This is a genomic window from Lysobacter sp. HA35 (assembly GCF_054061195.1).
The window spans coordinates 57,756-112,629 of record NZ_JBSSDY010000001.1; the positions used below are offsets into that span (position 1 = coordinate 57,756).

Below are 54,874 nucleotides of genomic sequence, written 5' to 3' on the forward strand. Positions count from 1 at the left end.
TCGCCGGCGATCGCATCACCCGCATCGAGTTCGGCTTCCGCCAGTACCACCCAGGCGATCGCATCGTGCGGCGCACGATCGACCTGCAGGCGTGCGAGCTGGCGTTCGTCCATCGACACGTCAGGCGTTGATCGTGAGATCGAGCGCGTACCACTGCGTCGATTCTTCCTGCCAGCCGGCTGCCCGATACAGCGCACGCGCGGCATCGTTGTCCTGCGCCGTTTCGAGCACGATGCGCGCCGCGCCGGCGTCGCGAGCGGCCTGCGCCGCGGCGTCGAGCAATGCACGCGCGACACCGAGACGTCGCGCACTCGCATCGACATAGAGATCGTTGAGCACGCGCACCGGCTTCATTCGAACCGACGAAAACAACGGATAGATCTGCACGAAGCCGACCGCGTCGCTGCCGCGCCAAGCGAGAAGTACGGTCGACTCGCTGCGCGACATGCGTTCGGACAGAAATGCGCGTGCGGCCGCAACGTCGCCCGTCTGCCCGTAGAACCGGCGATACGCATCGAACAGCGCGGCCGCGGCGTCGAGATCGTCGGAAGTGGCGGTGCAGATGCGGGCGTCCATGGCGATGCGTCGAAGTGGCGTCGTCCGATTGTCGCCGCTCGCACCGCGGCGCGACACCCCGTCAGCCCGACGAGGTCAGGCGCGCGAGTTCGTCGGCCTGGTGTTCCTGCTGCAGGCGGTCGAGCAGGGGATCGAGCGCGCCTTCGACGACGTTCGGCAGGTCGTACAGCGTCAGCCCTTCGACGCGGTGGTCGGTGATGCGGCCCTGCGGAAAGCTGTACGTGCGAATGCGTTGGCTGCGATCGCCGCTGCCGACCTGCAACTTGCGCGTCTCCGCCTGCGCCGCCGCGGCCTTCGCGATCTGCGCGTCGGACAGCATCGCGCGCAGGCGCTTCATCGCCTTGTCGCGGTTCGCGTGCTGGCTGCGCTCGGTCTGGCTTTCGACCACGATGCCGCTCGGCAGGTGCGTGATACGGATCGCCGAGTCGGTCTTGTTGACGTGCTGGCCGCCGGCGCCGGATGAACGATACGTATCGACTCGCAGATCGGCGGGCGAAATCTCGATCGGCGCTTCCTCGGCTTCGACCGGAATGATCGCCACCGTCGCCGCCGAGGTGTGGATGCGGCCCTGCGATTCGGTTGCCGGAACGCGCTGCACGCGATGCGTGCCCGACTCGAACTTCAGCCGCGAATACGCACCCGCGCCTTCGACCCGCGCGATGACTTCCTTGAAGCCGCCGTGCTCGCCGGGGCTCGCCGATTCGACTTCGATGCGCCAGCCCTGGCGTTCGGCGTAGCGCGAATACATGCGGAACAGGTCGCCGGCGAAGATCGCCGCCTCGTCGCCGCCGGTGCCGGCGCGCACTTCGAGATAGAGATCGCCTTCGTCGCGCGGATCCTTGGGGATCAGGTGCGCGAGCAGCTCGGCTTCGAGCTGTTCGAGACGCTGCGTCGCCGCGTCGATCTCCTCGTCCGCGAGTTCGCGCATCTCCGGGTCGTCGCGCATCGCCTGCGCGGCCGCGAGGTCGGCACGTGCGCGTTGTTCCTCTGCCAATGCGTTCGCAACGGGTTCGAGCTGCGAGAACTCGCGCGACAGGCGACGGAACTGCGCGGCGTCGTTGATGACTGCAGGATCGGCGAGCAGGCGCTCGAGCTCCTCGCGACGTTCGGCGAGGGCTTCGAGCTTGCGACGCAGGGAAGGATTCATGGCGTGACCGGGCGACGGGGCAGGGCGGTCGCGGCGCGACCGTGCGACGAGAGCGCCGCGTCGCTAACGCTCCGCGTCGTTGCCCGGTGCATTCGGGAACAGGCGTTCGACCGCGCGTGCGAGGTCGGCATCGCCCTGGGTCGCCGCATCGCGCACGGCCACTGTCGGCGCGTGCAGCAGGCGGTTGGTCAGCGTGTGCGCGAGGAATTCCAGCGCGTCCTCGGGCGGCATGCCGGACGCGAGTTGCTGCTTCGCCTTGGCCAGCACGTCCGCGCGTGCGTTTTCGCCATGCGAGCGGATGCGCTTGACCGGTTCGCTGCGCGCGCCGGCTTCGAGCTTGTCGCGAAAACGCGCGACTTGCAGTTCGACGATCGCTTCGGCTTCGTCGGCCGCTTCGCGACGGCTGCGACGGTTGTCCTCGATCGCGCGTTCGAGATCGTCGACGCTGTACAGGAATACATCCGACAAGAGCGCCACATCCGCGGCTACGTCGCGCGGCACCGCGAGGTCGAGCAGCAGCATCGGGCGACGACGTCGTGCGCCGAGCGCTGCTTCCACCTGCACCGCGCGAAGGATCGGTTCGCGGCTGGCGGTCGCGCTGATCACGACGTCGGCTTCGGCGAGATGCTTGTCGAGGTCGTCGAGCGGAAGCGCATAACCGCCATGACGCTGCGCGAGATCCTGCGCATGCGCGAGCGTGCGATTCGCGACGAGCAGTCGCTTCGTGCGCGCCTGCACGAGATGTCGCGCAGCGAGTTCAATGGTTTCACCCGCGCCGATCAGCAGCACGGTCGACGTATCGAGCGGCGCGAACGATTCCTGCGCCAACTTCACTGCGGTGGATGCGACGGACACCGGGTTCGCGCCGATGCGCGTGTCGGTGCGCGCGCGCTTGGCAGTGCTGAAGGCGTGCTGGAACAGGCGGTCGAGCCGCGTGCCCAGCGTGCCGGCGGCGCGCGCCGTCGCCCAGGCGTCCTTCACCTGGCCGAGGATCTGCGGCTCGCCGAGCACCAGCGAATCCAGGCCCGTCGCGACGCGGAACAGGTGGCGCACCGCATCGGCATCGCGATGTCGATACAGATACGTGAAAAGATCGGGGCCGACGGATGAGCGCGTGGCCAGCCACTGCGCGAGCGCATCGCCATCGTCATCCGATTCGACGTAGAGCTCGGTGCGGTTGCAGGTCGACAGCAGCGCGGCTTCGCTGACCTGCGGCATCGCGCGCAGCTCGTCGAGCGCACCGTTCAGCGCATCGCCGGCAAACGCCACCCGTTCGCGCACGTCGACGGGCGCGGTGGCGTGATTGAGGCCGATGACGTGGAAACCCATTCGTTACAGGGGCGTGCGCTAAGCTGCGACGGCAGGCCCGGCATTCTACCGGTGCGGGTGCTGCAACCTTCGAGACCAGTATCCCGGGTGCGCATGCCTCTCGTTTTGCGTTCGATCAAACGGTTCAGCCTGGCACTCGCGATCGCTGTCGCGCTGCCGGCCTCGGCCGCACCCGCCGCCAAGCCGGCGACGCCCGGCGACTTCCCGCTGCAGCCGCTGCTGTCCGGCGAATTCGCCCTGCAGGCCGGCAAGCTGGATGACGCGGCCGCGGGCTACCTCGCCGCCGCCCGCGCCGCGCGCGACGTCGCCCTGGCCGAGCGCGCGACCGGCATCGCACTGGTCGCCAAGAACGATCGCCGCGCGGCCGAAGCGCTCAAGCTCTGGCGCGAATTGCTCGGCCCCAAGGCCGACGACACCGCCGACGTTCGCGTCGCCCAGGCCACGCTGGCGCTGCACCGCGGCGACGATACCGCCGCGACGCGCGAACTCACCGCCCTGTTCGCGCGCCCCGAAGACGGCTGGCGCCTCGCCATCGGCACGCTGGCCGGCGGCGCGACCACGCCCAAGCAGGCCGCCGGCATCGTCACCCGCCTGCTCGACGCCAACGCCGTCCCGACCACGCTCCAGGCGTGGCTCGCGCTCGGCGGCCTCGCCCAGCGCCTGCAGCAGCCCGCGCTGGCCGACCGCATCGTCAATGAAGTGATCACGCGCTTCCCGCGCGATCCGCGCGTCACGCTGCTCAAGGCCAGCCAGCTGCGCGAGAGCGGCAAGAACGCCGAGGCGAAGGCGACCATCGATTCGCTGCGTGCCGCGACCGAAACCGATGCCGACCTGCGCCTGCTCGTCGCCCGCGAATACGACGCGCTCGGCGAGCCCGTCGCCGCCGCGGACACGCTGGCTACCGGCCCGCAGGACGACCAGACCTACCAGCTGCGTGCGTCGCTGTATGCGCGAGTCGACGATCGCGCACGCCTGCAGCAGCTCTACGACGAACTTTCACGCAATGCGCAGCGCCCCGAGCCCGATCGCCGCCTACTGCTTGGGCAGATCGCCGAATACCTCAAACACTACGACGCTGCGCTGCAGTGGTACGGCTCCGTGCCGGGCGGCCCGCAGCGCTGGACGGCGCGCCTGCGCAGGGCGAACGTGCTGCACGAACTCGGCCGCGGCAAGCAGGCCATCGATGCGCTGCACGACCTGCAGCAGGACGCGTCGGCGGAAGACGACGTACGCCGCGCCGCGTACACGCTCGAAGCCGGCCTCTGGCAGAAGGACAAGGACGACGCGCGCGAGATGGACGCGTATGCGCGCGGCCTCGCCGCATTCCCGGACGACCCGGACCTGCTGTATTCGCGTGCGCTGACCTGGGAGCGTCGCGACGACATCCCGCGCGCCGAGGCCGACCTGCGCCGCATCCTCGTCGGCCAGCCGGACAACGTCGCTACGTTGAACGCGCTGGGTTACACGTTGGCCGATCGCACGACGCGTTATCGCGAGGCACTGGAGCTGATCAATCGTGCGCGTGCCGCCGAACCGAACAACGCCGCCATCGTCGACAGTTACGGCTGGGTGCTTTACCGCCTCGGCAAGCCGGCCGACGCGCTGGTCGAACTGCAGCGCGCCTACACGATGCAGAAGGACGCCGAGATCGCCGCGCACGTCGGCGAAGTGCTGTGGGTGCTCGACCGCAAGGACGAAGCGCGCCGCTATTTCGAGGATTCGCGCCGCATCGACCCGGAAAACCGTTCGCTCGCCCGCGCGCTGCAGAAGACCGGCGCGACGTTGCCGCCTGCGCCTGCCGGGAGCAGCAGCAAGAGTGATGCGTCGAGTGCTGCAGGCGATGCCGCGTCGCCAGCTGCCACTCCGAAGCCGCCGATGGTCAAGAATTCGGGCGGCAAGGGCGGCCTCGCATGAGTGGGTTCGGTCGAGCCGCGCGCGAATCGATCCGTACGCGACTGTCGTCCCCGCAGCGCTGGCTTACGGGCCTTGTCGCGCTGACGCTGCTGGCGGGCTGCGCCACGTCGCAGGTCACGCCGACGCCGGTCGCCTCCGATGCGGCCACCGGGCGCCTCGAGCAGTGCGAACACGAACTCGCCACGCAGACACGCTGGGGCCTCGCGGGCCGCATCGCTATCTCCAACGCCCGCGACGCCGGCAGCGGCCGAATCGAATGGCGACAGGATGGCCAGCGCTTCGACATCGAACTGACCGCACCGATCACGCACCAGGGCTGGCGCCTGCACGGCGAACCGGGTCGCGCGACGCTCGACGGCCTGCCCGGCGGCCCGCGCGAAGGCAGCGACGCCGAAAGCCTGCTGCGCGAAGCCACCGGCTGGAGCATCCCGGTGCGTTCGTTGCCTGCCTGGGTCCGCGGAATGCGTGCCGATCCGGGTAGCGCCGTTGTCCAGTTCGGCGCGGACGGCCGCCTCGCGCACCTTGCCGAATCCGGCTGGACCATCGACTACACCTGGCCCGCGGACGCCGCCGCCGCGCGACCGAGCCGCATCGAGGCCCGCCGCGATGACGCGCGCGTCCGCCTCGTCATCGATCGCTGGACGGACGGCACCGACGCGCCATGACGGCGTGGACCGCCTGGCCGGCGCCGGCCAAGCTCAACCTGTTCCTGCACATCACCGGCCGCCGCGACGACGGTTACCACCGGCTGCAGACTGTCTTCCGGCTGCTGGATTGGGGCGACACGATCCGGCTGCGGCTGCGTGACGACGGGCGAATCGAGCGGGTAGGCGAGGGTCCCGATGGGGTCGATTCGCAGGATGATCTGGCGGTTCGTGCCGCTATCGCGCTGCAACGCGCGGCAAACGTCGCCCAAGGTGCCGACATCGAACTCCAAAAGCAGATCCCAACGGGTGGCGGCTTCGGTGGAGGATCCTCGGACGCTGCGACCGTACTCGTCGCGCTCAACCGGCTGTGGCGCGTTGACTGGCCGCTGGAAAAGCTCGCAGAACTTGGTTTGTCGCTCGGCGCCGACGTCCCGGTTTTCGTCCTCGGCCGCAACGCCTGGGCCGAGGGTGTCGGTGAAGTCCTGACTCCAATGGACCTCCGCCCGGCCTGGTACATCGTGGCCGAGCCCGGTGTGCATTGCCCCACCGCCTCACTTTTCGCATCTCCCGATTTGACGCGCGATTCACCGCCCTTGAAAATGGCGGACTTCGTTGCGGGGGGAGACCCCCGGGAGTGGCCGGTTCGGGAATGCCTTCGAACCCGTCCTGCGCGCGCGTGAACCGGTGGTCGACACCGTGCTCGCGACGCTGTCGCAGGTGGGCAGGGCGCGACTGACCGGCTCGGGCAGCGGGTGCTTCGTCGAATTCGCCACGCGCGAATCGGCCGAAGCCGCGCTCCGTCGGCTGCCGCCGACCCTCCGATGCCGGCTCGTCGCCGGCGCCGGCGTGTCGCCGCTGCATCGGGCACTCGAAAGGTTCCAGGCGCCGTAACACGCGTCGTCATCGCGTTCGACAACGACAGGGGCGTCGCCAAGTGGTTAAGGCACCAGGTTTTGATCCTGGCACGCGAAGGTTCGAATCCTTCCGCCCCTGCCATTAGCGATGGATATGGATGCGAATGACGGCGCGACACGCGCTTCGTCCGCACCTGTGCGTCAGACCGAACACCGACCTCCTTTCCGATTGCCGGCCGCCATGCACAAAGATCGCAATCTCCTCGTCTTCAGCGGCAACGCCAATCGCCCGCTCGCCGAAGCCGTGTGCAAGGAACTCGGCGTGCGGCCCGGCAAGGCGCTGGTCGGCACGTTCTCCGACGGCGAGGTGCAGGTCGAGATCGAAGAGAACGTGCGTCGCCAGGAAGTGTTTGTCATCCAGCCGACGAACGCGCCGACGGCCGAGAATTTCATGGAGCTGCTGGTGCTGATCGACGCGCTCAAGCGTGCGTCGGTCATGAACATCACCGCGGTCGTGCCGTACTTCGGTTACGCGCGACAGGATCGCCGCCCGCGCAGTTCGCGCGTGCCGATCACGGCGAAAGTTGCCGCGAAGATGTTCAGCGCGGTCGGTACCGATCGCGTGCTCACGGTCGACCTGCATGCCGACCAGATCCAGGGCTTTTTCGACATTCCGGTCGACAACGTCTATGCGTCGCCGCTGCTGCTCGCCGACATCTGGCGCGCGCACGGCACGGACAACATGGTCGTGGTGTCGCCCGACGTCGGTGGCGTGGTGCGTGCACGTGCGATCGCCAAGCGCCTCGATGACGCGGAACTCGCGATCATCGACAAGCGCCGCCCGAAAGCGAACGTCGCGACGGTGATGAACATCATCGGTGATGTCGCCGGCAAGACCTGCGTGCTCGTCGACGACATCGTCGACACCGCAGGCACGCTGTGCGCCGCCGCCGGTGCGTTGAAGGAGCGTGGCGCGTTGAAGGTCGTCGCCTACTGCACGCATCCCGTGCTGTCGGGCGCGGCGATCAGCAACGTCAGCAATTCGCAGCTCGACGAGCTCGTCGTCACCGACACGATCATGCTCACCGACGCCGCGCGCGCCTGCAGCAAGATCCGCCAGCTCAGCGTCGCCGAGCTGCTCGCCGAAACGATCCGGCGCGTGGCGTTCGGCGAATCGGTGAGCTCGTTGTACGTCGACTGATTTTCGCGGCCGCAAGGCCGCAACCGGCTCACCTGGTCGCGGGTGAGTCACTCCAATCGCCGCGAGGCGATTTCATCGCTAGAAAGTGAGTAATCGAAATGTCCGAACACACCATCAAGGCCACGGGCCGCAACGACGCGGGGAAGGGTGCGAGCCGCCGCCTGCGCCGTTCCGCGAGCATCCCGGCCATCGTCTACGGCGGCACGTCCGCGCCGAAGCAGGTCCAGCTCGATCACGAGAAGATCTGGCTTGCCAGCCAGAACGAGTGGTTCTACTCGTCGATCCTGTCGCTCGACATCGAAGGCAGCGTCGAGAGCGTCGTGCTGCGTGACATGCAGCGCCATCCGTACAAGCAGCAGATCGTCCACCTCGACTTCCAGCGCGTCGACGCCAACCAGACGCTGCGCGTCTCGGTGCCGCTGCACTTCCTCAACCAGGAAAAGTCGCCGGCCGGCAAGTCGACCGAAGTGGTCGTTACGCACGAGCTCAACGAAGTGGCCGTCAGCTGCCTGCCGAAGGATCTGCCGGAGTTCATCGAGGTCGATCTTTCCGACCTCAAGCAGGGCGACATCGTCCACCTGTCCGACATCAAGCTTCCGAACGGCGTCGAGCTGCCGGAGCTGAAGCTGGGCAAGGAACACGACGTCGCCGTCGTCATCGCCAAGGCGGCGCGTACGTCGGAAGAAGACGAGACGCCGGCTGCGGAAGGCGACAAGAAGTAATCGCGTGATGCGGACGGGCCGGCCTTCGTGGTCGGCCCGTTCGTATTTGCGGATCTCGCGATGCCGGGCCTGAAACTCATCGTCGGACTGGGGAATCCCGGTAACGAGCACGCGCGCCAGCGGCATAACGCCGGGTTCTGGTTCGCGGACGAACTCGCACGCAGGTACGGCGCGCAGTTCCGCATCGAACCCAAGCTGTTCGGCGAAGCCTGCAAGCTCGATATCGGCGGCAATTCCGTGTGGCTGCTTAAGCCCGCGACCTTCATGAACCTCTCGGGCAAGTCGGTCACCGCCGCGCTGCGGTTCTTCAAGATCGAGCCGGAAGAAGCACTGCTCGCGCACGACGAACTGGACCTCGCGCCCGGTATCGCACGCCTGAAGTTCGATGGCGGCCATGGCGGCCAGAACGGCCTGCGCGACACGATCCGCCTGCTTGGCCACGCGAAGTTCCACCGGCTGCGCATCGGCATCGGCCATCCCGGCCACAAGGACAAGGTCGTCGGCTGGGTGCTCGGCAAGCCGTCGCCTGCCGATGAGTCCATGATCCTGCGTTCGATCGACGACGCGCTCGATGTACTGCCGCTGGCGGTTGCCGGCGACGTCAACGAGGCGATGAAGCGCCTCAACACCGCGAAAGCCTGAGCGGGCATGCGGAAGCCGCTGGACACCGGCCGCTTCCGCTTTTCCGTTTGAATACCGGAGCCCCGTCATGGGCATCAAATGCGGCATCGTCGGCCTGCCGAACGTCGGCAAGTCGACCCTCTTCAACGCGCTGACCAAGGCGGGCATCGCCGCGGCGAATTTCCCGTTCTGCACGATCGAGCCGAACGTCGGCATCGTGCCGGTGCCGGATCCGCGCCTCGGACAGCTCGCCGAAATCGTGAAGCCGCAGAAGGTCATCCCGACCGCCGTCGAATTCGTCGACATCGCCGGCCTCGTCGCCGGCGCAGCGTCGGGCGAAGGCCTCGGCAACAAGTTCCTCGCGCACATCCGCGAGGTCGACGCGATCACCCACGTGGTGCGCTGCTTCGAAAACGCCGACGTCATCCACGTCAACAACAAGGTCGATCCGCTGGCCGATATCGACACGATCGATACCGAACTCGCGCTCGCCGACCTCGAGTCGGTCGACAAGGCCCTGCAGCGCGCCGAGCGCTCGGCCAAGACCGGGGACAAGGACGCGAAGGTGCGTGTCGAGGTGCTCGCGCGCATTCGCGCCGGCCTCGATCAGGGCAAGGCCGCGCGCGCCTTGGGCCTGTCGGACGAGGACAAGGCGGCCGTTCGCGACCTGTTCCTGATCACGATCAAGCCCGTGCTGTACGTCGCCAACGTCCTCGAGGACGGCTTCGAGAACAACCCGCACCTCGATGCCGTGCGCGAGCGCGCGAAGGGCGAGGGCGCCGAGGTGGTGCCGGTGTCGGCGGCCATCGAGGAAGAGCTGAGCCAGCTGGACGACGCCGACCGCGACGCGTTCCTGACCGATCTGGGCCTCGACGAGCCGGGCCTGAACCGCGTCATCCGCGCCGCCTACAAGCTCCTCGGCCTGCAGACCTATTTCACCGCCGGCGTGAAGGAAGTCCGCGCCTGGACGGTCAAGGCCGGATCGACCGCACCGCAGGCCGCGGGCGTCATTCATACCGATTTCGAGAAGGGCTTCATCCGCGCCGAGACCATCGGTTTCGACGATTTCCTCAAGTACAAGGGCGAGTCGGGCGCGCGCGACGCCGGGCGCCTGCGTCTGGAGGGCAAGGAATACCGGGTCCAGGAAGGCGACGTCCTGCACTTCCGCTTCAACGTCTGAGCGGCGGCCGGCCCACGCTCGGAGAAGTGAACAGTCCGTTGACTTGCCCCGAACGGTCGGCCAGAATTGCGGGCTCTCCGGAGGGATACCCAAGCGGCCAACGGGGGCAGACTGTAAATCTGCTGGCTTACGCCTTCGGTGGTTCGAATCCACCTCCCTCCACCAGCGTTTTGTTTCAAGTCGATGGCGTTACCAACCATCGATGCAGTGCCCAAGCGGTTCGTCCGGCGCGGGAGTAGTTCAACGGTAGAACCTCAGCCTTCCAAGCTGATGGTGCGGGTTCGATTCCCGTCTCCCGCTCCATTGAACGCCGCGACAGACACCGCAAAGTTTTCGCTCACGTAGCTCAGTCGGTAGAGCACCTCCTTGGTAAGGAGGAGGTCGAAGGTTCGATTCCTTTCGTGAGCACCATGTTGTCTGCGGATGTTTCCGCACAAGCCGGCCTGATGGCCGGAATCACCAAGATCGCAATCCACCGAACGCTTCTCGCGAAGCGCCCCAACGAGACGGAACCATGGCCAAGGGTAAGTTCGAGCGCACCAAGCCCCACGTGAACGTGGGCACGATCGGCCACGTCGATCATGGCAAGACCACGCTGACGGCTGCGCTGACGAAGGTGGGCGCGGAGCGGTTTGGTGGCGAGTTCAAGGGCTACGACCAGATCGACGCGGCGCCGGAAGAGAAGGCGCGCGGCATCACGATCTCGACGGCGCACGTGGAATACGAAAGCGCGAATCGTCACTACGCGCACGTCGACTGCCCGGGTCACGCCGACTACGTCAAGAACATGATCACGGGTGCAGCGCAGATGGACGGCGCGATCCTGGTGTGTTCGGCCGCGGACGGCCCGATGCCGCAGACGCGCGAGCACATCCTGCTGTCGCGTCAGGTCGGCGTGCCGTACATCGTCGTGTTCCTGAACAAGGCCGACATGGTGGACGACGCCGAGCTGCTCGAGCTGGTCGAGATGGAAGTGCGTGAGCTCCTCTCGAAGTACGAGTTCCCGGGCGATGACACCCCGATCATCCACGGCTCGGCCCGCCTGGCGCTGGAAGGCGACCAGTCGGACATCGGCGTGCCGTCGATCCTGAAGCTGGTGGACGCGCTGGACACGTTCATCCCGGAGCCCGAGCGCGCGATCGACAAGCCGTTCCTGATGCCGGTCGAGGACGTGTTCTCGATCTCCGGTCGCGGCACGGTGGTCACCGGCCGTATCGAGCGCGGCATCATCAAGGTGGGCGACGAAATCGAAATCGTCGGTATCCGCCCGACGCAGAAGACCACGGTCACCGGCGTCGAGATGTTCCGCAAGCTGCTCGACCAGGGTCAGGCGGGCGATAACGCCGGTCTGCTGCTGCGCGGCACCAAGCGTGACGACGTCGAGCGCGGCCAGGTGCTGTGCAAGCCGGGCTCGATCGCCCCGCACACCACGTTCGAAGCCGAGGTGTACGTGCTGTCGAAGGACGAGGGCGGCCGTCACACCCCGTTCTTCAAGGGCTACCGTCCGCAGTTCTACTTCCGCACGACCGACATCACCGGTGCGGTGACGCTGCCGGAAGGCGTGGAAATGGTCATGCCGGGCGACAACATCAAGATGGTGGTTGAGCTGATCAACCCGGTCGCGATGGACGAAGGCCTGCGCTTCGCGATCCGCGAAGGCGGCCGCACCGTCGGCGCCGGCGTGGTGGCGAAGATCGTTAAGTAATACCTGCGGCCGTCGCCTTCGGGCGGCGGTGCAACCCGCGACCGGCGCCCAGCGCCGGCCCACGGGACGCGAAGCCGGTTTCGACCGGCCTCGCACAACCGGGCGGGAAAGGCAGGCGGCGCAAGCCGCCGTTGCCTTTTCGGGAAACGCCTACAAGTCGATACGCCAGTAGCTCAATTGGCAGAGCAGCGGTCTCCAAAACCGCAGGTTGGGGGTTCGAGTCCCTCCTGGCGTGCCACCTCGACGGCCATCCGGATGCCCGTCGATCCGAACATCATCGAAGCCCAGGCAAGGATGCAGGGGCTTTCGCGAGGGAATCGCGGGTTGAACAGCAAGGTCGTACAAAACCGTGGTGCACAGGCTGGCGGCGTGTCCGCCGGCGACGTCGCCAAATACGTGGTCGCCGTCCTGCTGGTCGTTGCCGGCGTCTTCGGCTTCTACTGGTTCGCCGATCTCGCGACCGGCGTTCGCGCGCTCATGGTCGTCGCTGGCCTGGTGCTCGGCGGCGTGCTGTTCGCGACGTCCGCACGCGGCGGTCGCACGCGCGAGTTCCTCTCGGAGTCGCGGTTCGAGCTGCGCAAGGTGGTCTGGCCGAATCGCCAGGAAGCCATGCGCACGACGTGGGTCGTCATGCTCGCCGTACTCATCCTCAGCTTGCTGCTCGCCGGGTTCGACGTGGTGATCCAGTGGCTCGTCAAGCTTCTGCTGGGACGTTGAAATGACGGAAATCAACAAGCGCTGGTTCGTCGTGCATGCCTACTCGGGCTTCGAGAAGCCGGTTGCGCAGGCGCTGCGTGACCGCATCGCGCGCGAGAACATGCAGGACAAGTTCGGCGACGTGCTCGTGCCGACGGAAGAAGTGGTCGAGATGCGCGCCGGGCAGAAGCGCCGCTCCGAACGCAAGTTCTTCCCCGGCTACGTGCTGGTGCAGATCGCGGTGCATGACGACAACGGCATCCCGCGCATCGACAGCGAGTGCTGGCACCTGATCAAGGAGACCTCGAAGGTGATGGGCTTCATCGGCGGTACCGCCGATCGTCCGCTCCCGATCTCCGATCGCGAGGCCGACCAGATCCTGCAGCGCGTGCAGGAAGGCGTCGAGAAGCCGCGTCCCAAGGTGCTGTTCGAGCCGGGCGAGATGGTTCGCGTCACCGAAGGCCCGTTCAACGACTTCAACGGCGTCGTCGAAGAAATCAATTACGAGAAGAGCCGCCTGCGCGTGGCGGTGCTGATTTTCGGTCGTTCCACGCCGGTCGAGCTCGAGTTCGGCCAGGTGGAAAAGGCCAAGTAAGCGTTACCCGAACCTTCGGTTCGGATAACTCTCGCCGTCGATCCGGCCTTGCGGCCGGATAACGCCGAGGGAACGAAACAGGCCAAGGCCTGTTTCGAACTTCAACGAAAGGAGGAGTCACCGGTTCGCAACCGCTGACGTTCGAACTCCAGGAGAAAGATCGTGGCAAAGAAGGTTGTCGGTTACATCAAGCTGCAGGTGAAGGCCGGTCAGGCCAATCCCTCGCCGCCCGTCGGTCCTGCGCTGGGTCAGCGCGGTCTGAACATCATGGAGTTCTGCAAGGCGTTCAACGCCGCGACCTCCAAGCTCGAGCCGGGTCTTCCGACCCCGGTCATCATTACGGCGTACTCCGACCGTACGTTCACGTTCGTCACCAAGAGCACCCCGGCGTCCGTGCTGCTGAAGAAGGCAGCCGGCATCCAGTCGGGTTCGAAGCGTCCGAACACCGAGAAGGTGGGCAAGGTCACCCGCGCCCAGCTCGAGGACATCGCCAAGCAGAAGGAAGCCGACCTGACGGCGGCCGAGCTCGAAGCGGCGGTGCGGACGATTGCGGGCTCCGCCCGCTCGATGGGTCTCGTGGTGGAGGGCTAAGAACATGGCAATGAACAAGCGCCAGAAGGCCATCAAGGCCGCGGTCGTCCCGGGTAAGGCTTACCCGATCGAGGACGCCATCAAGATCGTCAAGTCCGCCACCAAGGCGAAGTTCGTCGAGTCGGTCGACGTCGCCGTGCGTCTTGGCGTCGACGCCAAGAAGTCGGACCAGCAGGTGCGCGGCTCGACCGTGCTGCCCGCCGGCACCGGCAAGACCGTTCGCGTCGCGGTGTTCGCGCCGGCCGGTGCGAAGGCCGACGAGGCCCTCGCCGCAGGCGCAGAAGCGGTCGGCATGGACGATCTCGCCGAGCGCATGCAGGCCGGTGAGCTCAACTATGACGTCGTCATCGCCACGCCGGACGCCATGCGCGTCGTCGGTAAGCTCGGCCAGGTGCTGGGCCCGCGCGGCCTAATGCCGAACCCGAAGGTCGGTACCGTTTCGCCGAACCCGGCTGAAGCGGTCAAGAACGCCAAGGGTGGCCAGGTCCGCTACCGCACGGACAAGGCGGGTATCATTCACTGCACGATCGGCAAGGCCGATTTCGACGGCGACAAGCTGAAGGACAACCTCCAGGCGCTGCTGCTTGACCTGATCAAGGCCAAGCCGTCGACCTCGAAGGGCCAGTACCTGCAGAAGATCGCGATCAGCACGACGATGGGCCCCGGCGTGATCGTCGACCAGACGTCGCTCGCTCTCAAGTAATCGTTTCAAGGCCGGTGGCTCACGCCATCGGCCGACTCTTTTGAAGGCGCTGCCGCTTCGGTGGCAGTGACCGTCAAAGACCGCAGGTGCGGTCAGCGCCGACCGGCGACGGGCAGGAAGCTCAACACGGCAGGGAATCGCCGTCGGTCGAAGCGGGATCGCTTAATCCACCAAGCCTGCGTAGATGGTGCCCTTCTGGAAATTCGTTTCTGGACGGCCACCACCGGGATGTCCTCGCGACATCCCCGGCGCCAAGGATCCGGCGCCGCCCCGTCCCGCTGTGGCGCATGCCATCGCGGAGTTCAATTGGAGGAGTGCAATGGCTCTCAATCTGTCCCAGAAGCAGGTAGTCGTCGCGGAACTGGCGGAAATCGCCGGTAAGGCGCACTCCCTGGTCGCGGCCGAGTACGCGGGCACCACGGTCAGTCAGATGACCGAGATGCGCAAGAAGGCTCGCGAAACGGGTGTGTACCTCAGGGTCGTCAAGAACACGCTGGCATCGCGCGCCGTTGAAGGCACCGATTTCGCGTGCGTCCAGGACGCCCTGGTCGGTCCGCTGCTGTATGCGTTTTCGCTCGAGGAGCCCGGCGCTGCCGGTCGCCTGATCAAGGACGCGTCCAAGGGCAACGACAAGCTCAAGGCGAAGGTCGTCTCGGTGGAAGGCAAGCTGCTGCCGGCCGCCCACGTGGATGTCCTGGCCTCGCTGCCGACCCGTGAGCAGGCGCTCGCGATGCTCGCACGCGTCCTGGCCGAACCGGCCTCGATGTTCGCGCGTGCCGTCAAGGCCGTGGCCGATCAGCAGGGTGGCGGCGACGCCGCGCCGGCTGAAGAAGCTGCCGCCGAAACCGCCTGATCGCCGACGTAAATTCCTGAATCCGCTTTAGAAACCTATTTCCGAAAGGTAAATCACAATGTCCGTTACCAACGAGCAGATCGTCGACGCCATCGCCACCAAGTCGCTGATGGAAGTCATGGACCTCGTCAAGGCGATCGAAGAGAAGTTCGGCGTCTCCGCCGCTGCCCCGGTCATGGCCGCCGGCCCGGCTGCCGCCGCCGCTCCGGTCGAAGAGCAGACCGAGTTCAACGTCATCCTGAAGTCGGCTGGCGAGAAGAAGGTCGAAGTCATCAAGGCTGTCCGCGCCATCACGGGTCTCGGCCTGAAGGAAGCGAAGGACCTGACCGAGGCCGGTGGCGTCGTGAAGGAAGCCGTGTCGAAGGACGACGCTGCCAAGATGAAGAAGGATCTGGAAGCTGCAGGCGCGACCGTCGAGGTCAAGTAAGCAGCTCTTGCGTCGCCGGATTCCACTGGCGACCAACCGAAGGCTGGGGGCGAATGCCCCCGGCCTTTGGCCGTTGTAGAAGGACCCGGTTTTTCGGAACGTTCCGACCGGCCCGTTGTCCAAACGCCGCGCACCGTGGCGAGGGACCGAGCCCTTCCGTTCCCCGGTTCCAGTGTCAAAGAAACCCAAGAGAGTTGGTAGTTGGAAGCAGCTTCAGAAGGCGTGCAGGTGCCGGCAATACCTGCGGCTTCCAACTGACAGTTCATCCCCTTACGGGGTTGACGGATCGAGTGTCCGAACCATCACAACGCGACGGATCCCCGATCCCCGATCCCCGCTCCAAGAGAGGCGGTAGTTCCCCATGACGACGTACTCGTTCACCGAGAAAAAGCGCATCCGCAAGGATTTCGGCAAGCGCCGCGCGATCCTCGAAGTGCCGTTCCTGCTGGCCATCCAGGTCGACTCGTACCGCGAGTTCCTGCAGGAAGACACCGATCCCACCAAGCGTGACGACAAGGGCCTGCATGCCGCCCTGAAGTCCGTGTTCCCGATCGTGAGCTACAGCGGCAACGCTGCGCTCGAGTACGTCGGCTACAAGCTCGGCGAGCCGGCGTTCGACGAGCGCGAGTGCCGCCAGCGCGGCATGAGCTACGGCGCCCCGCTGCGCGTGACCGTTCGCCTGGTGATCTACGACCGCGAGTCGTCGACGAAGGCGATCAAGTACGTGAAGGAGCAGGAGGTCTACATGGGCGAAATCCCGCTCATGACCGAGAACGGCACCTTCATCGTCAACGGCACCGAGCGCGTCATCGTCTCGCAGCTGCACCGTTCGCCGGGCGTGTTCTTCGACCACGACCGTGGCAAGACGCACAGCTCGGGCAAGCTGCTGTACTCCGCGCGAATCATTCCTTACCGCGGCTCCTGGCTGGACTTCGAGTTCGACCCGAAGGACGCGGTGTTCTGCCGTATCGACCGTCGCCGCAAGCTGCCGGTGACGATCCTGCTGCGCGCGCTCGGCTACAACAACGAAGAGATGTTGAAGTCGTTCTTTGACATCAACACGTTCCACATCCTCCCCGAGGGTGTGCAGCTGGAGCTCGTGCCGGAGCGCCTGCGTGGTGAAACGCTGGACTTCGATCTCTCCGATGGCGACAAGGTCATCGTCGAAGCCGGTCGTCGTGTTACCGCACGTCACGTGCGCCAGCTCGAGCAGGCCGGTATCTCCGCGCTCGCCGTGCCGGACAGCTACCTCGTCGGTCGCATCCTGTCGCATGACGTCGTCGACGCGAAGACCGGCGAGCTGATCGCCAACGCGAACGAAGAGCTCAACGACGGTCACCTCGAAGCCTTCCGCAAGGCGGGCATCGCGCAGGTCGGCACGCTGTGGGTCAACGACCTCGATCGCGGTCCGTACATCTCGAACACGCTGCGTATCGATCCGTCGAAGACGCAGCTCGAAGCGCTGGTCGAGATCTACCGCATGATGCGTCCCGGCGAGCCGCCGACCAAGGACGCCGCGCAGAACCTGTTCCACAATCTGTTCTTCACGTTCGAGCGCTACGACCTGTCGGGCGTCGGCCGCATGAAGTTCAACCGTCGCCTCGGCCGCAAGGACACCGAGGGCGCGTCCGTGCTGTACGACGCGAAGTACTTCCAGGACCGCAAGGACGAAGAGTCCGGCCGTCTGCGTGGCCTGTTCGGCCAGACGTCGGACATCCTCGACGTCATTCGGGTGCTCACCGAGATCCGCAACGGCCGCGGCATCGTCGATGACATCGACCACCTCGGCAACCGTCGCGTGCGTTCGGTCGGCGAAATGGCCGAGAACACCTTCCGCGTCGGCCTCGTCCGCGTCGAGCGTGCGGTCAAGGAGCGCCTGTCGATGGCGGAGTCCGAAGGCCTCACGCCGCAGGAGCTCATCAACGCCAAGCCCGTCGCCGCCGCGATCAAGGAGTTCTTCGGCTCCTCGCAGCTGTCGCAGTTCATGGACCAGAACAACCCGCTGTCGGAAGTCACGCACAAGCGTCGCGTGTCGGCCCTCGGCCCGGGTGGCCTGACCCGTGAGCGCGCCGGCTTCGAAGTGCGCGACGTGCACCCGACGCATTACGGCCGCGTCTGCACCATCGAGACGCCGGAAGGCCCGAACATCGGCCTGATCAACTCGCTCGCCGTGTTCGCGCGCACCAACCAGTACGGCTTCCTCGAGACGCCGTACCGCAAGGTCGTGGACGGCAAGGTCACCGACGACGTCGAGTTCCTGTCGGCGATCGAAGAGAACGAGTACGTCATCGCCCAGGCGAATGCGCCGCAGGACGACAAGGGCATGATGACCGCCCAGTTCGTGGCCTGCCGCTACCAGGGCGAGTCGCTGCTGAAGGCCCCGAGCGAAGTCCACTTCATGGACGTTTCGCCGATGCAGACCGTGTCGGTCGCGGCCGCACTCGTGCCGTTCCTCGAGCACGATGACGCGAACCGCGCACTCATGGGCGCCAACATGCAGCGCCAGGCGGTTCCGACGCTTCGCGCGCAGAAGCCGCTCGTTGGTACGGGCATCGAGCGTGCGGTTGCGCGCGACTCGGGCGTGACCGTCAACGCGCGCCGCGGTGGCGTGATCGAAGCGATCGATGCCGCGCGCATCGTGGTCAAGGTCAGCGAGGGTGAAGTCAACGAAGGCCTCGACGCCGGCGTCGACATCTACAACCTCGTCAAGTACACGCGTTCGAACCAGAACACCTGCATCAACCAGCGCCCGCTGGTGAAGGTCGGTGATCGCATCGAGCGTGGCGACGTGCTGGCCGACGGTCCGTCCACGGACATCGGCGAGCTAGCGCTCGGCCAGAACATGCTGGTCGCGTTCATGCCGTGGAATGGCTACAACTTCGAAGACTCGATCCTGCTCAGCGAGCGCGTCGTCGAGGAAGATCGCTACACGACGATCCACATCGAAGAACTCACCGTCCAGGCGCGCGACACCAAGCTCGGGCCGGAGGAAATCACCGCCGACATCCCGAACGTGTCCGAGCAGGCGCTCGGCCGTCTCGACGAGTCGGGCGTGGTCTACATCGGTGCGGAAGTGCGTGCGGGCGACATCCTCGTCGGCAAGGTCACGCCGAAGGGCGAAAGCCAGCTGACGCCGGAAGAGAAGCTGCTCCGCGCGATCTTCGGCGAGAAGGCGTCCGACGTTAAGGACAGCTCGCTGCGCGTTCCGCCGGGCATGGACGGCGTCGTCATCGACGTGCAGGTCTTCACCCGCGACGGCATCGAGAAGGACAAGCGCGCGCGTCAGATCGAGGAAAGCGAAATCCGTCGCGTCAAGAAGGACTTCGACGACCAGTTCCGCATCCTCGAAGCGGCGATCTACGACCGCCTGCGCGGCCAGCTGCTGGGCAAGGTGGCGAACGGTGGCGGCAGCCTGAAGAAGGGCGACACGGTCACCTCGCTGGTGCTCGACAGCCTGTCCAAGAAGGACTGGTTCACGCTGCGCATGAAGGACGAAGACGCGGTCGAGGCCATCGAGCGCGCGCAGAAGCAGATCGACGAATACCAGAAGGAATTCGAACGTCGCTTCGCGGACAAGCGCGGCAAGATCACGCAGGGCGACGATCTCGCTCCGGGCGTGCTCAAGATGGTCAAGGTGTTCCTCGCCGTTAAGCGCCGCATCCAGCCGGGCGACAAGATGGCAGGCCGCCACGGCAACAAGGGTGTCGTGTCGACGATCGTTCCGGTCGAAGACATGCCCTACAGCGCCAACGGCGAAACCGTCGACATCGTGCTGAACCCGCTGGGCGTTCCGTCGCGAATGAACATCGGCCAGATCCTCGAAGTCCACCTCGGTTGGGCGGCGAAGGGCCTTGGCAAGAAGATCGACCGCATGCTGCAGGCGCAGAACGCGGTCACCGAGCTTCGCAAGTTCCTCGGCGACATCTACAACCACGACACCGCGGTGGTGGGTGAGCGCGTCGACCTGACGCAGTTCTCCGACGAGGAGCTGCTGCGCCTCGCGAAGAACCTCACCGACGGCGTGCCGATGGCGACCCCGGTGTTCGATGGCGCGGCGGAGTTCGAGATCAAGCGCATGCTGGAACTCGCGGAGCTTCCGTCGAGTGGTCAGACGATCCTGCATGACGGTCGTACCGGCGAAGCGTTCGAGCGCCCGGTCACGATCGGCTACATGCACATGCTGAAGCTCAACCACCTGGTCGACGACAAGATGCACGCGCGTTCGACCGGTCCGTACTCGCTCGTTACCCAGCAGCCGCTGGGCGGCAAGGCGCAGTTCGGCGGTCAGCGTTTCGGCGAAATGGAAGTCTGGGCGCTGGAAGCCTACGGCGCGGCCTACACCCTGCAGGAAATGCTGACGGTGAAGTCCGACGACGTGCAGGGCCGCAACCAGATGTACAAGAACATCGTCGATGGCGACTACGAGATGGTCGCGGGCATGCCGGAGTCCTTCAACGTCCTCGTGAAGGAAATCCGCTCGCTGGCGATCAACATGGAGCTCGAAGAGATCTGAGAACGGGACGCCGGCTTTCGCGGCGCGCGGTAACGCGCGCCGAACGGCCGGGATTCAACGACGTTCTCGATGCACTTCGCTCCCCAGGAGACTGAAATGAAAGACCTGCTCAATCTGTTCAACCAGCAGCGCACGACGATCGACTTCGACGCGATCAAGATCGGCCTGGCATCGCCGGACCTGATCCGCTCGTGGTCCTACGGCGAGGTCAAGAAGCCGGAGACGATCAACTACCGCACGTTCAAGCCCGAACGCGACGGCCTGTTCTGCTCGGCGATCTTCGGACCGATCAAGGACTACGAGTGCCTGTGCGGCAAGTACAAGCGCATGAAGCACCGCGGCGTCGTGTGCGAGAAGTGCGGCACGGAAGTGACGCTCGCCAAGGTGCGCCGCGAGCGCATGGGCCACATCGACCTCGCGTCGCCTGTTGCGCACATCTGGTTCCTGAAGTCGCTTCCGTCGCGCATCGGCCTGATGCTCGACATGACCCTGCGTGACATCGAGCGCATCCTGTACTTCGAAGCCTTCGTGGTGACGGAGCCGGGCCTGACGCCGATGGAGCGTGGCCAGCTGCTCAATGAAGAGCAGTTCCTGCAGGCGCGCCAGGAGCACGGCGACGACTTCGAAGCCGCGATGGGCGCCGAAGCCGTCTACGAACTGCTGCGCACGATCGACCTGCAGACCGAGATGGTGCAGCTGCGCGAGGACATCGCGTCGACGGGTTCGGAGACCAAGCTCAAGCGCCTCACCAAGCGCATCAAGCTGATCGAAGCCTTCATCGAATCGGGCAACCGCCCGGAGTGGATGGTCATGACCGTCCTTCCGGTGCTGCCGCCGGATCTGCGTCCGCTCGTCCCGCTGGACGGTGGCCGCTTCGCGACGTCGGATCTCAACGATCTGTACCGCCGCGTCATCAACCGCAACAACCGCCTGCGTCGCCTGCTCGAACTCAATGCGCCCGACATCATCGTGCGCAACGAGAAGCGCATGCTGCAGGAGTCGGTCGATGCGCTGATGGACAACGGCCGTCGCGGCCGCGCCATCACCGGTACGAACAAGCGCCCGCTCAAGTCGCTCGCCGACATGATCAAGGGCAAGCAGGGTCGCTTCCGCCAGAACCTGCTCGGCAAGCGCGTCGACTACTCCGGCCGTTCGGTCATCGTGGTCGGCCCGACGCTGCGCCTGCACGAGTGCGGCCTGCCGAAGAAGATGGCGCTCGAGCTGTTCAAGCCCTTCATCTTCGCCAAGCTGCAGCGCCGTGGCCTCGCCACGACGATCAAGGCCGCGAAGAAGCTCGTCGAGCGCGAAGAAGCACAGGTGTGGGACATCCTCGAAGAGGTGATCCGCGAGCATCCGGTGCTGCTCAACCGCGCACCGACGCTGCACCGCCTCGGCATCCAGGCGTTCGAGCCGGTCCTCATCGAAGGCAAGGCGATCCAGCTGCATCCGCTCGTGTGTACGGCATTCAACGCCGATTTCGACGGTGACCAGATGGCCGTCCACGTGCCGCTCTCGCTGGAAGCCCAGCTGGAAGCGCGCGCGCTGATGATGTCGTCGAACAACATCCTGTCGCCGGCGAACGGTGAGCCGATCATCGTGCCGTCGCAGGACGTCGTGCTCGGCCTGTACTACATGAGCCGTGCGCTGGTGAACAAGAAGGGCGAGGGCATGGCCTTCGCGAACGTCGCCGAGGTCAAGCGCGCGTACGACAACCGCGTCGTCGAGCTGCACGCCAAGGTCAAGGTCCGCATCACGCAGACCGTGATCGCGGAAGACGGCACGCGTTCGAAGCAGACGTCGATCGTCGACACGACGGTCGGCCGTGCGCTTCTGCAGGAAATCCTGCCGGAAGGCCTGCCGTTCGAGCTGGCCAACACCGAGCTGACCAAGAAGAACATCTCGCGCCTGATCAACAGCTGCTACCGCCAGCTGGGCCTCAAGGACACGGTGATCTTCGCCGACCAGCTGATGTACACCGGCTTCGCGTACGCAACGCGCGCCGGCGTGTCGATCGGCATCGACGACATGACCATCCCGGACGAGAAGAAGGCGATCCTCGCCGAGGCCGAAGCCGAGGTGCTGGAAATCCAGGAGCAGTACCAGTCGGGCCTGGTCACCGCCGGCGAGCGCTACAACAAGGTCGTCGACATCTGGTCGCGCACGAACGAGCGCGTGGCCAAGGCGATGATGGACGCGATCGGCACCGAGATGGTCGAAGGGACCGACGGCAAGCAGGTCGCCCAGAAGTCGATGAACTCGATCTACATCATGGCCGACTCGGGTGCGCGTGGTTCGCAGGCGCAGATCCGTCAGCTCGCCGGTATGCGCGGCCTGATGGCCAAGCCGGACGGCTCGATCATCGAGACGCCCATCACCGCGAACTTCCGCGAAGGCCTGAACGTTCTCCAGTACTTCATCTCGACCCACGGTGCCCGTAAGGGCCTCGCGGATACCGCGCTGAAGACGGCGAACTCCGGTTACCTGACGCGTCGACTCGTCGACGTCGCGCAGGACGTGGTGATCACCGAAACCGACTGCGGCACGCTCGAAGGTCTGATGATGACCCCGATCGTCGAAGGCGGTGACGTGGTCGAACCGCTGAAGGAGCGCGTGCTGGGTCGCGTGGTTGCCGAGGACGTGTTTCTGCCGGGCAACGACGACGATCCGATCGTCACCCGCAACACGCTGCTCGACGAAGCCTGGGTCGCCAAGCTCGAAGAAGCCAGCGTGCAGTCGATCAAGGTGCGTTCGACCATCACGTGCGAAACGCCGTTCGGCGTCTGCGCGTTCTGCTACGGCCGTGACCTCGGTCGTGGTCACCTCGTCAATCACGGCGAGGCGGTCGGTGTCGTCGCGGCGCAGTCGATCGGCGAGCCGGGCACGCAGCTCACCATGCGTACGTTCCACATCGGTGGTGCGGCATCGCGTGCGGCGGCGATCGACAACATCACGGTCAAGACGACGGGTTCGGTCAAGTTCAACAACCTCAAGCACGTCGACCACGCGAACGGTCACCTGGTCGCGGTCTCGCGCTCGGGCGAACTGTCGATCCTCGATGCGCACGGTCGTGAGCGCGAGCGTTACAAGCTGCCGTACGGTGCGACGATCACGGTGCGCGACGGCGCGGACGTCAAGGCTGGCCAGCAGGTCGCCAACTGGGATCCGCATAACCACCCGATCGTGTCGGAAGTGAAGGGCTTCATGCGCTTCATCGACTTCATCGACGGCGTCACCGTCATCCAGAAGACCGACGAACTGACCGGCCTCGCCTCGAGCGAAATCACCGATCCGAAGCGTCGTGGTACGCAGGCGAAGGATCTGCGTCCGCTGGTGCGCATCGTCGACGCGAACGGCAAGGACCTGCAGATCCCGGGTACGGACTTGCCGGCGCAGTACATGCTGCCGCCGCGCTCGATCGTCAACCTGCAGGACGGCGCGCCGGTCGGCGTGGGCGACGTGGTCGCCAAGATCCCGCAGGAAGCGTCGAAGACCCGCGACATCACCGGTGGTCTGCCGCGCGTTGCCGACCTGTTCGAAGCACGCAAGCCGAAGGATCCGGCGATCCTCGCCGAGATCTCCGGCATCGTCAGCTTCGGCAAGGACACCAAGGGCAAGCAGCGCCTGATCATCAAGCCGATCGACGGCGAAGAGCACGAAGAGCTGATCCCGAAGTACCGCCAGATCATCGTGTTCGAAGGCGAACACGTCGAGAAGGGCGAGACGGTCGTGGACGGCGAGCCGAACCCGCAGGACATCCTGCGCCTGCTCGGCGTCGAGCCTCTGGCCGTGTACCTCACCAAGGAAATCCAGGACGTCTATCGCCTGCAGGGCGTCAAGATCAACGACAAGCACATCGAGGTGATCGTTCGCCAGATGCTGCGCAAGGTCGAGATCGCGGACGCCGGCGACAGCAAGTTCTTGGCGGGCGAGCAGGTCGAGCGTCAGCGCGTCATCGAAGAGAACCAGCGCCTCGGCAAGCGCAACGAGATCCTGACGAAGTACGAGCCCGTGCTGCTCGGCATCACCAAGGCCTCGCTGGCGACCGAGTCGTTCATCTCTGCGGCCTCGTTCCAGGAGACCACCCGCGTGCTCACCGAGGCGGCCGTCCGCGGCACCCGCGACACGCTGCGCGGCCTCAAGGAGAACGTGATCGTCGGTCGCCTGATCCCGGCCGGTACCGGTCTGGCGTACCACAGCCAGCGCCGCAAGAACGCCTCGGGCCTGACCGATCAGGAACTCGAGACGCTCTCCGCGCCGGCGACGGTCGAGGAAGCTCCGGCCGCTGCCGAAGCGGCCGAGGGCGGCGAGGAAGAGTGATGCACCGGGCCCGCTTGCCTTCGGGCAGGCGGGCCCTGCTATACTTCCCCGGCTAAGCATTACCCGGGCGGCCTTCGGGCAAGCCCCAGATCACCAAATGAGGTCACAGGACGTGCCTCGTATTGGACCCAAGGCAGGGTGGGATCTCGCGATGCGCGCGCCTTATGGCGGTCGCGCGTCGCACAAGTCGAGCCCGCGACCGGTTTAGCCGGACGCGGGCTAGGCTTTTTCGTCTTGGCTGGTCCCTCGGGGCTGGCCTTCCGTTTTCCACGGGCCCCGCGCCCAAACGAAGAGCTCCAGATGGCGACCATCAATCAGTTGGTGCGCAAGCCGCGCAACCCTGAAACCTACAAGAGCACGTCCCCGGCCCTGCAGAACTGCCCGCAGCGTCGTGGCGTGTGCACCCGCGTGTACACCACGACCCCGAAGAAGCCGAACTCGGCCCTCCGCAAGGTCGCCAAGGTGCGCCTCACCAACGGCTACGAGGTCATCTCGTACATCGGCGGCGAAGGCCACAACCTGCAGGAGCACTCGGTGGTGCTGATCCGCGGCGGTCGCGTCAAGGATCTCCCGGGCGTTCGCTACCACACGGTTCGCGGTTCGCTCGACGCCGCCGGCGTCGCCAAGCGTCGCCAGAGCCGCTCCAAGTACGGCGCGAAGCGTCCGAAGTCCTGATTCCGGACGGCGCACCGCGCCGCCGACTGATACGAGAGGTACACGCCAATGTCGCGTAAAGGTTCTACCCCGCAGCGCTCGGTTCTGCCCGATCCCAAGCACGGCAGCGAGACGATCGCCCGTTTCATCAACATGGTCATGCAGAGCGGCAAGAAGTCCGTCGCCGAGAAGATCGTGTACGGCGCGATGGATGTCATCGGCCAGAAGAGCCCCAACGCTCTCGAACTCGTCGAAAAGGCTCTGACCAACGTCGCTCCGGCGGTCGAGGTCAAGTCCCGCCGCGTCGGCGGTGCGACGTACCAGGTGCCGGTCGAAGTGCGCACCTCGCGCCGTTCGGCTCTCGCCATGCGTTGGTTGATCGACTCCGCCCGCAAGCGCGGCGAGAACTCGATGCCGCGCAAGCTCGCGGCCGAGCTGCTCGACGCCAGCGAAAACCGCGGTGGCGCGATCAAGAAGCGCGAAGAAACGCACCGTATGGCCGAGGCCAACAAGGCCTTCGCGCACTACCGCTGGTGATCTAGCGCTTCGAGCGCTACAGGGCGACGTTCGCGTCGCCCTTCCACCGGAGGCCGCCTTCAGGGCGGCGTCCGGCCGTTTGAGAATCCCAAAATTTACGAGAGGGTCCCGTGGCTCGCACCACTCCCATCGAGCGTTACCGCAACTTCGGCATCATGGCGCACATCGACGCCGGCAAGACCACGACGTCCGAACGCATCCTTTTCTACACCGGCGTCAGCCACAAGATCGGCGAAGTGCACGAAGGTGCCGCGACGATGGACTGGATGGAGCAGGAGCAGGAGCGCGGCATCACCATTACGTCGGCCGCTACGACCGCGTTTTGGAAGGGCATGGACAAGTCCCTGCCTGAGCACCGCTTCAACATCATCGATACGCCCGGCCACGTCGACTTCACCATCGAAGTCGAGCGTTCGCTGCGCGTGCTCGACGGCGCGGTGTTCGTGCTGTGCGCCGTCGGCGGCGTGCAGCCGCAGTCGGAGACGGTGTGGCGCCAGGCCAACAAGTACTCCGTGCCGCGCATGGCGTTCGTCAACAAGATGGATCGCACCGGCGCGAACTTCGACAAGGTCGTCGAACAGCTGAAGGCGCGCCTTGGCGCGTACGCCGTTCCGATGCAGGTGCCGATCGGCGCCGAGGACGGCTTCGAAGGCGTCGTCGACCTGCTCAAGATGAAGGCGATCCATTGGGACGTCGCGTCGCAGGGCACGAAGTTCGAGTATCGCGAGATCCCGGCGGAGCTTCAGGCCAAGGCCGACGAAGCGCGCAGCTTCATGATCGAAGCCGCGGCCGAAGCGTCCGAAGAGCTGATGGACAAGTACCTCGGCGGCGATGAGCTGACGGAGGCCGAGATCGTGTCCGGCCTGCGCGAGCGCACGCTGCGCGTCGAGATCGTGCCCGTGTTCTGCGGCAGCGCGTTCAAGAACAAGGGCGTGCAGGCCATGCTCGACGGCGTCATCAACCTGCTGCCGTCGCCGGCCGATCGCCCGCCGGTGCAGGGCATCGACGACGACGAGAAGGAAGACAGCCGAAAGGCGTCCGATACCGAGCCGTTCTCGGCGCTCGCGTTCAAGATCATGACGGACCCGTTCGTGGGTTCGCTCACGTTCTTCCGCGTGTACTCGGGCGTCCTGAATTCGGGTGACCAGGTCTATAACCCGGTCAAGTCGAAGAAGGAGCGCGTGGGCCGCATCCTGCAGATGCACGCCAACAACCGCGACGAAATCAAGGAAGTCCGTGCAGGCGACATCGCCGCCGCGGTCGGCCTGAAGGACGTCACGACCGGCGACACGCTGTGCGCGCAGGACGCGATCATCACGCTCGAGCGCATGACCTTCCCGGAGCCCGTCATCTCGATGGCGGTCGAACCGAAGACCAAGTCGGACCAGGAAAAGATGGGCATCGCCCTGGGCCGTCTGGCGCAGGAAGATCCGTCGTTCCGCGTGCGTACCGATGAGGAATCGGGCCAGACCATCATCGCCGGCATGGGCGAGCTGCACCTGGACATCCTCGTCGACCGCATGAAGCGCGAGTTCAACGTCGAAGCCAACGTCGGCAAGCCGCAGGTCGCGTACCGCGAAACCATCCGCAAGTCGGTCAAGGTCGAAGGCAAGTACGCGCGCCAGACCGGTGGTAAGGGTCAGTTCGGCCACGTGTGGATCGAGCTGTCGCCGAACGAGCAGGGCAAGGGCTACGAGTTCGAGAACGCGATCGTCGGCGGTGTGATTCCGAAGGAATACATCCCGGCCGTCGACAAGGGCATCAAGGAAGCCGTCGCCAACGGCGTGCTTGCCGGCTACCCGATCGTCGACGTCAAGGTCAAGCTCGTCGACGGCTCGTACCACGAGGTCGACTCGTCCGAAATGGCGTTCAAGATCGCCGGCTCCATGGCGTTCAAGGACGGCTTCCACAAGGCGAGCCCGGCACTGCTCGAGCCGATGATGAAGGTCGAGATCGTGTCGCCCGAGGATTACCTCGGTGACGTGATGGGCGACGTGAGCCGTCGTCGCGGCATCCTGCAGGGCCAGGACGACAGCCCGTCGGGCAAGATCATCAACGCGATGATCCCGCTGGGCGAGATGTTCGGCTACGCGACCACGCTGCGTTCGATGTCGCAGGGCCGCGCGACCTTCACGATGGAATTCGATCACTACGCCGAAGCGCCGACCAACATCGCCGAAGCCGTGATCAAGAAGAACTGACGAAAACCAATCGCCCTGGGCGCGAGCCCGGGGCAACTGATCAACTGAAAAACTGAGGTATTTGCAATGGCCAAGGGTAAGTTCGAGCGCACCAAGCCCCACGTGAACGTGGGCACGATCGGCCACGTCGATCATGGCAAGACCACGCTGACGGCTGCGCTGACGAAGGTGGGCGCGGAGCGGTTTGGTGGCGAGTTCAAGGGCTACGACCAGATCGACGCGGCGCCGGAAGAGAAGGCGCGCGGCATCACGATCTCGACGGCGCACGTGGAATACGAAAGCGCGAATCGTCACTACGCGCACGTCGACTGCCCGGGTCACGCCGACTACGTCAAGAACATGATCACGGGTGCAGCGCAGATGGACGGCGCGATCCTGGTGTGTTCGGCCGCGGACGGCCCGATGCCGCAGACGCGCGAGCACATCCTGCTGTCGCGTCAGGTCGGCGTGCCGTACATCGTCGTGTTCCTGAACAAGGCCGACATGGTGGACGACGCCGAGCTGCTCGAGCTGGTCGAGATGGAAGTGCGTGAGCTCCTCTCGAAGTACGAGTTCCCGGGCGATGACACCCCGATCATCCACGGCTCGGCCCGCCTGGCGCTGGAAGGCGACCAGTCGGACATCGGCGTGCCGTCGATCCTGAAGCTGGTGGACGCGCTGGACACGTTCATCCCGGAGCCCGAGCGCGCGATCGACAAGCCGTTCCTGATGCCGGTCGAGGACGTGTTCTCGATCTCCGGTCGCGGCACGGTGGTCACCGGCCGTATCGAGCGCGGCATCATCAAGGTGGGCGACGAAATCGAAATCGTCGGTATCCGCCCGACGCAGAAGACCACGGTCACCGGCGTCGAGATGTTCCGCAAGCTGCTCGACCAGGGTCAGGCGGGCGATAACGCCGGTCTGCTGCTGCGCGGCACCAAGCGTGACGACGTCGAGCGCGGCCAGGTGCTGTGCAAGCCGGGCTCGATCGCCCCGCACACCACGTTCGAAGCCGAGGTGTACGTGCTGTCGAAGGACGAGGGCGGCCGTCACACCCCGTTCTTCAAGGGCTACCGTCCGCAGTTCTACTTCCGCACGACCGACATCACCGGTGCGGTGACGCTGCCGGAAGGCGTGGAAATGGTCATGCCGGGCGACAACATCAAGATGGTGGTTGAGCTGATCAACCCGGTCGCGATGGACGAAGGCCTGCGCTTCGCGATCCGCGAAGGCGGCCGCACCGTCGGCGCCGGCGTGGTGGCGAAGATCGTTAAGTAAGTTGGTGTTATCCGAACGTGCGTTCGGATAACTGCCGCCGTTGATCCGGCCTTTTGGCCGGATAACGCCGGCGGGTAAAAAGGGGCGCTTCGGCGCCCCTTTTTATGAGGGGCGGCGAATCCCCAGGGTGCTGACGGGGTAGGGCGAGCCGATATTTCCGGTTCACCACAGCTGGTGTCGCGGTGGCGACGTCCGCAAGCGCGCCCGGCATTGCCGCTCGTCGCCTGAGACTGCATTTTTTCGGACGCCGCCTCTTTACGCGGTCTTCGCATACAGGCTAGAATCACGGTCCCTTCGAGTCACCTTGAAGGGACCGACAGCGAAATGAGGGGCAGGACGCCACTCGTATTCGTCCGACAGGGAAGCGTCGTGTGTCGCTCCGGCCGCAGCTAGCGCTGCTTGCCGACGGGCTTCACGCGTCCTATACTTTCTTGTCTGGCGAGCCGGGAAACCGGCTCGCTTTGTTTTTCGCGTGTCAAACGCCGAAAGGCACGAGATACGCGGTCATCGTGGGGTCCGGCGCATGAAGCCGCCGCGCCCGTCGCTCTTTACCGAAGGAAATCCCGTCATGGCGGACCAGAAGATCCGAATCCGGCTGAAAGCGTACGATCATCGACTGATCGATCGCTCGGCCAGCGAGATCGTCGAGACGGCGAAGCGGACCGGCGCGCAAGTGCGCGGCCCGATCCCGCTGCCGACCAAGCTCGAGCGCTACACCATTCTTACTTCGCCGCATGCCGACAAGGATGCGCGTGACCAGTACGAAACCCGCACGCACAAGCGCGTGCTCGACATCGTCGACCCCAACGACAAGACCGTGGACGCGCTGATGAAGCTCGAACTCGCGGCCGGCGTTGATGTCCAGATCAAGCTGACCTGAGGCCTCCTACCATGACCGCGAAGAAGTATTCGTTGGGCATTGTCGGTCGTAAGGCCGGCATGAGCCGCGTCTTTCTCGAAGACGGCAAGTCGGTTCCGGTGACGCTGATCGAAGCGACCCCGAACCGCATCACCCAGATCAAGACCACGGACACCGACGGCTACAGCGCCGTGCAGGTCACCGTCGGCGTGCGTCGCGCGTCGCTGCTCACCAAGCCGGAAGCCGGTCACCTCGCGAAAGCGAAGGTCGAAGGCGGTCGCGGCCTGTGGGAGCTGCGTGTCGAGAACGACCAGATCGATGGCTTCGAGATCGGCGGCGAGATCAAGGCCGACATCTTCCAGCCGGGCCAGATGGTCGACGTCCAGGGCGTCAGCAAGGGCAAGGGCTTCCAGGGCACGATCAAGCGCTGGAACTTCACCATGGGTGACGCCACTCACGGTAACTCGCTCTCGCATCGTTCGCCGGGCTCGATCGGCCAGCGCCAGACGCCGGGCCGCGTGTTCCCGGGCAAGAAGATGTCCGGCCACATGGGCGCCGAGACGAAGACGATCCAGGGCCTCGAGGTCGTCCGCGTGGACGCCGAGCGCGGTCTGATCGCCGTCAAGGGTGCGATCCCGGGTGCGCCGGGTGGCGACGTCATCGTCCGCCCGACGACCAAGGGCTAAGGAGAACACGATGGAACTCGCCATCAACAACAGCGACAAGAAGCTGTCGGTCTCCGACGCGATCTTCGGTCGTGATTTCAGCGAAGACCTGGTCCACCAGGTCGTCGTCGCCTACCGCAACGCAGGTCGCTCGGGCACCAAGGCTCAGAAGACGCGTTCGGAAGTCAACGGCACCACCAAGAAGTCGAAGAAGCAGAAGGGCGGCGGTGCGCGTCATGGCGCGCTGACGGCTCCGATCTTCGTCGGCGGCGGCGTGACGTTCGCAGCGAAGCCGCGCAGCTTCGCGCAGAAGGTCAACCGCAAGATGTATCGCGCCGCGATGGCGTCGATCCTCTCCGAGCTCAATCGTCAGGGCCGCATCTCGGTCGTCGACGCTTTCGAAATGGAAGCGCCGCGCACCAAGGACCTGATCACCAAGCTCAAGGATCTCGGCACCGGCCGCCGCCCGCTCCTCGTGACCGAGGACGCGACGGAGAACCTGTACCTGTCGGCGCGCAACCTGCCGTACGTCGAAGTCCGCGATGTCCAGGGTCTCGACCCGGTGACGCTCGTCGGCGCCGACTCGGTGGTGTTCACCGCTGATGCGGTCAAGAAGATCGAGGAGTGGCTGGCATGAACGACGCCAAGCTCTACAGCATCATCCGCGCCCCGCGCATCTCGGAAAAGACGGCTCGTCTGCAGGAAGTCTCGAACCAGTACGTGTTCGAGGTTGCGACCGACGCCAACAAGCTCGAGATCAAGGAAGCCGTCGAAAAGATTTTCGGCGTCAACGTCCGCGCGGTGAACGTGGTCAACGTGAAGGGCAAGGGCAAGGCCTTCAAGTTCCGCATGGGCCACCGCGCTGACTGGCGCAAGGCCTACGTGACGCTGGCCGAAGGCCAGTCGATCGACGTGATGGCCACGGCCTGAGGATAGACAGATGGCATTGATGACCTTCAAGCCCACCTCGCCCGGCCGCCGTAGTGCGGTCCGCGTGGTGACTCCCGGCCTCCACAAGGGCGACCCGTACCAGGGCCTCGTGGAGAAGCAGGGCAAGAGTGGTGGCCGTAACCACCACGGCCGCATCACCACCCGCCACATCGGCGGTGGCCACAAGCAGCATTACCGCATCATCGACTTCAAGCGCGACAAGGTCGGTATCCCCGCCCGCGTCGAACGCATCGAGTACGACCCGAACCGCACCGCGCACATCGCGCTGCTGTGCTACGTCGACGGTGAGCGCCGCTACATCATCGCGCCGAAGGGCCTGGCGACCGGCGATCAGGTGATCGCGGGCCGTGATGCTCCGATCCGCGTCGGCAACACGCTTCCGCTCACCAACATCCCGGTCGGCTCCACGGTGCATTGCATCGAGATGAAGCCGGGCAAGGGTGCGCAGTTGGCCCGCGCCGCTGGCGCCGGCGTCCAACTGGTCGCTCGCGAGCAGGGTTACGCCACGCTCCGCCTGCGTTCGGGCGAGATGCGCAAGGTTCCCGCTGACTGCTGCGCGACCATCGGCGAAGTCGGCAACGACGAGCACAACCTCGAGAAGTTGGGCAAGGCCGGTGCGAAGCGCTGGCGCGGTGTTCGCCCGACCGTTCGCGGCGCCGCCATGAACCCGGTCGACCATCCGCACGGCGGTGGTGAGGCCAAGGCGGGCCAGGGTAATCCGCATCCGGTCACCCCGTGGGGCGTCCCGACCAAGGGTTACAAGACCCGCAAGAACAAGCGGACGCAGCAGTTCATCGTTCGCGATCGCAGGAGCTAATCGGCCATGCCACGTTCACTGAAGAAGGGCCCGTTCGTCGACCACCACCTGATCAAGAAGGTGGAGACCGCGGGCAACAACAAGAAGCCGATCAAGACCTGGTCGCGTCGTTCGACTGTGCTGCCGGAAATGATCGGCTTCACGATCGCCGTCCATAACGGGAAGAACCACATCCCGGTTCTCGTCAACGAGAACATGGTCGGACACAAGCTCGGCGAGTTCGCCATGACCCGGACGTTCAAGGGTCACGTGGCCGACAAGAAGTCGAAGTAAGGAGATGACCATGGAAGCGAAAGCCATCCTGCGCAGCGCGCGCATCTCCCCCCAGAAGGCCCGTCTCGTCGCCGACCAGGTCCGTGGCCTGCCGGTCGAGCGCGCCCTGAGCCTGCTCAAGTTCTCCGACAAGAAGGTCGCGGGCATGATCTACAAGGTCGTGTTCTCCGCTGCCTCGAACGCCGAGAACAACCTCGGCGCGGATGCCGACGACCTGCGCGTCAAGACCATCATGGTCGACGAAGGTCCGACGCTGAAGCGCTTCATGGCGCGGGCCAAGGGCCGCGGCACCCGCATCCTCAAGCGCACCAGCCACATCACTGTGGTCGTGGGCGCAGGCAAGTAAGGCGGAGCAGACTCATGGGTCATAAAGTTCATCCCACCGGTATCCGCCTGGGCATTGCCAAGGACTGGAACTCGAAGTGGTTCGCCAACAAGAAGCAGTACGCCGGTTACCTGGCTGCTGACCTCAAGGTCCGCGAGCTTCTTCGCAAGAAGCTGGCACAGGCCGGTATCTCGAAGATCCTCATCGAGCGTCCCGCCAACAACGCGCGCGTCACGATCCACACCGCCCGTCCGGGCGTGGTGATCGGCAAGCGCGGCGAGGACATCGAGAAGCTGCGTAAGGAAGTCAGCGACGTGATGGGCGTTCCGGCGCACATCAACGTGTCGGAGGTCCGCAAGCCGGAACTCGACGCGCAGCTCGTCGCCGAGTCGATCGCGCAGCAGCTCGAGCGTCGCATCATGTTCCGCCGCGCGATGAAGCGTGCGGTCGGCAACGCGATGCGCCTCGGTGCGCTGGGCATCAAGGTCAACGTCGCAGGCCGCCTCAACGGTGCGGAAATCGCCCGTTCGGAGTGGTACCGCGAAGGCCGCGTGCCGCTTCACACCCTCCGCGCCGATATCGACTACGGCTTCGCTGAAGCGAAGACCACGTACGGGATCATCGGTATCAAGACCTGGATCTACAAGGGCGAGATCTTCGACTTCGCCCAGGTCGGCCAGGAAAAGCAGGAAGAGAACTCGTCGCCGCGCGGCGAGCGCTCGGACCGCGGTGATCGTGGCGATCGCAATGATCGTCGCGGCCGCGAGCAGAGGTAATCGCCATGCTGCAACCCAAGCGAACCAAATTCCGCAAGATGCACAAGGGCCGCAATGACGGCCTGAGCTGGAGCGCGAACGCCGTCAGCTTCGGCGAGTTCGGCCTGAAGGCAACCGCCCACGGCCAGCTCACCGCACGCCAGATCGAAGCGGCCCGCCGCGCGATCAGCCGCTACGTCAAGCGCGGCGGCAAGATGTGGATCCGCGTGTTCCCCGACAAGCCGATTACCCAGAAGCCGATCGAAGTCCGAATGGGCTCGGGTAAGGGCAACGTCGAGTACTGGGTCGCGCAGATCCAGCCCGGCCGCATGATTTACGAGATCGAGGGCGTCAGCGAGGAAGTCGCGCGCGAAGCGTTCCGTCTTGCCTCGGCCAAGCTCTCCGTGACCACCACCTTCGTTACCCGGACGGTGCGCTAATGGAACTCAAGGAACTTCGTACGAAGTCGGCCGACGAGCTGAATACCCATCTGACCGACCTGCACAAGGAGCGTTTCGCGCTCCGCATGCAGCAGGCCACGGGTCAGCTCGCCAAGAGCCACAACGTCCGCCGCGTCCGTCGCGAGATCGCTCGCACGATGACGCTGCTGGGCCAGAACCAGAAGTAAGGACCCGCCATGACCGACAACAATACAGAGAAGGCAATTCGCACGGTCGAAGGTCGCGTCGTCAGCAACAAGATGGACAAGACCGTAACCGTGCTCATCGAGCGCCAGGTCAAGCACGCGCTGTACGGCAAGTACATCCGTCGCTCGTCCAAGCTGCACGCGCATGACGCCGACAACTCCTGCAACGAGGGCGACATCGTCCGCCTGCAGGAAATTGCGCCGATGTCGAAGACCAAGAACTGGCGCGTGGTGCAGGTCGTCACCCGCGCGGCCGGTTAAGAGGAGAGCTAATCATGATCCAGATGCAGAGCTACCTCGACGTGGCCGACAATTCCGGCGCAAAGGAAGTGATGTGCATCAAGGTGCTGGGCGGCTCGAAGCGCCGTTACGCCGGCATCGGTGACATCATCAAAGTGTCCGTCAAGGACGCGATTCCGCGCGGCAAGGTGAAGAAGGGCGACGTCTATGACGCCGTCGTCGTGCGCACCCGCAAGGGCGTCCGTCGTCCCGACGGTTCGCTGATTCGTTTCGACGGCAATGCCGCCGTGCTGCTCAACAACAAGCAGGAGCCGATCGGCACCCGCATCTTCGGACCGGTTACGCGCGAGCTGCGTACCGAAAAGTTCATGAAGATCGTGTCGCTCGCCCCTGAAGTTCTCTGAGCGGAGGAAAATTCATGAACCGTATCCGCAAGGGCGACCAGGTGGTCGTTACAGCCGGCAAGGACAAGGGCAAGCAGGGCGAGATCGTCCGCGTGCTCGGCGACAAGGTCGTCGTGTCCAATGTCAACGTGGTCAAGCGCCACACCAAGCCGAACCCGCAGGCGGGTCAGCCCGGTGGCGTCATCGAGCGCGAAGCGCCGATCCACGCGTCCAACGTGATGGTCCTCAACCCGGCGACGGGCAAGGGCGAGCGCGTTGCTTTCAAGGTGCTGGAGGATGGACGCAAATTGCGTGTGTTCCGCTCCAGCGGTGAGGCGGTTGACGCCTGAGGAATGCAGAAATGACCACCCGTCTCGAAAAGTTCTACAAGGACGAAGTCGTCCCGCAGCTCATCCAGAAGTTCGGCTACAAGAACGTCATGGAAGTGCCGCGCCTGGACAAGATCACGCTCAACATGGGCGTCGGTGAAGCGGCGACCAACAAGAAGATCCTGGAAAACGCGGTCGCGGACATGACCAAGATCGCGGGCCAGAAGCCGATCGTGACGAAGAGCCGCGTGTCGGTTGCTTCGTTCAAGATCCGCGACGGCTGGCCGATCGGCGCGAAGGTGACCCTGCGCCGCGCCAAGATGTTCGAGTTCCTCGATCGCCTTGTGAACATCTCGCTTCCGCGCGTCCGCGACTTCCGCGGCGTGTCGGGCAAGTCGTTCGACGGCCGTGGCAACTACAACATGGGCGTCAAGGAACAGATCATCTTCCCGGAAATCGATTTCGACCAGGTCGACGCGCTGCGCGGCATGGACATCGCGATCACCACGACCGCGAAGACCGACGCCGAAGCCAAGGCCCTTCTCGAAGCTTTCCGCTTCCCGTTCCGCAACTGATCCCTAAGGACGACACACATGGCTAAGACCTCCATGGTCAACCGCGAGATCAAGCGCGCGAAGCTCGCCAAGCGTTACGGCGCGAAGCGTGACGAGCTCAAGAAGATCATCGCCAGCGACACCGCTTCGTACGAAGACAAGATGGACGCGGTCGTCAAGCTGCAGAAGCTGCCGCGTGACTCCTCGCCGTCGCGCCAGCGCAACCGTTGCGCGCTGTCGGGCCGTCCGCGTGGCGTGTATCGCAAGTTCGGCCTCGGCCGCAACATGCTTCGCAAGGCAACGATGAACGGCGATGTGCCCGGCCTCCGCAAGGCGAGCTGGTAACATAGTCGGCTTCACCGCGGCGGGGCGACTCGCTGCGGCTTACAACTGAAATTCGCAATCCCGCGGATATCGGTGCTTCTCATAAGGAAACTCTCATGAGCATGACTGATCCCATCGCCGACATGCTGGTCCGCATCAAGAATGCGGCGGCTGTTCGGAAGCAGACGGTTACGATGCCGTCGTCCAAGATCAAAGCCGCGATCGCCGGCGTGTTGAAGGAAGAGGGCTACATCCTCGACTTCCGCACCGCTGAAGCGGGCCCGGGCAAGACCCAGCTCGAAATCGCGCTGAAGTATTACGAAGGCCGTCCGGTGATCGAGCGTCTCGAGCGCTTCTCGCGTTCGGGCCGTCGCCAGTACCGCGGCAAGGGTGAGCTTCCGAAGGTGCTCAACGGCCTCGGTATCTCCATCATCTCCACCTCGAAGGGCATCATGACCGACTCGCAGGCGCGCCAGCAGGGCGTCGGTGGCGAAGTCCTGTGCGTCGTGGCTTAAGGGAGGAATCGACATGTCCCGAGTTGCCAAGAAGCCGGTCGCCCTTCCGAAGGGTGTCGAGCTCAACATCCAGCCCGAGTCGATCAGTGCCAAGGGTCCGAAGGGCTCGCTGAGCGTCCCGAAGCCGGTCGCCATCGACGTCAAGATCGAAGACGGCACCGCCGTGTTCACGACGCCGGATGCCGCGCTGATCCCGCTCACCGGTACGCTGCGCGCCATCCTGGCCAACATGGTCAAGGGTGTCTCCGACGGTTTCGAGAAGAAGCTCGAGCTCGTCGGCGTCGGCTACCGCGCGTCGATGCAGGGCAAGGACCTGAACCTCTCGCTGGGGTTCTCGCACCCGGTCGTGTTCCCGGCGCCGGAAGGCATCACCATCACCACGCCGACGCAGACCGAGATCCTGGTCGCGGGCACCGACAAGCAGCTCGTCGGTGAAGTGGCCGCCAAGATCCGTGGCTTCCGTCCGCCGGAGCCCTACAAGGGCAAGGGTGTGAAGTACGCGGGCGAAGTGATCATTCGTAAGGAAGCCAAGAAGGCCTAATCCGGCCGGGCGCCGCCGAACGCGGCGCCGGACCTTCCGCCTTCAGCTTTCGAGGACAAGACCATGCTTAAGAAAATCGCTCGCCTTCGCCGCGCCAAGTCGACCCGCTCGCACATCCGTGTGCTCGGCGTGCCGCGCCTGTCGGTGCTCCGCACCGGCCAGCACCTGTACGCCCAGATTTTCTCGTCCGACGGCTCGAAGGTCCTCGCATCCGCGTCGACCCTCCAGTCCGACGTCCGTGACGGCCTGAAGAACGGCAAGAACGCTGACGCCGCCACCAAGGTCGGTCGCACGATCGCCGAGAAGGCCAAGGCCGCCGGCATCGAGAAGGTCGCATTCGACCGTTCGGGCTACCGCTATCACGGCCGCATCAAGGCGCTCGCCGATGCCGCCCGCGAAGGTGGCCTGCAGTTCTAAGAACGGCTTCGCCGTTCGGCCTGCCGGTGCAGTCGCGCACCGGGCGACGGCGCGGATTCCCGCGCCGTCGATGCACCCGCGATAACACACAACCATAAGCGGCCACGCCGCAAATCCTTTCACTACAGAGAATCAACATGGCAGAAGAACGTCAGCAGCGCGGTCGCGATCGTGATCGCAACCGCGAGGAAGTCGACGACGGCATGATCGAAAAGCTGATCGCGGTGAACCGCGTCAGCAAGACGGTCAAGGGCGGTCGCCAGTTCACCTTCACCGCATTGACGGTGGTGGGCGACGGCAACGGCAAGGTCGGTTTCGGTTACGGCAAGGCGCGCGAAGTGCCGGTCGCGATCCAGAAGTCGATGGAGCATGCGCGCAAGTCGATGGTGAAGGTTGATTTGAACAACGGCACGTTGTGGCACACGGTCAAGGCCGGCCACGGCGCGGCACGCGTGTTCATGCAGCCTGCGTCCGAAGGTACCGGTGTCATCGCCGGCGGCGCGATGCGTGCGGTACTCGAAGTGGCCGGCGTCAAGAACGTCCTCGCCAAGGCCGTCGGATCGCGTAATCCGATCAACCTCGTGCGCGCCACGATGCGCGGCCTGACCGACGTCCGGTCGCCGTCGCAGATCGCGGCCAAGCGCGGCAAGAAGGTGGAGGATCTGGTCCATGGTTAAGAACCAGGCTGTCGAGGGCGGCACCGTCAAGGTCCGTCTGGTCAAGGGTCTTCGCGGCACGCAGTCGATTCATCGTCTGTCGGTGCGCGCGTTGGGTCTCAACAAGATCAACGATGTTCGTGAACTGAAGGACAGCCCGCAGGTACGCGGCCTGATCAACAAGGTTCACTACCTCGTTCGCGTCGAGGAGTAATCGACCATGCGTATGAATACATTGCAGCCCGGCGACGGCGCCCGTACCGAACGCAAGCGCGTCGGTCGTGGTATCGGTTCCGGCCTGGGCAAGACCTGTGGTCGCGGCCACAAGGGTTCGTTCGCGCGTTCGGGCAAGGGCAAGATCAAGGCCGGCTTCGAAGGCGGTCAGATGCCCATGCAGCGTCGCCTGCCGAAGATCGGTTTCCGTTCGACCACGGCGAAGGAATCTTCCGAAGTGCTGCTGTACGCACTGGAAGGTCTTGAAGCCGGCGAAATCAGCATCACTTCGTTGAAGGCGGCAGGTCTCGTGGCGCCGAACGTGAAGAAGGTGAAGATCGTCAAGAAGGGCGACGTCACCAAGGCGTTCGTTCTGAAGGGCGTGTCGGCAACGGCAGGCGCTAAGGCGGCGATTGAAGCCGCTGGCGGTTCGATTTCGGAGTAAGGGCCTGATGGCGCGTAGCAGCAATTCGATGGCCGGCCTCGGTGGCGGCGTCGGTAAGTTCACCGAGCTTCGCCAGCGACTTCTGTTCGTCGTCGCGGCGCTGATCGTCTATCGAATCGGCTGCTACGTCCCGGTCCCGGGCGTGAATCCCCAGGCGATGGTCGACTTCATGTCGACCCGTCAGGGGACGATCGTCGACATGTTCAACATGTTTTCGGGCGGTGCACTGCATCGCCTGAGCCTGTTCGCACTGAACGTCGCGCCGTACATCTCGGCGTCGATCGTGGTCCAGCTGCTCACGCAGATGGTGCCGAGCCTGAAGGCAATCCAGAAGGAAGGCGAATCGGGTCGGCGCAAGATCAACCAGTGGTCGCGCCTCGGCACGATCCCGCTCGCCGTGTTCCAGGCGTGGGGCATCGCGACCTGGCTGCAGACTGCGACCGCACCGGGCGGCACGCCGGTCGTGTACGCGGGTGGTCCCGGTTTCATCATCACCGCGGTCGTCGCATTGACGGCCGGCACGGTCTTCCTGATGTGGCTCGGCGAGCAGATCACCGAGCGCGGCATCGGCAACGGCATTTCGCTGCTGATCTTCGCCGGCATCGTGTCGCGCATCCCGGCCGAAGTAATCAACATGTTCGGCCAGATCCGCGACGGCGACATCAGTGCGCCGGCCGCGTTGATGACGCTCGCGCTGGTCCTCGGCTTCACGTATTTCGTGGTGTTCGTGGAGCGCGGCCAGCGCCGGATCACGGTGAACTACGCTCGTCGCCAGGGTGGTCGCAGCGCCTACCAGAACCAGACGTCGTTCCTGCCGTTGAAGCTCAACATGTCGGGCGTCATCCCGGCCATCTTCGCGTCGAGCATCGTCATGTTCCCGGCGACCGCGGCGACCTGGTTCAGCCAGAACAACTCGCAGTCGTGGCTGCTCAAGCTCAGCCAGATGCTGTCGCCGGGCGAACCGCTGCACATGATTCTGTACGCCGCGCTGATCATCGGCTTCGCGTTCTTCTACACGGCGCTGGTCTTCAACTCGCAGGAAACTGCCGAGAACCTGAAGAAGTCGGGTGCGCTCATTCCGGGTATCCGTCCGGGCCGCGCCACCGCCGACTACATCGACGGCGTGCTGACGCGACTGACGGCTGCCGGCGCCGTGTATCTGGTGCTGGTCTGCCTGCTGCCGGAAATCATGCGCACGCAGCTCGGCACCTCGTTCTACTTCGGCGGCACGTCGCTGCTGATCGTGGTCGTGGTGGTGATGGACTTCATTGCGCAGATCCAGGCGCACCTGATGTCGCACCAGTACGAAAGCCTGCTCAAGAAGGCGAATCTTCGCGGCGGCAACCGCGGCCGCTGACCCGGCCGCTTGCAGTCCTCACGCCGGCTGCACAGCTCGCGTTTTGATGGCATAATGGCGCGCTGAGTGGCGCCTGCTGCTCCAGGCCAGGATGGCCGATCGGTTTGAATCCCGGCCGGGATGGCGAAACGAAACACGACGCGGTACGTCGACCCTCGAGTCGGCACCGCACATGGGCGACCCGGGCGGCAGTCCCGCGCACGGGTGGACCCTTGGCCATACGCGTGCCTGAGGAGCGCGCGGGGCCGGGCAGGGCGGTTCGCCGCAGTGTCCGGTACAGCCGGGGTTCGTCGCCGGAGCATGGGCACACTCCCCATGCCGGGTCGAAGCGGTTCGCCGCATCGGCTCCAAGCAAGCCGGGACACACCAATTTCGGGTTTTTTCTCGAGAGTTCACCGCCGGGCGCGAGCCGGGCGCATTTCAGTTTGGAGATCGCCTCATGGCGCGTATTGCAGGTGTAAACCTGCCTGCCCAGAAGCACGTCTGGGTGGGGCTGCAGAGCATCTACGGCATCGGCCGTACCCGTTCCAAGCAGGTCTGCGAGTCGGCGGGCGTCAAGCCCACGACGAAGATCCGTGACCTGTCCGAGCCGGAAGTCGAGCGCCTGCGTGGCGAAGTCGGCAAGTTCGTGGTCGAGGGCGACCTCCGCCGCGAGATCGGCATGGCCATCAAGCGCCTGATGGACCTCGGTTCCTACCGTGGCCTCCGCCACCGCCGCGGCCTGCCGCTGCGTGGTCAGCGCACCCGGACCAATGCTCGTACCCGCAAGGGTCCGCGCAAGGCCATCAAGAAGTAAGGAACCGACATGGCCAAGCCTGCCGCGAAAGCTCCGAAGAAGAAGATCAAGCGCGTCGTCACTGACGGCATCGCGCATGTCCACGCTTCGTTCAACAACACCATCATCACGATCACCGACCGCCAGGGTAATGCGCTGTCGTGGGCGACGTCGGGCGGCGCGGGTTTCCGCGGTTCGCGCAAGTCGACCCCGTTCGCCGCGCAGGTCGCCGCCGAAAAGGCCGGTCGCGCTGCGATGGATTACGGCGTCAAGGCGCTGGAAGTCCGCATCAAGGGCCCGGGTCCGGGTCGTGAGTCGGCCGTACGTTCGCTCAACAACGTCGGCTACAAGATCCTCAACATCATCGACGTGACGCCCATCCCGCACAACGGATGCCGTCCGCCGAAGAAGCGCCGCGTCTGAGGAGGAATAAGACATGGCACGCTATATCGGTCCTACCTGTAAGCTCGCGCGCCGCGAAGGCGCCGACCTCAGCCTGAAGTCGCCGGCCCGCGCCCTCGACTCGAAGTGCAAGCTCGAGCAGAAGCCCGGCCAGCACGGCGCCACCGCCCGCAAGGGCAAGCTGTCCGACTACGCCACCCAGCTTCGCGAGAAGCAGAAGGTCAAGCGTATCTACGGCCTGCTGGAGCGTCAGTTCCGCAACTACTACAAGAAGGCTTCGAACCGGAAGGGCAACACCGGTGAGAACCTGCTGCAGCTGCTCGAGACGCGTCTCGACAACGTCATCTATCGCATGGGCTTCGCGGTCACCCGCGCGGCTGCTCGCCAGCTCGTCAGCCACCGCGGCGTCACCGTCAACGGCAAGATCGTCAATCTGCCGTCGTACCAGGTGAAGGCGGGGGACGCGATCGCGCTCGCCGAGCGCGCGCAGAAGCAGCTCCGTGTGCAGGAGGCCCTGACGGTCGCCCAGCAGATGGATCTGTCGCCCTCGTGGATTGAAGTCGACGCGAAGAAGTTCGCCGGCGTCTTCAAGTCGGTTCCGGACCGTGCAGACCTGCCGGCCGACATCAACGAAGCGCTCATCGTCGAGTTGTACTCGAAGTAATTTCATCCGGGCCGGCGTGACGACGTCGGCCCCCAGGAGAAGCCACAACATGACGGTTACCGCCAACCAGGTATTGCGCCCGCGTGGTCCCCAGATCGAGCGCCTCACCGGCAATCGCGCCAAGGTCGTCATCGAGCCGCTCGAGCGCGGCTACGGTCATACCCTCGGCAATGCGCTGCGCCGCGTGCTGCTTTCGTCGATCCCCGGGTTCGCAATTACCGAGGTGGAGATCGATGGCGTGCTCCACGAGTACACCACGGTCGAAGGCCTCGAAGAGGATGTGCTCGAGGTTCTGCTGAACCTCAAGGACGTCGCGATTCGCATGCACACGGGTGACAGCGCGATGCTGTCGCTCAACAAGTCGGGCCCGGGCGTCATCACCGCTGGTGACATCCGCACCGACCACAACGTCGAGATCATCAATCCGGAACACGTTGTCGCGCACCTGACCAAGGACACCGCGCTCAACATGCGTCTGAAGATCGAGCGTGGCTACGGCTACCAGCCGGCCGCCGCGCGTCGTCGTCCGGACGAGGAGACCCGCGCCATCGGTCGCCTGATGCTGGACGCGAGCTTCTCGCCGGTCCGTCGCGTCGCCTACGCGGTGGAAGCCGCGCGCGTCGAACAGCGCACGGACCTCGACAAGCTGGTTCTCGACATCGAAACCAACGGCACGATTGACGCCGAGGAAGCAGTCCGCACTGCGGCCGACATCCTCACCGACCAGCTGTCGGTGTTCGGCGACTTCACGCACCGCGAGCGCGGCGCTGCAAAGCCGGCGACCGGTGGTGTTGACCCGCTGTTGCTGCGTCCGATCGACGATCTCGAGCTGACGGTTCGTTCGGCCAACTGCCTCAAGGCCGAGAACATCTACTACGTCGGCGACCTGATCCAGAAGACGGAAGTCGAGCTGCTCAAGACGCCGAACCTCGGCAAGAAGTCGCTCACCGAGATCAAGGAAGTGCTCGCGCAGCGCGGCCTTGCGCTCGGTATGCGCCTCGAGAACTGGCCGCCGGCCGGCATCGCGTCGCATGGAATGATGGGGTGAGTCGCCGCCGCTAGAGCGCGAACGCGCTCTGCGGCGACGAACGCCTGCGCCGCTGGCGCAGTCAGGGCAACGAGAGAACTAGCTTCCCTCGTTGCCCGCTCCTCCAGCTTCGATGAAGCAACACGACGTAGCGCTGCACCTCGGACGCCACGTAGCAAGACCCGCTCGGACGCTCCGGCGTCCAAGCACCGGATCCCACCCCCAACGGTGGGATCCCGCTCCATCCGACGGGCGCATAAGCCCGCGGCAATCCGGTCAGGACGACCGGATCCGGACCATCCGCAGTCCACAGCGTCAACGCCGGGATGGCGACAGCGAAATCCAGCAGTTCCAACATTCACTTAGGAATCGATCGCCATGCGCCACCAGAAAGCCGGCCGCAAGTTCAGCCGCACCAGCGCTCACCGCGATGCCATGTTCACCAACATGGCCGCGTCGCTGATCAAGACGGGCCTGATCCGTACCACGCTCCCGAAGGCCAAGGAGCTCCGCCGCGTTGCCGAGCCGCTCATCACGCTCGGCAAGACCGACGGCGTGGCCAATCGCCGCCTCGCCTTCTCGCGCCTGCGTGACAAGGAAGCGGTGGGCAAGCTGTTCATCGAGCTCGGCCCGCGTTACCGCGAGCGTCCGGGCGGTTACCTGCGCATCCTGAAGTGCGGCTTCCGCGCTGGCGACAATGCTCCGATGGCGTACGTCGAGCTCGTCGACCGTCCGGATGCGGCGCAGTAAGTAGTACCGAAATATCGATTGACGACGAAGGTCGTCGGTCGCGACAGAAACCCCGGCTAGCGCCGGGGTTTTTGCGTTGTGGAGAGCGTGGATCAAAGCCCGCGTGCGACGCCTTCTGCGCAGAGCGGCTCGCCTCGCTGCACGAATCACGATGAACCTCATTCCCTCGCGCGCTTTGCGTCCCGCGCGTCGCCCTGCGACCATGGCCGGATCACGGGGATCACGTCGCCTTATGGCTCTCAATCCGTTCCGCGCTTCGTTCCGCACCCAGTTCCTGCTGGGTTTCGTCGCCTGCTGCGCGCTGATGGCATACGCGCTATACGCCGAGCACGTGCTCAAGCTCGAGCCGTGTCCGCTGTGCATCTTCCAGCGGATCGCAGTGATGTCGTTGGGCGTCATCTTCCTCATCGGCGGACTCGCCGGTCCCAAGCGGCCGGGCGCGCGTCGTGCCTGGGGACTCGTCGCACTGATTCCAGCGCTCGCGGGCATCGGCATCGCCGGTCGTCACGTCTGGATCCAGCACCTGCCGCCGGACCAGGTGCCGTCATGCGGGCCGCCGTTCGCGTTCCTGCGTGAAACGCTGCCGTTCATCCAGCTCGTCCGCAAAGTGCTGACCGGTGATGGACAATGCGCCAAGATCGAATGGACGTTCCTCGGCCAATCCATGCCGGTGTGGACGCTGGTGTGTTTCGTGGTTCTGGCGCTCTGGATCGCGTTCGTCGCGTTCCGTCGAAGGTGAGGTAGATGGCGAGCAACGACAACCTGCAGGCCGTGTCGCTTCCGCGCGAGTGGAACGCGCAGTCGTGGCGCGCGCGCCCGGCGATGCAGATGCCGCAGTATCCGGACGCCGGCGAGTTCGAGTCGGCGCTGGCGGAACTGCGCCGCCTGCCGCCGCTGGTGACGTCGTGGGAGATCCTCAGCCTCAAGCAGCAGCTTGCCGAAGCGCAGGAAGGCAAGCGCTTCCTGCTGCAGGGCGGTGATTGCGCGGAGAACTTCGACGAATGTTCGTCGGACGTCATCTCCAATCGCCTGAAGGTGCTGCTGCAGATGTCGCTCGTGCTCGTGCACGGCATGCGCAAGCCCGTCGTGCGCGTCGGTCGTTTCGCCGGTCAGTACGCGAAGCCGCGTTCGACCGACATGGAGACGATCGACGGCGTCAGCCTGCCGAGCTATCGCGGCGACATCGTCAACGCGCCGGCATTTACGCCCGAGGCGCGACGTCCCGATCCGCGCCGCATGATCAAGGCGCACGCGCGCTCGGCGATGACGATGAATTTCGTCCGCGCGCTGATCGACGGCGGCTTCGCCGACCTGCATCACCCCGAGTACTGGGACCTCGGCTGGGTCGGTCATTCGCCGCTCGCCGACGAGTACCGCCGCATGGTCGCCGCGATCGGCGACGCGGTGCGCTTCATGGAAACGCTGTCGGGCGCGGAGGTGCACAACCTCAATCGCGTCGACTTCTACACCTCTCACGAAGCGTTGCTGCTGCCGTACGAGGAAGCGCTGACTCGACAGGTGCCGCGCAACTGGGGCTGGTTCGACCTCAGCACGCATTACCCGTGGATCGGCATGCGCACGGCGCAGATCGACGGCGCGCACGTCGAATTCCTGCGCGGCATCCGCAATCCGATCGCGGTGAAGATCGGGCCGTCGGTGACGCCGGACATGTTGATCAAGCTGGTCGACGTGCTGAACCCGGAAGACGAAGCCGGGCGCCTGACGTTCATCCATCGCATGGGTGCATCGCATATCGCGACCAAGCTTCCGCCGCTGCTCGAAGCGATGCGTCGCGACGGCCGCCGCGTGCTGTGGGTGTGCGACCCGATGCATGGCAACACCGAGGCGACGGCGAACGGGTACAAGACGCGTCGCTTCGCGAACATCGCGGGCGAAGTCGAAGCCGCGTTCGACCTGCATGCCGCGGCCGGCACGCGCCTAGGTGGCGTGCATCTCGAACTCACCGGTGAAGACGTGACCGAATGCCTCGGCGGCGCGCGCGAGCTCAAGGAAATCGATCTCGAGCGCGCGTATCGCAGCAGCGTCGACCCGCGCCTCAACTACGAGCAGGCGCTGGAGATCGCGATGCTGATCGTGCGCAAGCAGACGCAGATCTCCGCACCGGTGTGACGCGTCGGATCGCCGCGACCGTCGTGGCGTCCGAATGATCGGCCGTCTGCCGCGGTGGGTCTGGCCGGTCGCGTGGTTGCTGGCGTTCGCTGCGGGTGCGGTGAATGCGGTCGGATTGCTCAGCGTTGCGCGTCAGTCCGTCTCCCACCTGACGGGTGCGACCACGCTGCTCGCGACGTCGCTCGTCGCCGGTGATGCGATCGAAATCACCAAGCTGCTCGCCGTCGTCGTCGCGTTCGTCGCAGGGGCGGCGCTGGCTGGCGCGGTGATGCTTCCCGACGCCTTGCGTCTCGGGCGTCGACAGGGCGCGGTATTGGCGACAGTGTCGATGCTGCTTCTTTTCGCGCATGCCGCGAGCGGTCGCTGGCCGGTCGCCGCGCTTGCATTCGCGGCCGGCGCGTGTGGGCTGCAGAACGCAATGACGACGGCCTACAGCGGCGCAGTCGTGCGCACGAGCCACGTGTCCGGCATGTTCACCGACCTCGGCATGGCGCTCGGGCATGTGCTGCGCGGCGAACGCTTCGATCGTGGACGAGTGTTGCTCTGCGTCGCCGTCATCAGCGGATTCTTTGCCGGCGGGCTGGTGGCCGCTGCGCTGTACGGCCGTTACGGCACGGGCGTGCTGGTCGTGCCCGCTTCGGTCACCGGCGCGCTTGCGGTCGCCAACGTCGTGCACGTGGTGCGCGCACGGCGCACGATCGGCCCGTCCTAACGCGTCAGTGCGAAGCGGCGACGTCGTCGATCGTGTGCAGGTAACGCGGCGCGGTGCGCGCATGCGTCGCCTGTTCGAACGAATACGCGAGTTCGATCAGGCGTGGCTCGCTCCACTTCTTGCCGAGGAAGACAAGGCCGAGCGGCAGACCATGCGCGTCGCCCATCGGCACGCTGATGCTCGGATAACCCGCGACCGCCGCGGCGCCGTAGCCTGCGCCGCTGAAGTGATCGCCGAGTACCGTGTCGATGCGCCACGACGGGCCGGTCGACGGCGCGATCAGTGCATCGAGCTTCTGGCGCTTGAGCGCTGCATCGATGCCTTCCGGCCCGGCGAGCCGACGCGCGTTGTCGCGTGCGGTCTTGTATTGCGACGACGACAACGCCGGCGCCTTCATCGACTGCTCGAACAGTTCCTGCCCGAAGTAGGGCATCTCCTGCGTGGCGTGCGTGTTGTTGAACTCGATGATGTCGCGCAGGTGGCGCACCGGCGCATCGGCTTGGGCGAGGTAGGACTCGAGGCCGGGGCGGAACTCGGCGGTCAACACGGTGTTTTCGGCGTCGTCCCATTTGCCTGCGGTCGGAATCGATGCGTCGACCACCACCGCGCCCGCGGCCTTCAGTGCGGCGATTGCGCGATCGAAGGCGGCGTCGACCTCCGGGTGGTAGCCCGCGCTCTTGCGCAGCACGCCGATGCGCGCGCCCTTGAGCGCGTCGGGTTTCAGGTGCGCGGTGTAGTCGACGGCTTTCGGCCGCGACTTGCCGCCGTTGGCCGGGTCCTTGGAGTCGGGTGCGGCGATCGCGGTCAGCACGGCCGCGGCGTCGGCGACGCTGCGCGCCATCGGCCCCGCGGTGTCCTGGCTGACAGAGATGGGCACGATGCCCTTGCGGCTCACCAGCCCCACCGTGGGCTTCAAACCGACCACGCCCATCACCGACGCCGGGCAGATGATGCTGCCGTCGGTCTCGGTGCCGATCGCTGCCGACGCGAGGCTCGCCGCTGCGGCAGCACCGCTACCGGAACTCGAGCCGCAGGGGTTGCGATCGAGCGCATACGGACTGCGCGTCTGGCCGCCCGCGCCGCTCCAGCCGGAGATCGAGCGCGTGGAGCGGAAGTTCGCCCACTCGCTGAGGTTGGTCTTGCCGAGGATCACCGCGCCGGCCTCGCGCAGGCGTTTGACGAGGAACGCGTCGTGCGACGGACGATTGTCGGAGAGCGCGAGCGAGCCCGCGGTCGTCGCCATCGGCGTCGCGTCGATGTTGTCCTTCAGCAGGATCGGGATGCCGTGCAAAGGCCCGCGCACGTGGCCGTCGCGACGTTCGGCGTCGAGCGCGTCGGCTTCGCGCAGTGCGTTCGGGTTGAGCGCGAGCACCGCGTTGAGTCGCGGGCCGCCGTCGTCGATCGCGGCGATGCGGTCGAGGTAGGACTGCGTCAACGCGTGGCTGGTCAGCTCGCCCTTGGCCATGCGCGCGGACAGCGTGGCGATGTCGGCGTCTTCGAACGGGAAATGGAAGCTCGTGGCGGACGGCGCGGTGACCGTCATCGTCGGGCCGCCCGTGTCGGGCTCGGTCTTCGGAGAGGTGGCGCAACCGGCGAGTGCGGCTGCAAGGAGAAGGGCAGGCGGAGCGAGGCGCATGGCGGTCTCCAGAGGGACACGCCAGCATCCAACGATGCGGTCAGCCGGGCAAGCGGGCTCGGCGTCGGATCAGATCACGCGCGAGCACGTAGACCACGACGACGTTGATGACGAGCACGCTGATCGCCGGCCAGCCGGGATGGTGCCAGAGCGCGTAGACGTCGAACGGCAGGTAGATCGCCGCGGCCAGGCAGCCCAGCAGCGACGCCCAGACCTTGTCCCGCCACAGGCCCCAGGCCTCGACCGCGTGCAGCACGCCGTAGACGAAGGCGATGGCCGCGGTCGCATGCACGGCGCCCGGGCTGATCGCATTCGCGAGCCAGGCCAGCGGGCCGTCGGTCGAGCTCAGTTCGAAATGCCGGATCAGCACGTGGACCGCGCTGCGCAGCGGCAGCGGGCCCAGGATCTCGAGCCCGCTCGCAGCTAATAGCGCGAGCAGGCCCTTCGTGCCTTCGACCAGTGCGATCGCGCGCAACCCGGGATGGGCGCGCGGATTCGTGTTGTACGGGCGGGGGTGGTCCGTCACCGGCGGGAGTGTACCGACTCAGCCCTTGCGCGACTCACGCTTACGGTCGGTTTCCGTCAGGAACTTCTTGCGCAGACGGATTTCCTTCGGCGTGACTTCGACGAGTTCGTCGTCCTCGATGAAGTCCAGCGCCTGCTCGAGCGTGTACTTGATCGCCGGGCTCAGCTGGATCGCATCGTCCTTGCCCGAAGCGCGCATGTTGGTCAGCGGCTTGGTCTTGATGGCGTTGACCGTGAGGTCGTTGTCCTTCGAGTGGATGCCGATGAGCTGGCCCTCGTAGACCATGTCGCCTTCCGCCGCGAACAGACGGCCACGCTCCTGCAGCGGTCCGAGCGAATACGCCGGCGTCGCGCCCGGCGCATTGGCGATCAGCACGCCGTTGATGCGCTTGGCGATCGCGCCCTGTTCCTTCGGGCCGTAATGATCGAACACGTGGAACAGCAGGCCCGAACCCTGCGTGAGCGTGCGGAATTCGTTCTGGAAGCCGATCAGGCCACGCGCCGGGATCATGTAGTCCAGACGTACGCGACCCTTGCCGTCCGATTCCATGTTCTTCAGCTGCGCCTTACGCGTGCCCAGCTTTTCCATGACGCCGCCCTGGTGCACTTCCTCGATGTCCACCACCAGCTGCTCGACCGGCTCCATCATCTGGCCGTCGATTTCCTTGATGATGACTTCCGGACGCGACACCGCGAGTTCGAAACCTTCGCGACGCATGTTCTCGATCAGCACGGACAGGTGCAGTTCGCCGCGACCCGACACAAGGAACTTGTCCGGGTCCGAACCTTCTTCGACCTTCAGCGCGACGTTGTGCAGCGTCTCGCGCTCGAGGCGCTCACGCAGCTGGCGGCTGGTGAGGAACTTGCCGCCCGACAGATCCTTGTTACCGGCGAACGGCGAGTTGTTGACCTGGAACGTCATCGAGATGGTCGGCTCGTCGACGGTCAGCGCCGGCAGCGCCTCGGGTGCGTCAAGAGCACACACGGTGTCGGAAATGCTGAGGTCCTGCACGCCGGAGATCGCGATGATGTCGCCCGCTTCGGCTTCCGGCACTTCGATGCGCTCAAGGCCCATGAAGCCGAGCACCTGCAACACCTTGCCCTGGCGCTTCTTGCCTTCGCGATCGACCACGCTCACCGGCATGTTCGTGCGCACCTTGCCGCGCTGCACGCGGCCGACGCCGATCAGGCCGACGAAGTTGCTGTAATCCAGCTGGCTGATGCGCATCTGGAACGGGCCATCCGGATCGACCTGCGGCGGCGACACGTGCTTCATGATCGCTTCGTAGAGCGGGGTCATGTCGCCGCTGCGCGCGCTGTCGTCGAGGCTGGCGTAACCGTGCAGCGCGGATGCGTACACGATCGGGAAGTCGAGCTGTTCGTTCGTCGCGCCGAGCTTGTCGAACAGGTCGAACACCTGGTCGATCACCCAGTCCGGACGCGCGCCAGGACGGTCGATCTTGTTGACGACGACGATCGGCTTGAAGCCCATCGCGAACGCCTTCTGCGTGACGAAGCGCGTCTGCGGCATCGGGCCGTCCATCGCGTCGACGAGGATCAGCACCGAGTCGACCATCGACAGCACGCGCTCGACCTCGCCACCGAAGTCGGCGTGGCCCGGGGTGTCGACGATGTTGATGCGATTGCCGTTCCAGGTGATCGCGGTGTTCTTGGAAAGGATCGTGATGCCACGTTCCTTTTCCTGGTCGTTGCTGTCCATGACGCGCTCGGCGAGCACGGTGCGCTCGTTGAACGTGCCGGACTGCTTGAGAAGGCAATCGACGAGGGTGGTCTTGCCATGGTCGACGTGAGCGACGATGGCGATGTTGCGCAGGCGTTCGATAGACATGCGAAGAGACGCCTTAAGGCGCAAGCTGAGAAGGGAAGCCGGCTATTATAGCGGTCTAACTGCTGCCGACGCCCGCCATGCCTGAACAGCCGTCCGTACTGCCGTTTCCGAAGTGGCTGATCGCGGTCGATACGGTCGCGGCGCTGCTCATCGTCGCAGGCCTATTGCTGCGAAACGGTGTCATCGACGCGTCGTCGGTTCCCGCCGGCACCGACATTGTGCTGCTCGCGCTCGGTGGACTCGGCATCGTCGGCTGTGGTGCGCAGTTCGCCCGTTACGCGATGGCGACCGCCGCTGCGTCCAAATCCTCCCGCTGACCCTCCCCCAGGAGTTTCCATGTCCCTCATCGCCAATTTCGACACCGACCGCGGCCCGATCCGCGTCGAGCTCGCCGCCGACAAGGCGCCGCTCACGGTGGCCAACTTCGTGAACCTCGCCAAGCGCGGCTTCTACGACGGCCTGTCGTTCCACCGCGTCATCAACGACTTCATGGTCCAGGGCGGCTGCCCGAAGGGCACCGGCACCGGCGGCCCCGGCTACAAGTTCGAGGACGAGGCCCGCAACGGCCTGTCGCATGACCGCGGCGTGCTCTCGATGGCCAACGCCGGCCCGAACACCAACGGCAGCCAGTTCTTCATCACGCACGTTTCGACGCCGTGGCTCGACGGCAAGCACACCGTGTTCGGCAAGGTGCTCGAAGGCCAGGACATCGTCGACCAGGTGAAGCAGGGCGACATCATCCGCTCGGTCAAGATCGAGGGTGATACCGACGCCGTGCTGGCCGCCAAGGCCGACCGCGTGGCCGAGTGGAACAAGACGCTCGACGCCGACGCCCGTCCGTAATCGGTTGCTTCGCGACGCCCGCCGGTAGCTTCGGCGGGCGTCGTCGCGTCCGGCCGAGCCACCGGCGGCGCGATAGTTTCACGTGATACCATTTCGGACCTGTTCCGGCCCCTGCGCCGTCGCGCCTCGGCCGGCCTCCACCGCCGTACTTTTCGAGGTTCCGCGATGCCCCGTATCGCCTCGCGCATCGGTCGCGCCAAGCCCAGTGCGATCATGCAGGTCGCCGAAAAGGCCAAGCGTCTCAAGGCCGAAGGCCGCGACATCATCAGCTTCTCGATCGGCGTCCCGAACTTCCTGCCCGGCCCGCACGTCTACGAAGCCGCGGCCAACGCGCTCACGCACGACAGCGGCCAGTACGGCAGCAATCGCGGTGCCGACGCACTGATCGACGCGTTCCTCGCGCACATGGCCGAGATTGGCATGACCGGCTACACGCGCGCCAACTGCGCGACCGGCATCGGCGCCAAGCACGTCATCTACAACCTGGCCGAAGCGCTGCTCGACGAAGGCGACACGATCGTCTTCCCGACGCCGTACTGGACGAGCTACGTCGACATCGCCGAGATCGTCAACGCGAAGATCGACCTGCTGCCGTGCCCGGCGGAACAGAACTACAAGCTCACGCCTGGGCAGCTCGACGTCGCGCTCGCGAAGAAGCCGCGCGTGTTCCTCTTCAACAATCCGTCGAACCCGACCGGCATGGTCTATTCGAAGGACGAGATCACCGCGCTCGCCGACGTGCTGGTGAAGTATCCGGACACCTGGATCATCACCGACGACATCTACAACCGCATGGTGTTCGACGGCCTCGGCTATCACAACTTCGTGCATGCCCGTCCCGAGCTGCGCGACCGCGTGATCTTCATCGATTCGCTGTCGAAGACGTACGGTATGCCCGGTTGGCGTGTCGGTTTCATGGCCGGCCCGGAAGTCGTCGCGCAGGCCTGCGTCACGATGAACTCGAACCACATCACCAACTTGCCCGAAGTGACCACGGCCGCCGCGATCGCAGCGCTCACCGGTCCGCAGGACGTGCCGCAGCAGAAGTCGGCCGAGTTCCAGGCCAAGCGCGACCAGGTGATGGCGGTGATGGACAGCATCCCCGGCCTCAAGTGCCCGCGTTCGCAGGGTGCGTTCTACGTGTTCCCCGACATCAGCTTCGCGTTCGGCAAGACGCATGGCCCCAGCGGCATCGCGATCAACAGCGACGTCGACTTCTGCAATGCGCTGCTCGAGACCAAGGGCGTCGCCTGCGTGCCGGGCTCGGCGTTCGGCGAGCCGCGCGCGCTGCGCATCAGCTACACCTGCCCGACGCCGCAGCTGCTGCCGGGCCTCGAGCGCTTCCGCGAATTCTGCGCCGAGCTCGTGTGAAACATGGACGCGGAAGCGTTGAGCTCCGCGTCCAAGCCGTCCGGTAAGACCGGTGGCATCCAGGAACATTCCTCCGACAACCCCACGCTTGATCCACGGAGTTCGTACATGAAGACCCCCGTCCGCGTTGCCGTTACCGGCGCTGCAGGCCAGATCGGTTACTCGCTGCTGTTCCGCATCGCGTCCGGCGAAATGCTCGGCAAGGATCAGCCCGTCATCCTGCAGATGCTCGAGTTGCCGATGGAGAAGGCACAGGCCGCGCTCAAGGGCGTGATGATGGAGCTCGAGGACTGCGCGTTCCCGCTGCTCGCCGGCATGGTCGGCACCGATGATGCGGAAGTCGCGTTCAAGGACGCCGACATCGCGATGCTGGTCGGTGCGCGTCCGCGCGGCCCGGGCATGGAGCGCAAGGACCTGCTGCTCGAGAACGCGAAGATCTTCACCGCGCAGGGCGCGGCGTTGAACAAGGTCGCTTCGCGTGACGTGAAGGTGCTGGTCGTCGGCAACCCGGCGAACACCAATGCCTACATCGCGATGAAGTCGGCGCCGGATCTGCCGGCGAAGAACTTCACCGCGATGCTGCGCCTCGATCACAACCGCGCGCTGTCACAGCTCGCAAACAAGGCCGGTGTTGCGGTCGGCGACATCGACAAGCTCGTCGTGTGGGGCAACCACTCGCCGACGATGTATCCGGACTACCGCTTCGCCACGGTCAACGGCAAGTCGCTGAAGGACACCATCAACGACGCCGACTGGAACGCGAACGATTTCATCCCGAAGGTCGGCAAGCGCGGCGCAGCGATCATCGAAGCGCGCGGCCTGTCGTCGGCGGCGTCGGCGGCGAATGCGGCCATCGACCACATCCGCGACTGGGTGCTCGGCAGCAACGGCAAGTGGGTGACGATGGGCGTGCCGTCCGACGGCAGCTACGGCATCCCGGAAGGCGTGATGTACGGCGTGCCGGTGACCACCGCGAACGGTGAGTACACCCGCGTGACCGACCTGCCGGTCGACGAGTTCAGCCGTGCAGCGATGGACAAGACCCTCGCCGAGCTCGAGGAAGAGCGGCAGGGCGTCGCGCACCTGCTGTAACGCGCATGACGAAGGCGGCCACGGTCGCCTTCGTCGCTTTGGTGGTCCGGCGGTGCATGCATCGCCATCGCCCGCGATGCGGGCTGCAATCGACGAGGTCGCAATGACGCAACAGTCTGCCGGCGCACGTTTTCGTGCCGCACTTTCCGAGGAAACTCCGCTACAGGTGATGGGCGCGATCACTGCGTACGCCGGCCTGATGGCCAAGCGCACGGGTTACAAGGCGCTGTACCTGTCCGGTGGCGGCGTCGCCGCCAATTCGCTGGGCATGCCGGACCTCGGCATCTCGACGATGGAAGACGTGCTCACCGACGCGCGCCGCATCGTCGACGCCACGCAGATGCCGTTGCTGGTCGACATCGACACCGGTTGGGGCGGCGCGTTCAACATCGCGCGCACGATCCGGTCGTTCATCAACGTCGGCGTCGCTGCCGTGCACATGGAAGACCAGGTCGGGCAGAAGCGCTGCGGCCATCGTCCGGGCAAGGAAGTGGTGACGAAGGCGGAGATGGTCGATCGCGTGAAAACGGCGGTGGATGCACGCACCGACGCGAGCTTCGTGATCATGGCGCGCACCGACGCCGCCGCGGTCG

Annotated in this window: 60 protein-coding genes, 5 tRNA genes and 2 pseudogenes (2 of these 67 only partly in view); 60 read left to right on the forward strand and 7 right to left on the reverse strand. The window is 65.3% G+C overall.

All coding sequences use genetic code 11. From position 1 onward, the window contains the following. The 4 genes from ACVWZN_RS00295 to hemA all read right to left on the reverse strand — a co-directional run. Positions 1-113 carry the beginning of an O-linked N-acetylglucosamine transferase, SPINDLY family protein gene (locus ACVWZN_RS00295; RefSeq protein ID WP_456952161.1) on the reverse strand. 1,600 nt of this gene lie to the left of the window's left edge, so 113 of the gene's 1,713 nt are visible here — the first part of the coding sequence; its start codon is at positions 111-113; its stop codon lies off the left edge, out of view. 7 nt (positions 114-120) lie between these two features. Beyond that, the gene (locus tag ACVWZN_RS00300; RefSeq protein WP_456952162.1) at positions 121-576 is read right to left on the reverse strand and encodes a GNAT family N-acetyltransferase; all 456 of its coding nucleotides are present in this window, start codon (positions 574-576) and stop codon (positions 121-123) included. 61 nt (positions 577-637) lie between these two features. Beyond that, positions 638-1,723 carry a peptide chain release factor 1 gene (gene prfA, locus ACVWZN_RS00305; RefSeq protein ID WP_456952163.1) on the reverse strand — a complete coding sequence of 362 codons (1,086 nt, stop codon included), beginning with the start codon at positions 1,721-1,723 and terminating at the stop codon, positions 638-640. Positions 1,724-1,786: 63 nt separating this feature from the next. Then, complete coding sequence (hemA, locus tag ACVWZN_RS00310) at positions 1,787-3,052, reverse strand: glutamyl-tRNA reductase (protein WP_456952164.1); 1,266 nt, start codon at positions 3,050-3,052, stop codon at positions 1,787-1,789. Positions 3,053-3,139: 87 nt separating this feature from the next. On the opposite strand from hemA, the pseudogene ACVWZN_RS00315 reads away from it, so the two are divergent. The 55 genes and pseudogenes from ACVWZN_RS00315 to ACVWZN_RS00585 all read left to right on the forward strand — a co-directional run. Beyond that, positions 3,140-4,831 (forward strand): annotated as a pseudogene (locus tag ACVWZN_RS00315) (tetratricopeptide repeat protein); the annotation flags it as partial. 131 nt (positions 4,832-4,962) lie between these two features. Beyond that, complete coding sequence (lolB, locus tag ACVWZN_RS00320; protein WP_456952165.1) at positions 4,963-5,631, forward strand: lipoprotein insertase outer membrane protein LolB; 669 nt, start codon at positions 4,963-4,965, stop codon at positions 5,629-5,631. Continuing rightward, positions 5,628-6,504, forward strand: a pseudogene (ispE, locus tag ACVWZN_RS00325) (4-(cytidine 5'-diphospho)-2-C-methyl-D-erythritol kinase). Before lolB ends, ispE begins: the two are co-directional and overlap by 4 nt. A 29-nt stretch (positions 6,505-6,533) precedes the next feature. Next, positions 6,534-6,609, forward strand: a tRNA-Gln gene (locus ACVWZN_RS00330). A gap of 99 nt (positions 6,610-6,708) precedes the next feature. Further along, entirely contained in the window at positions 6,709-7,668 is a 960-nt protein-coding gene (locus ACVWZN_RS00335) for a ribose-phosphate diphosphokinase (RefSeq protein ID WP_027082401.1), read from the forward strand. A 98-nt stretch (positions 7,669-7,766) separates the two neighbouring features. Then, entirely contained in the window at positions 7,767-8,390 is a 624-nt protein-coding gene (locus ACVWZN_RS00340; protein ID WP_036141733.1) for a 50S ribosomal protein L25/general stress protein Ctc, read from the forward strand. 60 nt (positions 8,391-8,450) lie between these two features. Beyond that, on the forward strand, positions 8,451-9,032 hold the full coding sequence (pth, locus tag ACVWZN_RS00345) for an aminoacyl-tRNA hydrolase (RefSeq protein WP_456952166.1): 582 nt from the start codon (positions 8,451-8,453) through the stop codon (positions 9,030-9,032). A 67-nt stretch (positions 9,033-9,099) separates the two neighbouring features. Next, positions 9,100-10,191, forward strand: a complete 1,092-nt coding sequence (gene ychF, locus ACVWZN_RS00350; RefSeq protein WP_456952167.1) for a redox-regulated ATPase YchF — start codon at positions 9,100-9,102, stop codon at positions 10,189-10,191. A 79-nt stretch (positions 10,192-10,270) separates the two neighbouring features. Then, positions 10,271-10,356, forward strand: a tRNA-Tyr gene (locus ACVWZN_RS00355). Positions 10,357-10,420: 64 nt separating this feature from the next. Then, positions 10,421-10,494, forward strand: a tRNA-Gly gene (locus tag ACVWZN_RS00360). A gap of 32 nt (positions 10,495-10,526) precedes the next feature. Beyond that, a tRNA-Thr gene (locus tag ACVWZN_RS00365) sits at positions 10,527-10,602 on the forward strand. Between the two features lie 103 nt (positions 10,603-10,705). Further along, on the forward strand, positions 10,706-11,896 hold the full coding sequence (gene tuf / locus ACVWZN_RS00370; RefSeq protein WP_456952168.1) for an elongation factor Tu: 1,191 nt from the start codon (positions 10,706-10,708) through the stop codon (positions 11,894-11,896). A gap of 162 nt (positions 11,897-12,058) precedes the next feature. Beyond that, positions 12,059-12,134 (forward strand) — tRNA-Trp (locus ACVWZN_RS00375). Positions 12,135-12,220: 86 nt separating this feature from the next. After that, complete coding sequence (gene secE, locus ACVWZN_RS00380) at positions 12,221-12,613, forward strand: preprotein translocase subunit SecE (RefSeq protein ID WP_456952169.1); 393 nt, start codon at positions 12,221-12,223, stop codon at positions 12,611-12,613. 1 nt (position 12,614) lies between these two features. Then, positions 12,615-13,187, forward strand: coding sequence for a transcription termination/antitermination protein NusG (nusG, locus tag ACVWZN_RS00385; RefSeq protein WP_036141679.1), 573 nt, complete (start codon positions 12,615-12,617; stop codon positions 13,185-13,187). A 162-nt stretch (positions 13,188-13,349) separates the two neighbouring features. Beyond that, complete coding sequence (rplK, locus tag ACVWZN_RS00390; RefSeq protein WP_027082340.1) at positions 13,350-13,778, forward strand: 50S ribosomal protein L11; 429 nt, start codon at positions 13,350-13,352, stop codon at positions 13,776-13,778. Positions 13,779-13,782: 4 nt separating this feature from the next. Beyond that, positions 13,783-14,481 carry a 50S ribosomal protein L1 gene (gene rplA / locus ACVWZN_RS00395; RefSeq protein WP_027082341.1) on the forward strand — a complete coding sequence of 233 codons (699 nt, stop codon included), beginning with the start codon at positions 13,783-13,785 and terminating at the stop codon, positions 14,479-14,481. A gap of 319 nt (positions 14,482-14,800) precedes the next feature. Continuing rightward, positions 14,801-15,334, forward strand: a complete 534-nt coding sequence (rplJ, locus tag ACVWZN_RS00400) for a 50S ribosomal protein L10 (RefSeq protein WP_456952170.1) — start codon at positions 14,801-14,803, stop codon at positions 15,332-15,334. Between the two features lie 58 nt (positions 15,335-15,392). Continuing rightward, positions 15,393-15,761, forward strand: a complete 369-nt coding sequence (rplL, locus tag ACVWZN_RS00405) for a 50S ribosomal protein L7/L12 (RefSeq protein ID WP_027082343.1) — start codon at positions 15,393-15,395, stop codon at positions 15,759-15,761. A 361-nt stretch (positions 15,762-16,122) separates the two neighbouring features. After that, the gene (gene rpoB / locus ACVWZN_RS00410) at positions 16,123-20,274 is read left to right on the forward strand and encodes a DNA-directed RNA polymerase subunit beta (RefSeq protein ID WP_456952171.1); all 4,152 of its coding nucleotides are present in this window, start codon (positions 16,123-16,125) and stop codon (positions 20,272-20,274) included. Between the two features lie 96 nt (positions 20,275-20,370). After that, positions 20,371-24,591 (forward strand): DNA-directed RNA polymerase subunit beta', encoded by a 4,221-nt coding sequence (gene rpoC / locus ACVWZN_RS00415; protein WP_456952172.1) that lies wholly within the window; start codon positions 20,371-20,373, stop codon positions 24,589-24,591. 300 nt (positions 24,592-24,891) lie between these two features. Beyond that, positions 24,892-25,266, forward strand: coding sequence for a 30S ribosomal protein S12 (rpsL, locus tag ACVWZN_RS00420; RefSeq protein ID WP_027082346.1), 375 nt, complete (start codon positions 24,892-24,894; stop codon positions 25,264-25,266). 48 nt (positions 25,267-25,314) lie between these two features. Then, positions 25,315-25,782 (forward strand): 30S ribosomal protein S7, encoded by a 468-nt coding sequence (rpsG, locus tag ACVWZN_RS00425; RefSeq protein ID WP_027082347.1) that lies wholly within the window; start codon positions 25,315-25,317, stop codon positions 25,780-25,782. Positions 25,783-25,892: 110 nt separating this feature from the next. Beyond that, the gene (gene fusA, locus ACVWZN_RS00430) at positions 25,893-27,983 is read left to right on the forward strand and encodes an elongation factor G (RefSeq protein ID WP_027082348.1); all 2,091 of its coding nucleotides are present in this window, start codon (positions 25,893-25,895) and stop codon (positions 27,981-27,983) included. Between the two features lie 66 nt (positions 27,984-28,049). Continuing rightward, a complete protein-coding gene (gene tuf / locus ACVWZN_RS00435) occupies positions 28,050-29,240 on the forward strand; it encodes an elongation factor Tu (protein WP_456952168.1) in 1,191 nt (396 codons plus the stop codon). Positions 29,241-29,808: 568 nt separating this feature from the next. After that, positions 29,809-30,120, forward strand: a complete 312-nt coding sequence (gene rpsJ, locus ACVWZN_RS00440) for a 30S ribosomal protein S10 (RefSeq protein ID WP_027082406.1) — start codon at positions 29,809-29,811, stop codon at positions 30,118-30,120. Between the two features lie 11 nt (positions 30,121-30,131). Continuing rightward, positions 30,132-30,785 (forward strand): 50S ribosomal protein L3, encoded by a 654-nt coding sequence (gene rplC, locus ACVWZN_RS00445; RefSeq protein ID WP_027082407.1) that lies wholly within the window; start codon positions 30,132-30,134, stop codon positions 30,783-30,785. Between the two features lie 10 nt (positions 30,786-30,795). Further along, on the forward strand, positions 30,796-31,401 hold the full coding sequence (gene rplD, locus ACVWZN_RS00450) for a 50S ribosomal protein L4 (protein WP_456952173.1): 606 nt from the start codon (positions 30,796-30,798) through the stop codon (positions 31,399-31,401). After that, positions 31,398-31,694 (forward strand): 50S ribosomal protein L23, encoded by a 297-nt coding sequence (gene rplW / locus ACVWZN_RS00455; RefSeq protein WP_027082409.1) that lies wholly within the window; start codon positions 31,398-31,400, stop codon positions 31,692-31,694. Before rplD ends, rplW begins: the two co-directional genes overlap by 4 nt. A 10-nt stretch (positions 31,695-31,704) precedes the next feature. After that, a complete protein-coding gene (gene rplB / locus ACVWZN_RS00460) occupies positions 31,705-32,532 on the forward strand; it encodes a 50S ribosomal protein L2 (protein WP_027082410.1) in 828 nt (275 codons plus the stop codon). 6 nt (positions 32,533-32,538) lie between these two features. Beyond that, the gene (gene rpsS / locus ACVWZN_RS00465; protein WP_027082411.1) at positions 32,539-32,805 is read left to right on the forward strand and encodes a 30S ribosomal protein S19; all 267 of its coding nucleotides are present in this window, start codon (positions 32,539-32,541) and stop codon (positions 32,803-32,805) included. 10 nt (positions 32,806-32,815) lie between these two features. Beyond that, a complete protein-coding gene (gene rplV, locus ACVWZN_RS00470) occupies positions 32,816-33,151 on the forward strand; it encodes a 50S ribosomal protein L22 (RefSeq protein ID WP_027082412.1) in 336 nt (111 codons plus the stop codon). A 14-nt stretch (positions 33,152-33,165) separates the two neighbouring features. Next, on the forward strand, positions 33,166-33,906 hold the full coding sequence (rpsC, locus tag ACVWZN_RS00475) for a 30S ribosomal protein S3 (RefSeq protein ID WP_456952174.1): 741 nt from the start codon (positions 33,166-33,168) through the stop codon (positions 33,904-33,906). 5 nt (positions 33,907-33,911) lie between these two features. Beyond that, on the forward strand, positions 33,912-34,325 hold the full coding sequence (rplP, locus tag ACVWZN_RS00480; RefSeq protein WP_027082414.1) for a 50S ribosomal protein L16: 414 nt from the start codon (positions 33,912-33,914) through the stop codon (positions 34,323-34,325). Beyond that, positions 34,325-34,513: a 50S ribosomal protein L29 gene (gene rpmC / locus ACVWZN_RS00485; protein WP_456952175.1), complete on the forward strand. Its 189-nt coding sequence runs from the start codon at positions 34,325-34,327 to the stop codon at positions 34,511-34,513. The genes rplP and rpmC overlap by 1 nt, the downstream gene beginning before the upstream one ends. A 9-nt stretch (positions 34,514-34,522) precedes the next feature. After that, positions 34,523-34,792, forward strand: a complete 270-nt coding sequence (gene rpsQ, locus ACVWZN_RS00490) for a 30S ribosomal protein S17 (RefSeq protein ID WP_027082416.1) — start codon at positions 34,523-34,525, stop codon at positions 34,790-34,792. 14 nt (positions 34,793-34,806) lie between these two features. Continuing rightward, positions 34,807-35,175: a 50S ribosomal protein L14 gene (gene rplN, locus ACVWZN_RS00495; RefSeq protein WP_027082417.1), complete on the forward strand. Its 369-nt coding sequence runs from the start codon at positions 34,807-34,809 to the stop codon at positions 35,173-35,175. A 14-nt stretch (positions 35,176-35,189) separates the two neighbouring features. Continuing rightward, the gene (rplX, locus tag ACVWZN_RS00500; protein WP_027082418.1) at positions 35,190-35,504 is read left to right on the forward strand and encodes a 50S ribosomal protein L24; all 315 of its coding nucleotides are present in this window, start codon (positions 35,190-35,192) and stop codon (positions 35,502-35,504) included. 11 nt (positions 35,505-35,515) lie between these two features. Beyond that, positions 35,516-36,058 carry a 50S ribosomal protein L5 gene (gene rplE, locus ACVWZN_RS00505; RefSeq protein ID WP_027082419.1) on the forward strand — a complete coding sequence of 181 codons (543 nt, stop codon included), beginning with the start codon at positions 35,516-35,518 and terminating at the stop codon, positions 36,056-36,058. An 18-nt stretch (positions 36,059-36,076) separates the two neighbouring features. Further along, positions 36,077-36,382: a 30S ribosomal protein S14 gene (rpsN, locus tag ACVWZN_RS00510; protein ID WP_027082420.1), complete on the forward strand. Its 306-nt coding sequence runs from the start codon at positions 36,077-36,079 to the stop codon at positions 36,380-36,382. A gap of 95 nt (positions 36,383-36,477) precedes the next feature. Further along, positions 36,478-36,876 carry a 30S ribosomal protein S8 gene (rpsH, locus tag ACVWZN_RS00515; protein WP_027082421.1) on the forward strand — a complete coding sequence of 133 codons (399 nt, stop codon included), beginning with the start codon at positions 36,478-36,480 and terminating at the stop codon, positions 36,874-36,876. Between the two features lie 13 nt (positions 36,877-36,889). Then, positions 36,890-37,417, forward strand: coding sequence for a 50S ribosomal protein L6 (gene rplF, locus ACVWZN_RS00520; RefSeq protein ID WP_027082422.1), 528 nt, complete (start codon positions 36,890-36,892; stop codon positions 37,415-37,417). 63 nt (positions 37,418-37,480) lie between these two features. Next, on the forward strand, positions 37,481-37,834 hold the full coding sequence (rplR, locus tag ACVWZN_RS00525) for a 50S ribosomal protein L18 (protein WP_027082423.1): 354 nt from the start codon (positions 37,481-37,483) through the stop codon (positions 37,832-37,834). Positions 37,835-37,971: 137 nt separating this feature from the next. Further along, positions 37,972-38,511 (forward strand): 30S ribosomal protein S5, encoded by a 540-nt coding sequence (gene rpsE, locus ACVWZN_RS00530; RefSeq protein ID WP_036141738.1) that lies wholly within the window; start codon positions 37,972-37,974, stop codon positions 38,509-38,511. Next, on the forward strand, positions 38,504-38,704 hold the full coding sequence (gene rpmD, locus ACVWZN_RS00535; protein WP_027082425.1) for a 50S ribosomal protein L30: 201 nt from the start codon (positions 38,504-38,506) through the stop codon (positions 38,702-38,704). Before rpsE ends, rpmD begins: the two co-directional genes overlap by 8 nt. Positions 38,705-38,710: 6 nt before the next feature. Beyond that, a complete protein-coding gene (gene rplO / locus ACVWZN_RS00540; protein WP_027082426.1) occupies positions 38,711-39,148 on the forward strand; it encodes a 50S ribosomal protein L15 in 438 nt (145 codons plus the stop codon). Between the two features lie 28 nt (positions 39,149-39,176). Then, complete coding sequence (gene secY / locus ACVWZN_RS00545; RefSeq protein WP_456954669.1) at positions 39,177-40,505, forward strand: preprotein translocase subunit SecY; 1,329 nt, start codon at positions 39,177-39,179, stop codon at positions 40,503-40,505. A 439-nt stretch (positions 40,506-40,944) separates the two neighbouring features. Beyond that, positions 40,945-41,301 (forward strand): 30S ribosomal protein S13, encoded by a 357-nt coding sequence (rpsM, locus tag ACVWZN_RS00550; protein WP_027082428.1) that lies wholly within the window; start codon positions 40,945-40,947, stop codon positions 41,299-41,301. Between the two features lie 9 nt (positions 41,302-41,310). After that, complete coding sequence (gene rpsK, locus ACVWZN_RS00555; RefSeq protein ID WP_027082429.1) at positions 41,311-41,703, forward strand: 30S ribosomal protein S11; 393 nt, start codon at positions 41,311-41,313, stop codon at positions 41,701-41,703. Positions 41,704-41,716: 13 nt separating this feature from the next. Next, a complete protein-coding gene (gene rpsD, locus ACVWZN_RS00560) occupies positions 41,717-42,346 on the forward strand; it encodes a 30S ribosomal protein S4 (protein ID WP_027082430.1) in 630 nt (209 codons plus the stop codon). 49 nt (positions 42,347-42,395) lie between these two features. Continuing rightward, positions 42,396-43,394: a DNA-directed RNA polymerase subunit alpha gene (locus ACVWZN_RS00565; protein WP_027082431.1), complete on the forward strand. Its 999-nt coding sequence runs from the start codon at positions 42,396-42,398 to the stop codon at positions 43,392-43,394. 357 nt (positions 43,395-43,751) lie between these two features. Then, complete coding sequence (gene rplQ, locus ACVWZN_RS00570) at positions 43,752-44,123, forward strand: 50S ribosomal protein L17 (protein WP_115647003.1); 372 nt, start codon at positions 43,752-43,754, stop codon at positions 44,121-44,123. A 232-nt stretch (positions 44,124-44,355) separates the two neighbouring features. After that, positions 44,356-44,862 (forward strand): disulfide bond formation protein B, encoded by a 507-nt coding sequence (locus ACVWZN_RS00575; RefSeq protein WP_456952176.1) that lies wholly within the window; start codon positions 44,356-44,358, stop codon positions 44,860-44,862. 5 nt (positions 44,863-44,867) lie between these two features. Next, the gene (locus ACVWZN_RS00580) at positions 44,868-46,253 is read left to right on the forward strand and encodes a class II 3-deoxy-7-phosphoheptulonate synthase (RefSeq protein ID WP_456952177.1); all 1,386 of its coding nucleotides are present in this window, start codon (positions 44,868-44,870) and stop codon (positions 46,251-46,253) included. A gap of 34 nt (positions 46,254-46,287) precedes the next feature. Further along, a complete protein-coding gene (locus ACVWZN_RS00585) occupies positions 46,288-46,965 on the forward strand; it encodes a YoaK family protein (protein ID WP_456952178.1) in 678 nt (225 codons plus the stop codon). 4 nt (positions 46,966-46,969) lie between these two features. On the opposite strand, the gene ACVWZN_RS00590 is transcribed toward ACVWZN_RS00585, so the two are convergent. Genes ACVWZN_RS00590 through typA form a run of 3 tightly spaced genes read right to left on the reverse strand, consistent with a single transcriptional unit; the run spans position 46,970 to position 50,975 of the window. Beyond that, positions 46,970-48,601 (reverse strand): amidase, encoded by a 1,632-nt coding sequence (locus ACVWZN_RS00590; protein WP_456952179.1) that lies wholly within the window; start codon positions 48,599-48,601, stop codon positions 46,970-46,972. Between the two features lie 40 nt (positions 48,602-48,641). Beyond that, positions 48,642-49,127, reverse strand: coding sequence for a DUF2127 domain-containing protein (locus ACVWZN_RS00595; RefSeq protein WP_036141743.1), 486 nt, complete (start codon positions 49,125-49,127; stop codon positions 48,642-48,644). Between the two features lie 18 nt (positions 49,128-49,145). After that, complete coding sequence (typA, locus tag ACVWZN_RS00600; protein ID WP_027082436.1) at positions 49,146-50,975, reverse strand: translational GTPase TypA; 1,830 nt, start codon at positions 50,973-50,975, stop codon at positions 49,146-49,148. 77 nt (positions 50,976-51,052) lie between these two features. Here typA and ACVWZN_RS00605 point away from each other — a divergent pair, with 77 nt between their 5' ends. The 5 genes from ACVWZN_RS00605 to prpB all read left to right on the forward strand — a co-directional run. Beyond that, the gene (locus ACVWZN_RS00605) at positions 51,053-51,292 is read left to right on the forward strand and encodes a hypothetical protein (RefSeq protein WP_027082437.1); all 240 of its coding nucleotides are present in this window, start codon (positions 51,053-51,055) and stop codon (positions 51,290-51,292) included. A gap of 19 nt (positions 51,293-51,311) precedes the next feature. After that, positions 51,312-51,818: a peptidylprolyl isomerase gene (locus tag ACVWZN_RS00610; protein ID WP_456952180.1), complete on the forward strand. Its 507-nt coding sequence runs from the start codon at positions 51,312-51,314 to the stop codon at positions 51,816-51,818. Between the two features lie 165 nt (positions 51,819-51,983). Further along, entirely contained in the window at positions 51,984-53,189 is a 1,206-nt protein-coding gene (locus ACVWZN_RS00615) for an aminotransferase class I/II-fold pyridoxal phosphate-dependent enzyme (RefSeq protein ID WP_456952181.1), read from the forward strand. Between the two features lie 108 nt (positions 53,190-53,297). Continuing rightward, entirely contained in the window at positions 53,298-54,281 is a 984-nt protein-coding gene (locus tag ACVWZN_RS00620) for a malate dehydrogenase (protein WP_456952182.1), read from the forward strand. Between the two features lie 103 nt (positions 54,282-54,384). Further along, positions 54,385-54,874, forward strand: partial view of a methylisocitrate lyase gene (prpB, locus tag ACVWZN_RS00625; protein WP_456952183.1) — the 5' portion only. It continues 398 nt past the right edge of the window; the window shows 490 of its 888 coding nt (coding positions 1-490); its start codon is at positions 54,385-54,387; its stop codon lies beyond the right edge, outside the window.

What these genes read in the sequence shown, in the direction of transcription:
- rpsJ (WP_027082406.1), top strand. Translation starts at nt 29,809, where the DNA reads ATGGCGGACCAGAAGATCCGAATCCGGCTGAAAGCGTACGATCATCGA.
- pth (WP_456952166.1), top strand. Translation starts at nt 8,451, where the DNA reads ATGCCGGGCCTGAAACTCATCGTCGGACTGGGGAATCCCGGTAACGAG.
- rplV (WP_027082412.1), top strand. Translation starts at nt 32,816, where the DNA reads ATGGAAGCGAAAGCCATCCTGCGCAGCGCGCGCATCTCCCCCCAGAAG.
- lolB (WP_456952165.1), top strand. Translation starts at nt 4,963, where the DNA reads ATGAGTGGGTTCGGTCGAGCCGCGCGCGAATCGATCCGTACGCGACTG.
- ACVWZN_RS00585 (WP_456952178.1), top strand. Translation starts at nt 46,288, where the DNA reads ATGATCGGCCGTCTGCCGCGGTGGGTCTGGCCGGTCGCGTGGTTGCTG.
- prfA (WP_456952163.1), bottom strand. Translation starts at nt 1,723, where the DNA reads ATGAATCCTTCCCTGCGTCGCAAGCTCGAAGCCCTCGCCGAACGTCGC.
- rpsN (WP_027082420.1), top strand. Translation starts at nt 36,077, where the DNA reads ATGGCTAAGACCTCCATGGTCAACCGCGAGATCAAGCGCGCGAAGCTC.
- ACVWZN_RS00580 (WP_456952177.1), top strand. Translation starts at nt 44,868, where the DNA reads ATGGCGAGCAACGACAACCTGCAGGCCGTGTCGCTTCCGCGCGAGTGG.
- rplW (WP_027082409.1), top strand. Translation starts at nt 31,398, where the DNA reads ATGAACGACGCCAAGCTCTACAGCATCATCCGCGCCCCGCGCATCTCG.
- ACVWZN_RS00620 (WP_456952182.1), top strand. Translation starts at nt 53,298, where the DNA reads ATGAAGACCCCCGTCCGCGTTGCCGTTACCGGCGCTGCAGGCCAGATC.
- rplJ (WP_456952170.1), top strand. Translation starts at nt 14,801, where the DNA reads ATGGCTCTCAATCTGTCCCAGAAGCAGGTAGTCGTCGCGGAACTGGCG.
- rplP (WP_027082414.1), top strand. Translation starts at nt 33,912, where the DNA reads ATGCTGCAACCCAAGCGAACCAAATTCCGCAAGATGCACAAGGGCCGC.
- rpsK (WP_027082429.1), top strand. Translation starts at nt 41,311, where the DNA reads ATGGCCAAGCCTGCCGCGAAAGCTCCGAAGAAGAAGATCAAGCGCGTC.
- rpsH (WP_027082421.1), top strand. Translation starts at nt 36,478, where the DNA reads ATGAGCATGACTGATCCCATCGCCGACATGCTGGTCCGCATCAAGAAT.
- rpmC (WP_456952175.1), top strand. Translation starts at nt 34,325, where the DNA reads ATGGAACTCAAGGAACTTCGTACGAAGTCGGCCGACGAGCTGAATACC.
- rplX (WP_027082418.1), top strand. Translation starts at nt 35,190, where the DNA reads ATGAACCGTATCCGCAAGGGCGACCAGGTGGTCGTTACAGCCGGCAAG.
- ACVWZN_RS00300 (WP_456952162.1), bottom strand. Translation starts at nt 576, where the DNA reads ATGGACGCCCGCATCTGCACCGCCACTTCCGACGATCTCGACGCCGCG.
- ACVWZN_RS00565 (WP_027082431.1), top strand. Translation starts at nt 42,396, where the DNA reads ATGACGGTTACCGCCAACCAGGTATTGCGCCCGCGTGGTCCCCAGATC.
- rpoC (WP_456952172.1), top strand. Translation starts at nt 20,371, where the DNA reads ATGAAAGACCTGCTCAATCTGTTCAACCAGCAGCGCACGACGATCGAC.
- ACVWZN_RS00590 (WP_456952179.1), bottom strand. Translation starts at nt 48,601, where the DNA reads ATGCGCCTCGCTCCGCCTGCCCTTCTCCTTGCAGCCGCACTCGCCGGT.
- ACVWZN_RS00610 (WP_456952180.1), top strand. Translation starts at nt 51,312, where the DNA reads ATGTCCCTCATCGCCAATTTCGACACCGACCGCGGCCCGATCCGCGTC.
- rplN (WP_027082417.1), top strand. Translation starts at nt 34,807, where the DNA reads ATGATCCAGATGCAGAGCTACCTCGACGTGGCCGACAATTCCGGCGCA.
- rpoB (WP_456952171.1), top strand. Translation starts at nt 16,123, where the DNA reads ATGACGACGTACTCGTTCACCGAGAAAAAGCGCATCCGCAAGGATTTC.
- typA (WP_027082436.1), bottom strand. Translation starts at nt 50,975, where the DNA reads ATGTCTATCGAACGCCTGCGCAACATCGCCATCGTCGCTCACGTCGAC.
- rplL (WP_027082343.1), top strand. Translation starts at nt 15,393, where the DNA reads ATGTCCGTTACCAACGAGCAGATCGTCGACGCCATCGCCACCAAGTCG.
- rplB (WP_027082410.1), top strand. Translation starts at nt 31,705, where the DNA reads ATGGCATTGATGACCTTCAAGCCCACCTCGCCCGGCCGCCGTAGTGCG.
- secY (WP_456954669.1), top strand. Translation starts at nt 39,177, where the DNA reads ATGGCCGGCCTCGGTGGCGGCGTCGGTAAGTTCACCGAGCTTCGCCAG.
- nusG (WP_036141679.1), top strand. Translation starts at nt 12,615, where the DNA reads ATGACGGAAATCAACAAGCGCTGGTTCGTCGTGCATGCCTACTCGGGC.
- rpsD (WP_027082430.1), top strand. Translation starts at nt 41,717, where the DNA reads ATGGCACGCTATATCGGTCCTACCTGTAAGCTCGCGCGCCGCGAAGGC.
- rpsL (WP_027082346.1), top strand. Translation starts at nt 24,892, where the DNA reads ATGGCGACCATCAATCAGTTGGTGCGCAAGCCGCGCAACCCTGAAACC.
- ACVWZN_RS00615 (WP_456952181.1), top strand. Translation starts at nt 51,984, where the DNA reads ATGCCCCGTATCGCCTCGCGCATCGGTCGCGCCAAGCCCAGTGCGATC.
- rplE (WP_027082419.1), top strand. Translation starts at nt 35,516, where the DNA reads ATGACCACCCGTCTCGAAAAGTTCTACAAGGACGAAGTCGTCCCGCAG.
- rpsE (WP_036141738.1), top strand. Translation starts at nt 37,972, where the DNA reads ATGGCAGAAGAACGTCAGCAGCGCGGTCGCGATCGTGATCGCAACCGC.
- rplQ (WP_115647003.1), top strand. Translation starts at nt 43,752, where the DNA reads ATGCGCCACCAGAAAGCCGGCCGCAAGTTCAGCCGCACCAGCGCTCAC.
- rplD (WP_456952173.1), top strand. Translation starts at nt 30,796, where the DNA reads ATGGAACTCGCCATCAACAACAGCGACAAGAAGCTGTCGGTCTCCGAC.
- rplF (WP_027082422.1), top strand. Translation starts at nt 36,890, where the DNA reads ATGTCCCGAGTTGCCAAGAAGCCGGTCGCCCTTCCGAAGGGTGTCGAG.
- rpsC (WP_456952174.1), top strand. Translation starts at nt 33,166, where the DNA reads ATGGGTCATAAAGTTCATCCCACCGGTATCCGCCTGGGCATTGCCAAG.
- rplC (WP_027082407.1), top strand. Translation starts at nt 30,132, where the DNA reads ATGACCGCGAAGAAGTATTCGTTGGGCATTGTCGGTCGTAAGGCCGGC.
- ychF (WP_456952167.1), top strand. Translation starts at nt 9,100, where the DNA reads ATGGGCATCAAATGCGGCATCGTCGGCCTGCCGAACGTCGGCAAGTCG.
- rplO (WP_027082426.1), top strand. Translation starts at nt 38,711, where the DNA reads ATGCGTATGAATACATTGCAGCCCGGCGACGGCGCCCGTACCGAACGC.
- ACVWZN_RS00340 (WP_036141733.1), top strand. Translation starts at nt 7,767, where the DNA reads ATGTCCGAACACACCATCAAGGCCACGGGCCGCAACGACGCGGGGAAG.
- tuf (WP_456952168.1), top strand. Translation starts at nt 10,706, where the DNA reads ATGGCCAAGGGTAAGTTCGAGCGCACCAAGCCCCACGTGAACGTGGGC.
- rpsS (WP_027082411.1), top strand. Translation starts at nt 32,539, where the DNA reads ATGCCACGTTCACTGAAGAAGGGCCCGTTCGTCGACCACCACCTGATC.
- rpsM (WP_027082428.1), top strand. Translation starts at nt 40,945, where the DNA reads ATGGCGCGTATTGCAGGTGTAAACCTGCCTGCCCAGAAGCACGTCTGG.
- ACVWZN_RS00575 (WP_456952176.1), top strand. Translation starts at nt 44,356, where the DNA reads ATGGCTCTCAATCCGTTCCGCGCTTCGTTCCGCACCCAGTTCCTGCTG.
- rpsG (WP_027082347.1), top strand. Translation starts at nt 25,315, where the DNA reads ATGTCGCGTAAAGGTTCTACCCCGCAGCGCTCGGTTCTGCCCGATCCC.
- rplR (WP_027082423.1), top strand. Translation starts at nt 37,481, where the DNA reads ATGCTTAAGAAAATCGCTCGCCTTCGCCGCGCCAAGTCGACCCGCTCG.
- ACVWZN_RS00605 (WP_027082437.1), top strand. Translation starts at nt 51,053, where the DNA reads ATGCCTGAACAGCCGTCCGTACTGCCGTTTCCGAAGTGGCTGATCGCG.
- rpsQ (WP_027082416.1), top strand. Translation starts at nt 34,523, where the DNA reads ATGACCGACAACAATACAGAGAAGGCAATTCGCACGGTCGAAGGTCGC.
- tuf (WP_456952168.1), top strand. Translation starts at nt 28,050, where the DNA reads ATGGCCAAGGGTAAGTTCGAGCGCACCAAGCCCCACGTGAACGTGGGC.
- rplA (WP_027082341.1), top strand. Translation starts at nt 13,783, where the DNA reads ATGGCAATGAACAAGCGCCAGAAGGCCATCAAGGCCGCGGTCGTCCCG.
- hemA (WP_456952164.1), bottom strand. Translation starts at nt 3,052, where the DNA reads ATGGGTTTCCACGTCATCGGCCTCAATCACGCCACCGCGCCCGTCGAC.
- rpmD (WP_027082425.1), top strand. Translation starts at nt 38,504, where the DNA reads ATGGTTAAGAACCAGGCTGTCGAGGGCGGCACCGTCAAGGTCCGTCTG.
- ACVWZN_RS00335 (WP_027082401.1), top strand. Translation starts at nt 6,709, where the DNA reads ATGCACAAAGATCGCAATCTCCTCGTCTTCAGCGGCAACGCCAATCGC.